Source organism: Niallia sp. HCP3S3_B10, from assembly GCF_052064465.1.
Lineage (GTDB): Bacteria > Bacillota > Bacilli > Bacillales > Cytobacillaceae > Niallia > Niallia hominis.
This window is the reverse complement of record NZ_JBQHVO010000001.1, coordinates 173,015-230,685: the sequence shown is the minus strand read 5'-3', so window position 1 is coordinate 230,685 and position 57,671 is coordinate 173,015. Positions and strand designations below refer to the sequence as shown.

At 35.1% G+C, this 57,671-nt stretch carries 55 protein-coding genes and 1 other annotated feature (2 of these 56 running past the window's edge); of the genes, 9 read left to right on the top strand and 46 right to left on the bottom strand.

What is annotated here, in order from left to right; genetic code table 11:
* On the bottom strand, positions 1-710 hold the start of the coding sequence (locus ACTNDN_RS01120; RefSeq protein ID WP_251627514.1) for a methyl-accepting chemotaxis protein. It extends 979 nt beyond the left edge of the window; 710 of the gene's 1,689 nt are visible here — the first part of the coding sequence; its start codon is at positions 708-710; its stop codon lies beyond the left edge, outside the window.
* Between the two features lie 180 nt (positions 711-890).
* On the opposite strand from ACTNDN_RS01120, the gene ACTNDN_RS01115 reads away from it, so the two are divergent.
* Entirely contained in the window at positions 891-1,211 is a 321-nt protein-coding gene (locus tag ACTNDN_RS01115; RefSeq protein ID WP_235248036.1) for a LysM peptidoglycan-binding domain-containing protein, read from the top strand.
* A 239-nt stretch (positions 1,212-1,450) separates the two neighbouring features.
* The gene (gene ispG / locus ACTNDN_RS01110; protein WP_192840925.1) at positions 1,451-2,569 is read left to right on the top strand and encodes a flavodoxin-dependent (E)-4-hydroxy-3-methylbut-2-enyl-diphosphate synthase; all 1,119 of its coding nucleotides are present in this window, start codon (positions 1,451-1,453) and stop codon (positions 2,567-2,569) included.
* Between the two features lie 62 nt (positions 2,570-2,631).
* Here the strand turns inward: ispG and ACTNDN_RS01105 are convergent, their stop codons facing one another.
* Positions 2,632-3,000: a DUF4190 domain-containing protein gene (locus ACTNDN_RS01105; protein WP_251627512.1), complete on the bottom strand. Its 369-nt coding sequence runs from the start codon at positions 2,998-3,000 to the stop codon at positions 2,632-2,634.
* 161 nt (positions 3,001-3,161) lie between these two features.
* Between ACTNDN_RS01105 and ACTNDN_RS01100 the strand changes: the two genes are divergently transcribed.
* On the top strand, positions 3,162-3,743 hold the full coding sequence (locus ACTNDN_RS01100) for a 5' nucleotidase, NT5C type (RefSeq protein WP_031535401.1): 582 nt from the start codon (positions 3,162-3,164) through the stop codon (positions 3,741-3,743).
* Positions 3,744-3,887: 144 nt separating this feature from the next.
* Here ACTNDN_RS01100 and ACTNDN_RS01095 read toward each other — a convergent pair whose 3' ends face one another.
* Positions 3,888-4,301 carry a Fur family transcriptional regulator gene (locus ACTNDN_RS01095; protein ID WP_441130516.1) on the bottom strand — a complete coding sequence of 138 codons (414 nt, stop codon included), beginning with the start codon at positions 4,299-4,301 and terminating at the stop codon, positions 3,888-3,890.
* A 219-nt stretch (positions 4,302-4,520) separates the two neighbouring features.
* On the opposite strand from ACTNDN_RS01095, the gene ACTNDN_RS01090 reads away from it, so the two are divergent.
* Positions 4,521-4,778, top strand: a complete 258-nt coding sequence (locus tag ACTNDN_RS01090) for a DUF2624 family protein (RefSeq protein ID WP_031535405.1) — start codon at positions 4,521-4,523, stop codon at positions 4,776-4,778.
* 56 nt (positions 4,779-4,834) lie between these two features.
* Here ACTNDN_RS01090 and ACTNDN_RS01085 read toward each other — a convergent pair whose 3' ends face one another.
* Positions 4,835-5,728: a deoxyribonuclease IV gene (locus ACTNDN_RS01085; protein WP_031535407.1), complete on the bottom strand. Its 894-nt coding sequence runs from the start codon at positions 5,726-5,728 to the stop codon at positions 4,835-4,837.
* Between the two features lie 21 nt (positions 5,729-5,749).
* Positions 5,750-7,060: a DEAD/DEAH box helicase gene (locus tag ACTNDN_RS01080; RefSeq protein ID WP_031535409.1), complete on the bottom strand. Its 1,311-nt coding sequence runs from the start codon at positions 7,058-7,060 to the stop codon at positions 5,750-5,752.
* Positions 7,061-7,342: 282 nt separating this feature from the next.
* Here ACTNDN_RS01080 and ACTNDN_RS01075 point away from each other — a divergent pair, with 282 nt between their 5' ends.
* Complete coding sequence (locus ACTNDN_RS01075) at positions 7,343-7,918, top strand: YqfQ family protein (RefSeq protein WP_251627508.1); 576 nt, start codon at positions 7,343-7,345, stop codon at positions 7,916-7,918.
* 230 nt (positions 7,919-8,148) lie between these two features.
* Positions 8,149-9,090: a 4-hydroxy-3-methylbut-2-enyl diphosphate reductase gene (locus tag ACTNDN_RS01070; protein WP_235248021.1), complete on the top strand. Its 942-nt coding sequence runs from the start codon at positions 8,149-8,151 to the stop codon at positions 9,088-9,090.
* Between the two features lie 332 nt (positions 9,091-9,422).
* On the opposite strand, the gene ACTNDN_RS01065 is transcribed toward ACTNDN_RS01070, so the two are convergent.
* The 25 genes from ACTNDN_RS01065 to rpsU all read right to left on the bottom strand — a co-directional run bounded on the left by ACTNDN_RS01065 (position 9,423) and on the right by rpsU (position 33,724).
* Positions 9,423-10,538 carry a Nif3-like dinuclear metal center hexameric protein gene (locus ACTNDN_RS01065; protein ID WP_235248019.1) on the bottom strand — a complete coding sequence of 372 codons (1,116 nt, stop codon included), beginning with the start codon at positions 10,536-10,538 and terminating at the stop codon, positions 9,423-9,425.
* On the bottom strand, positions 10,525-11,247 hold the full coding sequence (locus ACTNDN_RS01060; RefSeq protein ID WP_235248017.1) for a tRNA (adenine(22)-N(1))-methyltransferase: 723 nt from the start codon (positions 11,245-11,247) through the stop codon (positions 10,525-10,527). Before ACTNDN_RS01060 ends, ACTNDN_RS01065 begins: the two co-directional genes overlap by 14 nt.
* Positions 11,248-11,273: 26 nt before the next feature.
* The gene (locus ACTNDN_RS01055; protein WP_235248015.1) at positions 11,274-11,798 is read right to left on the bottom strand and encodes a hypothetical protein; all 525 of its coding nucleotides are present in this window, start codon (positions 11,796-11,798) and stop codon (positions 11,274-11,276) included.
* Positions 11,799-11,968: 170 nt separating this feature from the next.
* The gene (rpoD, locus tag ACTNDN_RS01050; RefSeq protein WP_016202990.1) at positions 11,969-13,093 is read right to left on the bottom strand and encodes an RNA polymerase sigma factor RpoD; all 1,125 of its coding nucleotides are present in this window, start codon (positions 13,091-13,093) and stop codon (positions 11,969-11,971) included.
* Positions 13,094-13,131: 38 nt separating this feature from the next.
* Complete coding sequence (gene dnaG, locus ACTNDN_RS01045; RefSeq protein ID WP_251627506.1) at positions 13,132-14,946, bottom strand: DNA primase; 1,815 nt, start codon at positions 14,944-14,946, stop codon at positions 13,132-13,134.
* A 39-nt stretch (positions 14,947-14,985) separates the two neighbouring features.
* A complete protein-coding gene (locus tag ACTNDN_RS01040; RefSeq protein ID WP_031536615.1) occupies positions 14,986-15,447 on the bottom strand; it encodes a YaiI/YqxD family protein in 462 nt (153 codons plus the stop codon).
* Between the two features lie 493 nt (positions 15,448-15,940).
* On the bottom strand, positions 15,941-16,771 hold the full coding sequence (locus ACTNDN_RS01035; RefSeq protein ID WP_031536614.1) for a pyruvate, water dikinase regulatory protein: 831 nt from the start codon (positions 16,769-16,771) through the stop codon (positions 15,941-15,943).
* Positions 16,764-17,414 (bottom strand): helix-turn-helix transcriptional regulator, encoded by a 651-nt coding sequence (locus ACTNDN_RS01030; RefSeq protein ID WP_035416268.1) that lies wholly within the window; start codon positions 17,412-17,414, stop codon positions 16,764-16,766. The genes ACTNDN_RS01035 and ACTNDN_RS01030 overlap by 8 nt, the downstream gene beginning before the upstream one ends.
* Before the next feature lie 213 nt (positions 17,415-17,627).
* The gene (glyS, locus tag ACTNDN_RS01025; protein ID WP_251627504.1) at positions 17,628-19,694 is read right to left on the bottom strand and encodes a glycine--tRNA ligase subunit beta; all 2,067 of its coding nucleotides are present in this window, start codon (positions 19,692-19,694) and stop codon (positions 17,628-17,630) included.
* Positions 19,687-20,577 (bottom strand): glycine--tRNA ligase subunit alpha, encoded by an 891-nt coding sequence (glyQ, locus tag ACTNDN_RS01020; RefSeq protein ID WP_031536611.1) that lies wholly within the window; start codon positions 20,575-20,577, stop codon positions 19,687-19,689. Before glyQ ends, glyS begins: the two co-directional genes overlap by 8 nt.
* A 113-nt stretch (positions 20,578-20,690) precedes the next feature.
* Positions 20,691-20,865, bottom strand: a binding site (T-box leader).
* Positions 20,866-20,939: 74 nt separating this feature from the next.
* Positions 20,940-21,695 (bottom strand): DNA repair protein RecO, encoded by a 756-nt coding sequence (gene recO / locus ACTNDN_RS01015; protein ID WP_251627503.1) that lies wholly within the window; start codon positions 21,693-21,695, stop codon positions 20,940-20,942.
* A gap of 33 nt (positions 21,696-21,728) precedes the next feature.
* Positions 21,729-21,872: a YqzL family protein gene (locus ACTNDN_RS01010; protein WP_065429142.1), complete on the bottom strand. Its 144-nt coding sequence runs from the start codon at positions 21,870-21,872 to the stop codon at positions 21,729-21,731.
* Positions 21,873-22,063: 191 nt separating this feature from the next.
* Complete coding sequence (gene era, locus ACTNDN_RS01005; protein WP_031536609.1) at positions 22,064-22,978, bottom strand: GTPase Era; 915 nt, start codon at positions 22,976-22,978, stop codon at positions 22,064-22,066.
* The gene (cdd, locus tag ACTNDN_RS01000; protein ID WP_031536608.1) at positions 22,968-23,369 is read right to left on the bottom strand and encodes a cytidine deaminase; all 402 of its coding nucleotides are present in this window, start codon (positions 23,367-23,369) and stop codon (positions 22,968-22,970) included. Before cdd ends, era begins: the two co-directional genes overlap by 11 nt.
* 507 nt (positions 23,370-23,876) lie before the next feature.
* Positions 23,877-24,275 (bottom strand): diacylglycerol kinase family protein, encoded by a 399-nt coding sequence (locus ACTNDN_RS00995; protein WP_031536607.1) that lies wholly within the window; start codon positions 24,273-24,275, stop codon positions 23,877-23,879.
* Positions 24,253-24,723, bottom strand: a complete 471-nt coding sequence (gene ybeY, locus ACTNDN_RS00990; RefSeq protein ID WP_031536606.1) for an rRNA maturation RNase YbeY — start codon at positions 24,721-24,723, stop codon at positions 24,253-24,255. The genes ACTNDN_RS00995 and ybeY overlap by 23 nt, the downstream gene beginning before the upstream one ends.
* A 12-nt stretch (positions 24,724-24,735) precedes the next feature.
* Positions 24,736-26,907, bottom strand: a complete 2,172-nt coding sequence (locus ACTNDN_RS00985; protein WP_235247998.1) for an HD family phosphohydrolase — start codon at positions 26,905-26,907, stop codon at positions 24,736-24,738.
* A gap of 302 nt (positions 26,908-27,209) precedes the next feature.
* Positions 27,210-28,175, bottom strand: a complete 966-nt coding sequence (locus ACTNDN_RS00980; RefSeq protein WP_031536604.1) for a PhoH family protein — start codon at positions 28,173-28,175, stop codon at positions 27,210-27,212.
* The gene (gene yqfD, locus ACTNDN_RS00975; RefSeq protein ID WP_235247996.1) at positions 28,172-29,365 is read right to left on the bottom strand and encodes a sporulation protein YqfD; all 1,194 of its coding nucleotides are present in this window, start codon (positions 29,363-29,365) and stop codon (positions 28,172-28,174) included. The genes ACTNDN_RS00980 and yqfD overlap by 4 nt, the downstream gene beginning before the upstream one ends.
* Positions 29,366-29,379: 14 nt before the next feature.
* Positions 29,380-29,664 carry a sporulation protein YqfC gene (gene yqfC, locus ACTNDN_RS00970; protein ID WP_016202973.1) on the bottom strand — a complete coding sequence of 95 codons (285 nt, stop codon included), beginning with the start codon at positions 29,662-29,664 and terminating at the stop codon, positions 29,380-29,382.
* 225 nt (positions 29,665-29,889) lie between these two features.
* Positions 29,890-30,342 (bottom strand): hypothetical protein, encoded by a 453-nt coding sequence (locus ACTNDN_RS00965; protein WP_441130509.1) that lies wholly within the window; start codon positions 30,340-30,342, stop codon positions 29,890-29,892.
* A gap of 24 nt (positions 30,343-30,366) precedes the next feature.
* Positions 30,367-31,368, bottom strand: a complete 1,002-nt coding sequence (gene floA / locus ACTNDN_RS00960) for a flotillin-like protein FloA (protein ID WP_031536601.1) — start codon at positions 31,366-31,368, stop codon at positions 30,367-30,369.
* Positions 31,368-32,708 (bottom strand): NfeD family protein, encoded by a 1,341-nt coding sequence (locus ACTNDN_RS00955; protein WP_441130567.1) that lies wholly within the window; start codon positions 32,706-32,708, stop codon positions 31,368-31,370. Before ACTNDN_RS00955 ends, floA begins: the two co-directional genes overlap by 1 nt.
* Before the next feature lie 381 nt (positions 32,709-33,089).
* Complete coding sequence (locus ACTNDN_RS00950) at positions 33,090-33,533, bottom strand: GatB/YqeY domain-containing protein (protein ID WP_235247986.1); 444 nt, start codon at positions 33,531-33,533, stop codon at positions 33,090-33,092.
* 17 nt (positions 33,534-33,550) lie between these two features.
* Positions 33,551-33,724, bottom strand: coding sequence for a 30S ribosomal protein S21 (gene rpsU, locus ACTNDN_RS00945; RefSeq protein WP_003152957.1), 174 nt, complete (start codon positions 33,722-33,724; stop codon positions 33,551-33,553).
* 343 nt (positions 33,725-34,067) lie between these two features.
* On the opposite strand from rpsU, the gene ACTNDN_RS00940 reads away from it, so the two are divergent.
* Complete coding sequence (locus tag ACTNDN_RS00940) at positions 34,068-34,985, top strand: Na/Pi symporter (protein WP_441130466.1); 918 nt, start codon at positions 34,068-34,070, stop codon at positions 34,983-34,985.
* 395 nt (positions 34,986-35,380) lie between these two features.
* Here the strand turns inward: ACTNDN_RS00940 and ACTNDN_RS00935 are convergent, their stop codons facing one another.
* Positions 35,381-37,162 (bottom strand): ABC transporter ATP-binding protein, encoded by a 1,782-nt coding sequence (locus ACTNDN_RS00935; RefSeq protein ID WP_441130464.1) that lies wholly within the window; start codon positions 37,160-37,162, stop codon positions 35,381-35,383.
* Entirely contained in the window at positions 37,152-38,912 is a 1,761-nt protein-coding gene (locus ACTNDN_RS00930; protein WP_441130462.1) for an ABC transporter ATP-binding protein, read from the bottom strand. Before ACTNDN_RS00930 ends, ACTNDN_RS00935 begins: the two co-directional genes overlap by 11 nt.
* A 447-nt stretch (positions 38,913-39,359) precedes the next feature.
* On the opposite strand from ACTNDN_RS00930, the gene ACTNDN_RS00925 reads away from it, so the two are divergent.
* Positions 39,360-40,145, top strand: coding sequence for an AraC family transcriptional regulator (locus ACTNDN_RS00925; RefSeq protein ID WP_441130460.1), 786 nt, complete (start codon positions 39,360-39,362; stop codon positions 40,143-40,145).
* 80 nt (positions 40,146-40,225) lie between these two features.
* Here ACTNDN_RS00925 and deoC read toward each other — a convergent pair whose 3' ends face one another.
* The 12 genes from deoC to gpr form a co-directional block, all read right to left on the bottom strand.
* On the bottom strand, positions 40,226-40,891 hold the full coding sequence (gene deoC, locus ACTNDN_RS00920) for a deoxyribose-phosphate aldolase (protein ID WP_441130458.1): 666 nt from the start codon (positions 40,889-40,891) through the stop codon (positions 40,226-40,228).
* 128 nt (positions 40,892-41,019) lie between these two features.
* Positions 41,020-42,372 carry a tRNA (N(6)-L-threonylcarbamoyladenosine(37)-C(2))-methylthiotransferase MtaB gene (gene mtaB, locus ACTNDN_RS00915; RefSeq protein WP_441130457.1) on the bottom strand — a complete coding sequence of 451 codons (1,353 nt, stop codon included), beginning with the start codon at positions 42,370-42,372 and terminating at the stop codon, positions 41,020-41,022.
* Positions 42,373-42,377: 5 nt separating this feature from the next.
* Positions 42,378-43,121 carry a 16S rRNA (uracil(1498)-N(3))-methyltransferase gene (locus tag ACTNDN_RS00910; protein WP_031536591.1) on the bottom strand — a complete coding sequence of 248 codons (744 nt, stop codon included), beginning with the start codon at positions 43,119-43,121 and terminating at the stop codon, positions 42,378-42,380.
* A 124-nt stretch (positions 43,122-43,245) separates the two neighbouring features.
* Positions 43,246-44,193, bottom strand: a complete 948-nt coding sequence (gene prmA / locus ACTNDN_RS00905) for a 50S ribosomal protein L11 methyltransferase (RefSeq protein WP_031536590.1) — start codon at positions 44,191-44,193, stop codon at positions 43,246-43,248.
* Between the two features lie 20 nt (positions 44,194-44,213).
* Positions 44,214-45,341, bottom strand: coding sequence for a molecular chaperone DnaJ (gene dnaJ, locus ACTNDN_RS00900; protein ID WP_031536589.1), 1,128 nt, complete (start codon positions 45,339-45,341; stop codon positions 44,214-44,216).
* A gap of 180 nt (positions 45,342-45,521) precedes the next feature.
* Positions 45,522-47,351, bottom strand: coding sequence for a molecular chaperone DnaK (gene dnaK / locus ACTNDN_RS00895; RefSeq protein ID WP_031536588.1), 1,830 nt, complete (start codon positions 47,349-47,351; stop codon positions 45,522-45,524).
* A gap of 35 nt (positions 47,352-47,386) precedes the next feature.
* Positions 47,387-47,983: a nucleotide exchange factor GrpE gene (gene grpE / locus ACTNDN_RS00890; RefSeq protein ID WP_031536587.1), complete on the bottom strand. Its 597-nt coding sequence runs from the start codon at positions 47,981-47,983 to the stop codon at positions 47,387-47,389.
* Positions 47,984-48,103: 120 nt separating this feature from the next.
* Complete coding sequence (gene hrcA, locus ACTNDN_RS00885) at positions 48,104-49,132, bottom strand: heat-inducible transcriptional repressor HrcA (protein ID WP_031536586.1); 1,029 nt, start codon at positions 49,130-49,132, stop codon at positions 48,104-48,106.
* Between the two features lie 203 nt (positions 49,133-49,335).
* Entirely contained in the window at positions 49,336-50,475 is a 1,140-nt protein-coding gene (gene hemW, locus ACTNDN_RS00880) for a radical SAM family heme chaperone HemW (protein WP_031536585.1), read from the bottom strand.
* Positions 50,476-50,671: 196 nt separating this feature from the next.
* Entirely contained in the window at positions 50,672-52,507 is a 1,836-nt protein-coding gene (lepA, locus tag ACTNDN_RS00875; protein WP_031536584.1) for a translation elongation factor 4, read from the bottom strand.
* A gap of 102 nt (positions 52,508-52,609) precedes the next feature.
* On the bottom strand, positions 52,610-52,957 hold the full coding sequence (locus ACTNDN_RS00870) for a YqxA family protein (RefSeq protein WP_031536583.1): 348 nt from the start codon (positions 52,955-52,957) through the stop codon (positions 52,610-52,612).
* Positions 52,958-53,131: 174 nt separating this feature from the next.
* The gene (gene gpr, locus ACTNDN_RS00865) at positions 53,132-54,253 is read right to left on the bottom strand and encodes a GPR endopeptidase (RefSeq protein WP_031536582.1); all 1,122 of its coding nucleotides are present in this window, start codon (positions 54,251-54,253) and stop codon (positions 53,132-53,134) included.
* A 207-nt stretch (positions 54,254-54,460) separates the two neighbouring features.
* On the opposite strand from gpr, the gene rpsT reads away from it, so the two are divergent.
* A complete protein-coding gene (gene rpsT / locus ACTNDN_RS00860; RefSeq protein ID WP_031536581.1) occupies positions 54,461-54,727 on the top strand; it encodes a 30S ribosomal protein S20 in 267 nt (88 codons plus the stop codon).
* Between the two features lie 149 nt (positions 54,728-54,876).
* Here rpsT and holA read toward each other — a convergent pair whose 3' ends face one another.
* Both holA and ACTNDN_RS00850 read right to left on the bottom strand, forming a co-directional pair.
* A complete protein-coding gene (gene holA, locus ACTNDN_RS00855) occupies positions 54,877-55,899 on the bottom strand; it encodes a DNA polymerase III subunit delta (RefSeq protein ID WP_031536580.1) in 1,023 nt (340 codons plus the stop codon).
* A 632-nt stretch (positions 55,900-56,531) separates the two neighbouring features.
* Positions 56,532-57,671, bottom strand: the 3' portion of a protein-coding gene (locus tag ACTNDN_RS00850; RefSeq protein WP_349204328.1) for a DNA internalization-related competence protein ComEC/Rec2. 1,191 nt of this gene lie beyond the right edge of the window; the window shows 1,140 of its 2,331 coding nt (coding positions 1,192-2,331); its start codon lies beyond the right edge, outside the window — the gene reads right to left on this strand; it ends in the stop codon at positions 56,532-56,534.

The following is a 57,671-nucleotide window of genomic DNA, read 5'->3' as shown; positions in this document are numbered from 1 at the left end:
TCAGGAATCCCAGTTTTAATGGTAGAAACCTCTTCTAAATGACCATTCCTTGCTATTCGCATAATTTCTCGTAACGTTAGTAATGGGCTTACCATTGTTTTGACAAAATATCGAATAACGACAGCAATAATCAGTATACTTAATACCGAAAAAAGCAACAAACTATTTTTTAATTGATTGACATTATGTAAATATTCAGATTGGGGAATTACTAACAAATAAATCCCTCTTAGTTCTTGAATTTGTTGAAAGGCAACGGTATACGTTTCTCCATTCCATTTTGTATCCAATACGCCTGATTCTAATTCCTCTAGTTTCTGAATAAAAGAATCATCCAACTTAAATCGGGAGTTTTGACTCACTTTAAATGGTTTTACTTCCTTTTCCGATAGCAAAAAGAAAGAAGCGTTTAACCCTTCTTTGGCAAAGCTAGCATCTTGATCTCTTATTATTTGTTCCATTTTCGTTTGAAACTTCTCTTCCTGACCTACGTACATTAGCATTGTATTTTGAGCCATAACGTAAATAGTGCTTGTTTCTTTCTCTAGTCTCTCCTTCATCATTTTAACTGTCATTTTTGTAGAGCTATTAATGGAGATAAACGTTAACATCAAAATCGTAATAATAAATAATGGCAAAACAAACAGAAATAACCGATTTTGTATAGAAAGCCTTTCCTTTATCCTTTGCTTCTTTATGACTTTTGTCATTTGCTCGCCCCCTATGACTATTTTCACAGAAATTTATTAAGGGCATGTAAAGATAAAGTAATTTAATTTTTAAATTCAGGACTTTTTTCCCTATCCCCCTTTGCCTGAATACTTTTTTCGTTCTAATTCATAGTGGACAAGCATATAGTTTGTCTATAAATTAGTTTAGGGGGATGTAGGATGAAAAGGTTTTTTATTACCTTTGTAATTTTAGTGACAATATATGTTATTTATATCGATTTAAATGAAGGTACGCTTTCCTCTACTCAAAAACAAGAACCCTCAATAGAAGTCCAGGCATCCCCAGAAGAAGCGCCATTATTTTTTGAACAACAAGTCCAATCTGGTGATACCGTTCTTTCTATTGTAGAAGAATATTCTACTGGCGCCTTATCGGTTAGCTTGGAGACTGTTGTAAATGACTTTCAAAAACTAAATGGTGGTTTAAAACCTGAAGATATTCAAATCGGAAAATCATATTCTTTTCCGATATATAAATAATAAACTTTAGCTTCCGCAGAAATGATAATGGTGGAAGTTTTTATTGTTTTTCTCACCTAATGAAACTTTTTCCCCGTCAAATTAGGGATTCCCATTAAAAATGCAAAGTGATTTTTAGCAAGATTCTTGTCAATATGAATGTTTCATTGATACAATAGGTAAGGTTACAAAGAAATAAATAAAAAGCTAAATTATTTTGGCTTGTCCAATATAAAAGGAGCGAATCACCATTGAGTGAAATTATTCATCGTACAAAAACCCGACCAATTAAAGTCGGTAACTTAACCATTGGGGGAAGTAATGAATTATTTATTCAAAGCATGACCACTACCAAAACCCATGATGTTGAAGCAACAGTTGCCCAAATTAAACGCTTAGAAGAAGCTGGCTGTCAGGTTGTTCGTGTTGCATGTCCAGATGAACGTGCTGCAAATGCCATTAGCGAGATTAAAAAACAAATAAACATACCATTAGTAGTAGATATCCATTTCGATTACCGTTTAGCATTAAAAGCAATTGAAGGTGGAGCAGATAAAATCCGAATCAACCCAGGGAATATTGGGAAAAGAGAAAAAGTTGAAGCGGTTGTAAAAGCTGCAAAAGCAAAAGGGATTCCGATACGTATTGGTGTTAACGCTGGTTCTTTAGAGAAAAAGATTCTAGAGAAATACGGTTATCCAACTGCAGATGGAATGGTCGAGAGTGCCTTGCACCATATCAAAATATTAGAAGACCTTGATTTTCATGATATCATTGTATCCATGAAAGCTTCTGATGTTAACTTAGCAATTGAAGCATATGAAAAAGCAGCAAAAGCATTTGACTATCCTTTACATCTAGGCATCACTGAATCCGGTACGTTATTTGCGGGAACAGTAAAAAGCGCTGCTGGTCTAGGTGCTATTTTAAGTAAAGGCATCGGAAATACTTTACGTATATCCTTAAGTGCAGATCCCGTTGAGGAGATAAAAGTTGCTCGAGAATTGTTGAAGTCATTTGGTCTTTCTTCCAATGCTGCAACATTAATTTCCTGTCCCACTTGTGGCAGAATTGAAATCGACTTGATTAGTATTGCCAACGAAGTGGAAGACTACATCTCTACGATTAAAGCACCAATTAAGGTTGCAGTTCTAGGCTGTGCAGTTAATGGACCAGGAGAAGCAAGAGAAGCGGACATTGGTATTGCTGGTGCCCGTGGCGAAGGCCTACTATTCCGTAAAGGAAAAATTGTCCGCAAGGTACCAGAGGACATAATGGTAGAGGAACTTAAGAAAGAAATCGATGCAATAGCTGAAGAGTATTTTGCGAAAAAAGCAGCTGAAGAAGCTGAAAATAAAGATACAATTAATATTCAATAAAAAAGGAAGGAAAATCTAACCTCGTGATAGAGGTTAGATTTTTTTAATTCCCCATTTTTAAGTTAAAAGAACGGGGCAATAAAAATTCCAATGATAATGGAGATGGCACCAAGAGAGATAGCCCAAGTTCCAAGTGCTGATGCTCCCTTTTTTCTTGCGATGAATCCTAATACTATCCCAACAATCCCTAATATAATAGGCATTACAAATAAGGACAGGATTGATATGACTAAAGCTGTAATACCAATTCCTTTTCCACCTACTATATTCCTGTCTCGCTCAACATCGGAGGTCACTGGACGTGTATCATTAAAAGTCATTGGAGGTGTTATCTCTGCTGATGTTTCTTCCAAATAATCAACAGGTGATCCAGTTCGCTCTCTATCTTGAAAATCGTGACTGTATCCTTCATTGCTGTTTTGATCTGCCATGATGATCCCTCGCTTTCTTTAATAGGAGCATTTATTATCATCACCAAATTCTGTGTCCCTATGTCTGTAAATGATTTACATAACTTTTTAGTTCTTCCCTTTTCCTTGTCGAGTTTATTTGTTAAGCTAGATAAGAACAACTTTGAATAAAGGAGCATAAAATGAAAAAAATGCGTTTTGGAATCGATATTGATGGGACAGTAACTAGCCCTGCTACGTTTGTTCCCTTTTTAAATGAAAGCTTTCAATTGAATATTACATTAGAGGATGTTGTTCAATATGAATTTTATCCTTTAGTCAATGTTACTAACGAAGAATTTGACAAGTGGTTTTTGGAAAATGAGGCAAGAATTTACTCGTCCTCTCCCCTAGCTGAAGGCGCAAGTGTAGTATTACAAAAATGGGCAAAGCAACATGAACTCATATTTATTAGCGCAAGAGGAGAAGGCATGCTTGAACTAACAAAACAATGGTTTGAAAATAATGGGATTAGCTTTGATCATATTGAATTAATTGGTTCTCATCATAAAATTGCGGCTGCCAAAAGAAATATGGTGGATATTTTCTTTGAAGATAAGCATGATAATGCCGTAATGCTTCATGAAGAATTAGGAATCCCAGTTATACTCTTTGATACACCATATAATAGGAAACCAATTCCTAAAGGGGTTAAACGGGTAACTACGTGGAATGAAGCGTATCAGTGGGTGGAAGAATGGGTTAAAACTCAAGTGAATCAATAAACTCCTTTACCCCTACATAACATTTATAAAGACTTATTATGAATTATTGTTAAAAAAATTAAAGTTAATATATCCTGCTTCCTTTTACAAAAACAACCTATTAAGAAAAAACGAAGCGATATCAGAATAGATATGCTTCGTTTTTTAATTTTGACATTCAGGACATTTTCCATAAATTTCAAACTTATGACCAGAAACATCGTAGCCTTTTAAACTTTCAGTAAGTTCTTCCATTGGACATGTAATAATTTCTTTCGTTTTCCCACAATCCAAGCAAATGAAATGATGGTGGTGGTGATGGTGAGAACAAGTAAAGCGAAAATGTTTTTCTCCATTTAATTCTGTCATTTCAAAAATGTCCAATTCTTCGAATAATGATAAGTTTCGGTATATCGTGTCAAAACTCAAACCTGGATAATCATCCTTTAATGACTCTAATACATCTTTAGCGGTTAAATATTTATTTTCATTAGAAAATAATGCTAAGATATCTTCTCTCTTGTCTGTATGTTTATATCCTTTTTCCTTTAGGATATCAAGTGCAGTTTGCACATTCATTTTCTCCACCTCATTTCTCCCTATCCATTTTTATCAAATAAAACGAACATTCTATAGTAATCATTACGATTTATATAACATTTAATAGTATCAAAATCAGTATACAAGAACGAATGATTGTTGTAAAGATATCACTTTCTGTATACTAAATGAGAGAAATCAAAAAAAATTAGCACATTTTTGTCTTTCCCTTCATATGTTAGAATGGGGAGTGATGACATGAAAATTTTTGAAAACATAATCAATCATAAAATTAACAACATAACCTCTACTGAACTAATGAAATACAGTAAACAGTTCAAAATTAAAATCACAAACGAAGAAGCCGTAAAGCTTGCTAATCATCTTAATGGCCGAAAAATCAATATTTTCAAGCCTAATGAACGTGCACAATTAATCAGAGAGGTCGCTAAATTAACAAGTCCTGCTACAGCAAAGGAACTAAACGAGTTATTTAACTTATTTGCAGAGCAGTAATCTACCATACTTAAGCTTCACAAAGAAATAAAAAACGCTCCGGAAGAGCGTTTTTTTTAACTTTGTAAAATTTCTTCCAATAGATTTGCATTAAATGCCTTATTTTTAATCATTTCGATTTCATGCTTATAAGGTGCTTTCTTATTCGTTTTATCTATCCCAACATATGGTGTTTCCAATATTTTCGGAACATTTTCTAGCTCGGGATGATGAACTATTTTCACCAATGCATCAAAACCGATTTGCCCATAACCGATATTTTCATGTCTATCTTTTCGAGCTCCAAGAATATTTTTACTATCATTTATATGCAATACCTTTAATTTATCAATTCCCACGATACGATCGAATTCTTCTAATACTCCATCAAAATCTTCTACAATATTGTATCCAGCATCATGTGTATGACATGTATCAAAGCATACCGATAATTTATCATTATGGGTAACACCTTCCATAATCATTGCTAATTCTTCAAAGGTACGACCACATTCAGATCCTTTTCCAGCCATTGTTTCTAGCGCTATTTGCAAGTTTTCGTTCCCAGTAAGCACTTCATTTAAGCCCTCGATAATCTTTTTTATACCAACTTCAGCACCTGCTCCTACATGTGCGCCTGGATGTAAAACAATTTGTTTGGCTCCTAGTGCTTCTGTTCTTTCTATTTCACTACGTAAGAAGTTAACGCCCAATTCAAAAGTAGCTGGGTTCGTAGTATTGGCAATATTAATAATATATGGTGCATGCACGATAATATCTTCTATGCCATTTTGCTCCATATGAAGCTGGCCAGCTGCAATATTTAAGTCTTCTATTTTCTTTCTTCTTGTATTTTGGGGTGCACCAGTATAAATCATAAAAGTATTAGCACCATAGGAGACTGCTTCTTCACTAGCTCCAAGTAACATCTTTTTCCCGCTCATTGATACATGTGAACCAATTTTCAACAATTCAAACACTCCTCTATTCCCCTATTTTTTTCTACTCTTAATTCTCTTTTCTCTCTTTTTAATTGTTTCTACTTGTTGTTGCATTTTTTTCTTATAGCCAGGTTTCACCTTTTTCGGCTTTTTAACAAGAGACTTAGCCTTTACATCAATTTCATCCACTTGCTTCTTGCGGTTTTTGCGGCGATTACGATCATCTAATTCTACCCATTCGCCCTTTTTAAGATCCATATGCTTAAATTCTACACCTAGTTTTTCCAATTGATTTAACTTATCTTCGTCTGATGTCTCATATATTGTTAAGGCAATACCCGAATAACCTGCTCTTGCAGTTCTTCCAACACGATGCACATAAAAATCTAAATCTGTTGGTAACTCATAATTAATAACATGACTGATCCCTTTAATATCAATTCCTCTTGCTGCTAAATCAGTAGCTATAATGTATTGGAATTCTAGATCTAGGATTTGTTTCATTACTTTTTTACGCTCACGAGGTGTCAAACCACCATGTATTCTTGCAACTTTAAGACCTTTGTTTGATAAGCCATTTGCAACTTCATCACACATTTGCTTTGTATTTGTAAATACAATCGCAAGATAAGGATTAAAGCTTACTAACGCTTCATATACTGTTGTAATTTTATCACGATGTCTGGAAGGAATTAGCACATGTTCTATTTTTGCGGCTGTTAATTGCTTTGGTTCGATATGAACATATGTTGGATTTTCTAAATACTTCTTTAAAAATGGCTTTAATTTCTCAGGGATTGTCGCAGAGAATACAAACATGGTTAATTCCTTTGGCATTTTTGACGCAATTTGATCAACATCTTCAATAAAGCCCATATCTAGCATAAGATCTGCTTCATCAACGATTAGAATTTTTGCAGTATGCACAAATAATGCTTGTTCTTTAACAAGATCATTAATTCTTCCAGGCGTACCTACAACAATTTGTGGCTGTGTTTTAAGCTTTTCAATCGAACGCTGTTTATCCGTACCTCCAATAAATAGGCGAGTTGTTATTGGTTGTTCGGAATGCTTAATTATTTTCAAAATTTCTTGATTAATTTGATTCGCTAATTCTCTAGTAGGTGCTGTAATAACAGCTTGTACTGCTTGTTTTTCAGCAACTATTCTCTGAACAATCGGTAAAACGTATGAATGCGTTTTACCTGTTCCAGTTTGCGATTGCCCAATTGCACTTTCCCCTTTTAAAACAAGAGGAATTACTTTCTGTTGAATTTCTGTCGGTTCGTAAAAACCTAATTCGTCAATTGCATCTATAATAAATGGTTTAAACTCGTATTGTTTAAATTGATTATTACTCATATAAAAAACTCCTTAATAGCCAGATAAATGAGTGTGCGCAGATTTGGCATTTATCTATAGCTCTTTTGTCCATCATTTTATTATAATAAAAATTTACCTAAAAGGCTATAATGTGTGCCCTTTTTATTTTTTCCAATACCATAAATCAAATATATTTTTTATCCCTAATCCTAGCATTTTACATTACATATGACACTATCCATTATTTCTTCGTAAAACCTAAACATCTTGTAAGTCTTTGCATATTCTATAAAGTAGTATAAGTGAAAGGAGGCGTTTTATATGATGCCACCAAGACCACGTGGCCCATTCCAAGGACCACCAATGGGCGGAAGAATGCCAGGAATGAGAGGACCAACTAGCTTCCCTGGAGGAGCAATGGGCCGAGCTGGAGTACCTAGCAGAGGAAGTGGCGGCGGTTTACTATCCAAACTTTTTGGAGGCGGTAATAATGCTGCAGGAGCTGCTACGAATGCAGGAGCTAGAAGTGCTGCATCTGGAGGAGGCGGGTTGCTAAAAACATTGACTAATCCTTCTTCTATTAATGGATTTTTAGCAAATTCTCAAAAATTCCTTAATACAGCAAGCCAAATTGGGCCTATGGTGAACCAATATGGACCAATGGTTAAAAATATCCCAGCTATTTGGAAAATGTACAGAGGATTAACGAGCTCCAGCAAAGAACCAGAGGAAGTAAACGTTGCAGATCCAGCAACAGAGAAAAGAAAAAGCGAAGATACAAAGAAAACAGTTAAAAAGCGACAAACTAAAAAAGTCGATGATGTTATCGATGATTTTGAAACGGAATCAGTATCCGAAAAACCTACAGGTGCTCCAAAACCAAAATTATATATATAAATCCCCAGACCTAACAGGCAATACCCACAAAACGGTTCATTCCAAATTGGCTATTGCTTTATTTGGTCTTTTTTTATCGTCTTTTATGAATCTTCCTTTTTCCAGACAGTTATACTTTGTAAACAGCTCTTATGTTTTATATAATAAACATGTTATATTATTGGTGGAAATAATCGTACCTATTACTTAATATATTGTTAGTAGAAGTATCTTGCAGGAGGAATCGGAGAATGAAAGTCATAAAAATCGCACCTCGAGGTTATTGCTACGGTGTTGTTGATGCAATGGTAATTGCCAGAAATGCTGCTTTAGATAAAACACTGCCTCGTCCCATCTATATTCTTGGAATGATTGTTCACAATAAACATGTTACAGATGCATTTGAAGAAGAAGGCATTATCACATTAGATGGAAAAAATCGAAAAGAAATATTGGAAAAAGTAAACTCGGGTACAGTAATTTTTACTGCACATGGTGTATCACCAGAGGTACGTAAAATAGCGGAAGATAAGGGATTAGTTACATTGGATGCAACTTGTCCAGATGTAACTAAAACCCATGATTTAATTAGAGAAAAGGAAAAAGAAGGTTACTATATTATTTATATAGGAAAAAAAGGTCATCCTGAGCCAGAGGGAGCCGTTGGTGTGGCTCCACATGCTGTCTCATTAGTAGAAACGCAGGATGATATTAGCAGATTAGAGATTAATAGGGAGAAAATTCTTGTTACAAACCAGACAACGATGAGTCAATGGGATGTAGCTGATTTAATGGAAAGCATTAAAGATAAATTTCCACATGCTGAATTTCATAAAGAAATCTGCCTAGCTACACAAGTAAGACAAGAAGCAGTTGCTAAACAAGCTGGAGAAGCAGACGTATTAATTGTTGTAGGAGATCCCAAAAGCAATAACTCCAATCGTTTAGCCCAAGTTTCTGAAGAAATTGCCGATACAAAGTCATATCGTATATCAGACATTTCGGAACTAAAGCTTGAGTGGCTAAAAGATGCAAACAGTGTTGCCGTTACAGCAGGAGCATCGACACCAACCCCGATTACGAAAGAGGTTATTAATTTTCTAGATCAATATGATCCTGCAGATGAAAGCACATGGCAATTGGAAAAGAAAGTTCCTTTAAATAAAATCTTGCCAAAAGTAAAGGTGAAATAATATTGAAACAAGCGTTCACTATAAAGTGGGACGCTTGTTTTTCTAATTTTTGCTATTATTCCTTTGGTTGATGAACGCCATTTTTCTCTTCTTAATTACTGCTTTTGGTTTTCATTCCCTTGATGATGTCCACTTTTCTCATCCAAGCTTCTGCTTTTGGTTTTCATTTACTAGATAAACACAACTCTTCCCACAACATATTTCTTTGACTAAGTGTGTGAGCTTTTTCGGTTATTAAATTTTAAATTCATAATCATTCATTTTCCAATTGAACAAAGAAAGCAGACAAACTCCATTAAAGTTTGCCTGCTTTTATATCTCTAAAATCTTCCTTATATAAAAGTAAACGGATCTGTATGAATAACGGAAGGAAAAATCTCCACCTCATAGCCTTTGTCTTTACACATTTCCGTTAAAACCTTTGCCACTCCTGCCTTCATCACTTTTTCTACATTGTGTCCTGGATCAATAATATTTAATCCTAAAGCGTCAGCATCATGAGCAATATGATAATACATATCTCCTGTAATATAAACATCGGCGCCTTTCCTTAAAGCATGGGAATAATATTTATTACCGTCTCCGCCTAGGACTGCCACTTTTTTGACCTTCGCATCTAAATTTCCGACTACGCGTACCCGGTCAACTTCAAGAACTTCTTTGACATGATTAGCAAATTCTAATAATGTCATCTCATTCACTTTACCTATTCTACCTAAGCCTAATTGCTCCCCTTCTATTTGTAAATCATAGATATCATAAGCAACCTCTTCATAGGGATGGGCTTTAATCATCGCTTTTACTATATTCTTTTCTTTGGAAGCTAAGTAAACTGATTCTATTTTTGCTTCTTCTACATGCTCTAATTTATTTACCTTGCCAATGTATGGGTCTGCTCCTTCTAACGGTTGAAATTCACCAATACCGTCCGTCGAAAAAATACAATGACTATAATTTCCGAGTGTACCAGCACCTGCATCACCTATAGCTTTTTTCACCTGTTCAGCATAATTTTTAGGTACATAAACAGCTAATTTCTTTAATTTATCCTCATAGGTTGGAACTAATACTTCAGCATCTTGTAATCCTAAAGCCTCACTTAAAAGGTCATTTACCCCACCTTTTGCGACATCAAGATTTGTATGAGCAGCATAGACTGTAATATCATGTCTAATTAATTTATGCATTAATCTTCCAGATGGATTATCCATCGTTATTTTAGATAAAGAACGAAAAATGGGTGGATGATGAGCAATTATTAAATCCACTCCTTTTGAAATTGCTTCCTCCACTACCTCATCAAGAACATCCAATGCTACCATAACACGCTTAACAGGTCTGCTTAGATCTCCTACTTGTAACCCTATTTTATCGCCTTCCATTGCATATGCTTTAGGGGAGAATTGTTCAAACAATGAAATTATTTCATAACCATTAATTGTCTTCATTCGTTATCACCTCATCCACTAATTTAATCTTCCTCTCTAGCTCTTTACTTTTTTGCGTATTTTCTTCTGATTCAGGTGCAGACTTCAAATTTGTAAGTATTCTCTGCCAATTTTTTTTCTCATGTGTCCATTTTTTAACGAAGGCAGCATTTTTTTCTTTCATTAAAAATGGTCCAAATAATAATGCTTTCTCTTTATTTAATTCATACAATGGGCGGGAATCCCCTTTTTCAGCTACCAAAACCTCGTATATTTTTCCATCTTCCTCCAAAATTTCTTCATCTATTAAAATCCAATCATTTTTCAATAGCCACTCTCGAATGGAAGATGCACTAACATTAGGCTGTAAGATCAGTCTTTGAACAGAATCTTTTAGTTTATTCTTGCCGTTCTCTAAAATTGTTGCGATTAATGTTCCACCCATGCCAGCAATCGTTACACAATCCACTTCATTTGGTTCGATTACTTCTAAGCCATTTCCTTTTCTTACAGAAATATTTGAAGACAATCCTTCCTGTTTTACTTGTTTAACAGCAGATTGGTAAGGACCATCAACCACTTCTCCTGCAATGACAAAACGAACATTATTTCTTTTCACCATATAGCATGGCAAATACGCATGATCAGATCCAATATCTGCAAATTTTGCATTTTTAGGTATGTATTTTGCAACGGTTTCTAATCGTTTGGATAATTTATCTGTATTCATTACTAACACCACATTTCAAATTCTAGTTAAAGCAAATACTTTGATACAAGAAGTATCACCAGGAGAAAGGTCCCAATAAATGCGGAAATCGTAAAATATAATAATTTATATTTCTTTCCACATAAATACCAAAATAAGCAATTAAGGAATAAAATGATATATAAAAATATTATTTCATTAGAAAAAAATTTCAAACCAAAAACTACACTACACAAAAGAATGATAATTGCTGCAACAGTGGCTGGTATATCTACATTCCACTCATTTTTATTATACAAAAAAATACCGACAAAACAAAAAATCAGAAAAATTAGTGAAATAGCCATTTGCAAAATGAAAGACAATTCAGTAAAATATAATAAAAATATAGTTATTGGAATGAAAGAAAAGTATAAAAGGGAAAAAATGAATAAGATGCTTTTGCCTTCTTTCTTTACCTGACTTTCTTCCACACCATTTCCTTCTGTATACAATGTGAGTAAATAATCACAATAATGTTCTGGAAGCATTTTATTTTCTTTCCAATAAGCTATTTCCTTTACAATAATCATTTTTCTCTGGTCTTGCATCTTTAGCATCACTTCCTTTTATTTAAGTAATAACTAAGTGAAAAAAGCGCATTAACATTTCTAAAACTGAAAAAAAAGAAATAGCCACTTCATACAGGAAGTAAACTATTTCTTTATGGAATCATATTGAAGATTACTAAGCCGTAAGCTACTTACTCTAAGAAATCTTTCAATCGTTTGCTTCTGCTTGGATGTCTTAACTTTCTTAAAGCTTTTGCTTCAATTTGACGAATTCTTTCACGTGTTACACCAAATACTTTTCCTACTTCTTCAAGTGTACGTGTACGGCCATCGTCAAGCCCAAAGCGCAATCTTAAAACATTTTCTTCTCTATCTGTTAATGTATCTAATACGTCTTCTAATTGCTCTTTAAGTAATTCATAGGCAGCATGCTCTGAAGGAGAAGTAGCATCTTGGTCCTCAATAAAATCGCCTAAATGAGAATCATCTTCTTCACCAATCGGTGTTTCTAAAGAAACAGGCTCTTGCGCTATTTTTAAAATTTCTCTTACTTTGTCTGGTGATAAATCCATGTCTTCTCCAATTTCTTCAGGAGTTGGTTCGCGGCCAAGATCCTGTAGTAATTGACGTTGCACACGAATTAATTTATTTATGGTTTCAACCATATGAACAGGTATACGAATTGTTCTCGCTTGGTCCGCAATTGCACGAGTTATTGCTTGACGAATCCACCATGTTGCGTACGTACTAAATTTAAATCCCTTTTCATAATCAAACTTTTCAACAGCTTTAATTAAACCCATATTTCCTTCTTGGATTAAATCAAGGAACTGCATTCCACGTCCAACATAACGTTTAGCAATACTTACAACTAAGCGCAAGTTAGCTTCTGCAAGACGGCGTTTCGCTTCTTCATCGCCTTGTAATATACGTTTTGCTAAATTAATTTCTTCTTCTGCTGAAAGTAAATCTACTCTTCCAATTTCTTTTAAATACATACGAACTGGATCATTAATTTTTACACCTGGGGGAACACTTAGGTCATTTAAATCGAATTCTTCCTCCCCTTTTGCAAGCTCTTGGACATTCGGTGCTTCTTCTTCACCATCACCGATTAATTCGACTCCCTGATCACCTAAAAATTCATAAAACTCATCCATTTGGTGAGAATCTAATTCAAAACTGGATAACTTCTCAGCAATATCATCATATGCGAGCACACCCGTTTTTTTACCTACTTCTGTTAATTGTTCCTTTACCTGATCAAGGGTTAATTCCGTTTCAATCTCTTTTGAACGGGCAGACTTCTCAGCCATATGTCCCCCTCCTTCCAAAAAATCAAGACAATAATATACTATTTTAACGTTTTTTCTAATAAAAGGACTTCCATGCCAATTTGAGCAGCTTTTATATAGTCATTTTGACGTTCTGCATCTTTCAGCATTTGCTTCTTTTCCTTTATTTCAAGCAATTTCTCATAATTAATGATTTGTTTCATATAATCACTAATTTCTACTTCACTTACCTCTTCATTCACTTCCATCATTTCGATTTCAGCTACGATCCGTTGTAAGTCTGGATCGTCAATAAAATTCATAAATGAACTTGTATCGTTACCAAAACCCTTTTCATAATAAGCAAGAAGATAAGTAAAGATCGCTTGGTGTTCATCAATATTAAATGCTTTTCCCTGTAAAGAGTCTTGCACTTTGTAGGCAATATCCTCACTTTTAAACATATGTGCAAGCAGTCTTTTTTCCGCAGTATGATATGCTGGTAATAATCCAGTTGCCCGTTTTTTAACCGTGTATTGTTTGACAGGAACTACACTTTTTTCAACAGCATTTTCATTTGGAACTGATTGTTCCATCTGCATCTCTTGCTGCTTTAATGCCTCTAAAGAGAGAGAAAACTCATCTGCTATCTGTCGTAAATAAAGGTCTTTTTCTACCGCCTTCTCCAGTTTAGCAATTTCTCCTATTACTTCTTCTATATAAGCGAGTTTATCTCCTTCATTTTGAAGATTTTTCCCTCTTCGATAGTAAAGCATTTTAAATCCCATGAAAGGTATGCTTCCATGAAGTATTTCCTGTTGCAATTTATCTTCCCCAAATTTGTTCACATAATCATCTGGGTCCATTCCATCTGGTAACATCACTACTTTTACAACACAATTAGCCTTTGTAAGAAGCTGTCCTGCACGAAAGGCTGCTTCTATCCCAGCTGAATCAGAATCATAACAAATCGTTACATTTCGTGCGTTTCTTTTTAGAATTGTGATATGCTCCTCCGTTAAGGAGGTCCCCATTGTCGCAACACTGTTTTCAACTCCCGCTCTTGTTGCAGCTATAACATCTGCAAATCCTTCGAAAAGAACGGTATGTTGAAGCTTTCGTATTATAGGCCTTGCTTTATGAAAATTGTAAAGTGTATTGCTTTTATTAAAAATTGGAGTTTCTGGACTGTTAAGGTATTTGGGATTATTATCCCCTAAAGCACGTCCAGAAAACGCAATTGTGTTACCATTTCGATCATAGATAGGGAATATTATTCGATCGCGAAAACGATCAAAATATTTCTCATCCCTTTCACTTTTTACAATCAAACCAGCTTTTTCTAATAGCGAAACATCAAATTTACGTTTCCCTAAAAACTTCACAGCTAAATCCCAGGAATTAAGTGTATAGCCTATTTGGAACTTTTCAATGATAGGTAAAGTAAAGCCCCTATTAGACAAATATTCTAATGCATGCTGACCATCCTTTGTGTTTACGAGCAAATGATGGTAGAATTTAGATAATAAATCATGTGCATCAATCATTTGCTGTAAATTTTCTGGAATGGCTGGTTTTCTTTCCAGCTCAGACACTTCGATACCTAATTCAATATTCGCACGGTCAGCTAAACTTGATGCAACTTCTACAAAAGAAGAGCCTTCTAAGTCCATAAGGAAAGTAAATACATTTCCACCTGCATGACAGCCGAAGCAATGGAATATCTGTTTATCTGGCGATACAGTAAAAGAAGGTGTTTTTTCGCCGTGAAAAGGACAAAGACCGATAAAATTGCGCCCTTGTCTTGTAAGGGATACATGTTCTCCAATGATTTCAACAATGTCAGTAGCCTGTTTGATTTCATTGAGTTTATCTTCAGGAATGCGCGCCACCATTATCTACACATCTCCCTACTTATTGCCTACTTTAAAGAATTATTCGACGTAACCAATCGATTCTCCTTCAACTTTCGACAAAATCCTTATAAAATTTCTTCTGAATTTTTGGCGATCCTCTTCTGTATAAGGTTTTGGCCCTTTCCCATATACCCCTTTTCGTCTTGCCTTAGCAGATAAATATCGCATATCAAGTGCAGTATTTATAGTTTTCTCCTCAAATATTACGCCCCTAGGGGAGAGGACAGTAACTTGCTTTAACAATAACGTAGAGGCAAGGCCAATATCTTGAGTGACGACAATATCCTGTTTTTTGGTAGCATTCATAATAAATAAATCTACAGCTTCTTTATCGCTATCCACATACTTCCACTTTTGTTCGTCATTTTCTTTCATCATATGTGCATAGGATGCAACGAATAGCAATTCATAATGATAATAAGAAGCTATTTCGACAATATCTTCTTTTACAGGACAGGAATCAGCATCAACATATACCATATGTTTCCCTAATGTACTATTAATTCTACATCACTCCACATATTCCTTCTTCCTAAATAATTTTTTCACGAAAGAAGTAATGTCGAAAATTTTTTTATCCCTTTCCTTGACTTCTCACAATAAATAGTTTATTCGTAAAAAGCCAAGTCTAAACCTAAAACATGATACTTTTTTATCACAATTTTTTATTATAGTATAAATTCACTTGAAATTCCATCTTTTTTTATCTATAATTATTCCTTTTATGCCATACTAGAACCAAAATACATACAAAAAATAAATTAAGATAGGTCATTAAATTAATTTTATTAAATAGAAATTATCTTTGCTAATTTATTTTATGAACACAACCATTTTTAGAAACGGCCATTTAAATAGGACGAGAAATAGTTCACTTGAAAATTATTGAAACACAAGTTTTTCATAATTAAAAACTTGATTCTCCACTATGAGAATCAAGCTTTTACCAATTAATCTCACTAATATCAAGCAGTTATCTGTCTGTGCTATACTTAGATCTATAATACAAACTGTGAATAATATTTGCTGTTTCTTCCACTGCTTTATTTGTAACATCAATAACTGGACAGCCAAGTCGATTCACAATGTCCTCAAAATAAGTTAGCTCTTCTTTTATTCTTTCAATTTGCGCATAACTCGCTTTGTCACTTAATCCAAGAGAAATAAGGCGCTCTTTTCTAATATTGTTTAATTTTGTCGGACTTATTTTTAAACCAAAACATTTACTCGCCGGTACTTCAAATAACTCTTTTGGCGGGTCTACCTCTGGCACAATCGGTACATTTGCTACTTTGACTCTTTTATGGGCTAAAAATTGGGAAAGTGGTGTTTTAGAAGTCCTCGAAACACCAATTAATATGATATCAGCCTTCTCTAAACCTCTCGGATCCCTGCCATCATCATATTTCACAGCAAATTCTATTGCCTCCACTTTTTTAAAATAGTCTTCATCTAATTTCCGAACAAGTCCTGGTTCATAAAGTGGAGTCTTTCCCCATAACACTTGAAACTGATCAATAATTGGTCCAATTATATCGCATGCATATACTCCTTCTTGCCGAGCTAGCTCACTCATATAATTACGGATTTCTGGTTTAACAAGTGTATAGGCAATCATTCCATGCTCTTCTTTTGCTTGCATTACTACTTCATGAATGTTTGATTTATCCTCTACAAAAGGAAATCTTTTTATAAGCACATTAACATTGTGGCCGGAAAATTGGCTGATTGCTGCTTTTGTTACAAGTTCAGCTGTTTCACCAACCGAATCAGATACAACATATATAATTTGTCTTTCAGTCATTTTGTTCCTCCACAATTCCATCACGATTATTAGACAAGTCTACAAACGCTCTAGTAATATTAGTTTTCGAAACTCTTCCTATTACAAGAAGACCATTCTCCGTTTTTTCTACAACTGGGAGTGCATCAATTTCTCGATTCATTAATTTACAGCCAACATCTACTAATATTTCCTCTTCAAAACAATACGTGACATTCGGCATCCTTGTCATAATAATCGCAACTGGCAACGAATTTAACTCTTGTTTACCAATACTTGCTCGCAATAGATCTTTACGAGAAACAACTCCTGTTAATGTGGAGTTCTCATCAACGACAAAAATGGTTCCAACATCTTCTGTAAACATAATTACGATTGCATCATATACAGAGGAATTTTCATGAACCACAACTGGATGTGAATAATAATCCTTCACTAATATATTGCGTATATTATCGATTACTTGTCTTTCCGAGTTTTTTCCCGTATAGAAGTATCCTACTCGAGGTCTGGCATCTAAAAAGCCCGCCATTGTCAATATCGCTAAATCAGGTCGAAGGGTTGCCCTTGTCAAGTTTAATTTATCTGCAATATGCTCACCTGTAATTGGGCCACTCTCTTTTACTATTTCAATTATTCTTTCTTGCCGTTTGTTCAGTTCGATCTCCTATTCACCACCTTCATTTAGGTAACGATATCTACTAACTATTATATACGAAATAGGCGGAATCAAAAGAAAAAGAATCCAAAGTTATCTATTTTATCTATAATATTTAAAACATTTGCTCGTTCTTTTCCTTATCACGCCATTAAATTCTTACAAAACGAAACTAGGTAGGGGTGGCCCTGCCTAGCTCTTTTTAAAACAATTTAATTCTTACTTTACAATTATTTCGTTTACACTTGCAAATCCTTTAATATAGGAAGCTATTTCCACCATCAGATTTAATCGATTTTCTTTCACTTTTTCTTCATCAGCCATAACCATAGTATGATCAAAGTATGCTGAAATAGCATCTTTTAAGGAGAATAATAAATCAAAATATTCTTCTTCATTTACCTCTGAATTTATTTTTTCCATTACATCTTGAAAACGATTATAAAGTTCATGTTCATATTCGTTTTCAAATAAACTTGGATCAACCGGGGAAATTGTTGTTACCTTATTAGAAATATTGATGATTCTGCTTAGGGCTTCAATTCCTTCTTTAAAATCGGCAGCTCCCTTGCGAAGCTCAAGAACGCTTGCTTTTCTTAACACACTTGCTGCTCCACCAATTTTTTCTGCTAATATGGCATCAATCATATCATAACGAATGCCTTTTTCTTGTAAAATATGCTTCACACGCAATTTAAAGAATGAAAGAACGGAATCAACTAGTTCTTCACCAGCTACTTTTAAAGAATGTGACATTGCATTTATGGTGAGATCGACTAAGCTCTCAATGGATATACTCCAGTTTTTATCAATGAGCGTCTGCACAATTCCTGTTGCCTGTCTTCTTAAAGCGTAAGGGTCTTGTGATCCTGTCGGAACCATGCCAATACTAAAGAATGAGACAATCGTATCTAGTTTTTCAGCAAGTGCCAGGACTGCCCCTACATTACTCTTAGCTGTTTCATCCTCCGCATGGCGCGGCATATAATGTTCGTTTATCGCAGCAGCTACTACTTTTTTCTCTCCCTTTTGCAAAGCATACCGTTCTCCCATTAATCCTTGCAGTTCTGGGAATTCATAAACCATATTGGTAACAAGGTCAAACTTTGCAATTTGTGCTGCTCTATCAACATCCTGTTGTTCTTCTTTTGTTAAATTTAGCTTTTCAGATAAGGAAGCGGCAATTGCTCGCACTCGAGCAACTTTTTCTGCTAAAGTGCCGATTTCCTCGTGATAAACAATCGTTTCCAACTTTTTAAGAAGATCATCAATTACTAGTTTTTGATCTTCTTTATAGAAGAATGCTGCATCAGCAAGTCTTGCTCTAAGAACTTTCTCATTTCCTTTTGCAACTTTTTCTAAATGTTGATGATCACCGTTACGAACAGTGACAAAGTATGGCAACAGCTTTCCTTCCTTTGATTTCACTGGGAAATAGCGTTGGTGTTCCTTCATACTAGTGATTAATACCTCTGTAGGCAATTCTAAAAACGACTCTTCAAAAGTACCAAATAATGTAGTTGGATATTCAACTAAATTGGTTACTTCATCTAATAAATCTGCATCGATTGGAATCACCCAATTATTTTCTTCCTCTAATTTTTTAATTTGAGAAACAATAGCCTCTTTACGTTCGTCAGCATTAACCATTACATACTGAGCTAACATTTTTTTCTCATAATCAGATGGATTGTTGAAAACAATTTCTCCACCAAGGAAGCGATGACCGAGAGATTTATTGGAAGTTTCTACATTGGCGATAGAAAAAGGTATTACTTCCTCGCCGAATAATGCGATTAGCCATTTTATTGGGCGTATGTAACGTAAGTCATTATTTGCCCAACGCATATTTTTTGGAAAAGTTAAGCTTAAAATCAATTCTTTTAATTCAGGCAATAACATACTCGTTTGTTGTCCTTTTATGAACTTTTTAACGTGAGCATACTCTACACCATTTATTTCTTTAAAATATATATCTTCTTCTGTTAAACCTTGTCCTCTAGTAAAACCAGCAGCTGCCTTAGACCATTCTCCGTTATCACTTTGCGCAATTCGTTTGGCAGGACCTTTTGCTTCTTCTTCCCTATCTTGCTGTGATTCATCTAAACCAGCAACAACTAGTGCCAATCTACGAGGAGAAGAAAATGCATAAACAGAAGTATAGCCTAATTGCTTTTCACTAAGCCATGACTCCATTTTTCCCTTCAATGCCTCTATGCTAGCAGGGATGAAGCGAGCGGGCATTTCTTCTAAACCAATTTCCAATAACAAGTCTCTTTTATTCATGACTTTCTCCCTCCTTGCTTTTTAAAATTGGGAATCCTAATTTTTCTCTTTCTTCGTAGAATGTTTTGGCAATCTTACGTGCTAAATTTCTACATCTTCCAATATATCCCGTTCTTTCCGTAACAGAAATAGCCCCTTTAGCATCCAATAGATTGAAAACATGAGAGCATTTTAATACATAATCATAAGCAGGATGTACTAGACCCTCGTCCATTTGTCTATGTGCTTCTTTTTCATAAATGGAAAATAAATTAAATAGCATTTCTGTATCAGATGTTTCAAATGTGTATTTACTATGTTCAAATTCTGGTTGATAAAAAATATCTTTGATTGTAAACCCATCTGTCCACTCTAAATCAAAAACATTCTCTTTATCCTGAATGTATGATGCCAATCGTTCAATCCCGTATGTTATCTCAACAGATACTGGCTTACATTCAATACCGCCAACTTGTTGAAAATAAGTAAATTGTGTGATTTCCATGCCATCAAGCCATACTTCCCATCCGAGACCAGCACAGCCTAGAGAAGGATTCTCCCAGTTATCCTCTACAAAACGGATATCATGCTCAAGTGGATTAATGCCTAGTGCCTTTAAAGAATCTAAGTATAGTTCTTGAATATTATCTGGCGATGGCTTCATGATAACTTGAAATTGATGATGCTGATATAGGCGATTGGGATTTTCACCATATCTTCCATCAGCAGGTCTTCTCGATGGCTCTACATAAGCCACATTCCAAGGCTCAGGACCTATCGCTCTTAAAAAAGTGTAAGGACTCATTGTTCCTGCACCTTTTTCCACATCATATGCCTGCATCAAAATACAACCATAATCTGACCAATGTTTCTGCAATGTTAAAATCATGTTTTGAATATTCATTGCTTAAATACACCTCCGAAATTGATAAATCATTATTTAGCATAGAAACTTTAGCCGAGACCTTTTAAATTTAGAAACACAAAAAAACTCTCGTCTCTATGCCAAATTTTTGACATAGGGACGAGAGTTAACCCGCGGTTCCACCCTATTTGCTGTATACATACAGCCACTTTCATACGCAGTTGCTCCAAGAACGCCTTCCTTAATACTCATGCACTTGGCTTTCACTATCCCAAGCTCGCTTTTCATGAGGAGAAATAAGTACTACTTTCTTTTCAACGCAACACTCTTATTTACATGAATAATAGCGAAATTTTTTTTGATTGTCAACCTTGCAACCAATTGGAATCAAAATTTAGTTATTATGTAAAAGCATCTCCCAAATTTTTCATGGATTGGATAAACTTTTTAGATTTCAAATATAACCCTGAATATTCTTCATAATAAGCATCAATAATCATACTAAGTTCTTTCTTTGTTGTATCTTTTACTGAAATACTTCCTAGTCGAGATATATCCATATAATAAAAAATCCGGAGAAGCTTCACAGTAGCCTGAGAAATTTTATAATGATATAGATCTTTTTCCAAGCATTGATGGCAGACCAATCCTCCTTCTCGTATGGAAAAAGAAAAATGGCCTTCTGTTGCTCCACAAAAAACACAACGATCTAATGTTGGATATAACCCCAAACCGTTTAACATTTTTAATTCATAAATGTTCACTAGAATTTCCGGGTCAAATTCTTCATTCATATAATTCAAAGTTTGAAATAATAATTCGAAATGAAAAGGATTTGGCTTTTTTTCATCTGTACATTTGTCAGTAAGCTCTACTATGTAGCTTGCATATGCGGTAAGAAAAATATCCTCTTTTAATCCACGCATGCTAGAAATAATATCGCCCTGCTGCAAAAGACCTAATCCACTACTACGCTGAACGAGAAAATAGCCATAGACAAAAGGTTGGGTTACAGCAGAAAGTCTGCTGTTTGGCTTTTTTGCACCTCTTGCCATAACCCCAACCTTTCCCCATTCTCTTGTAAAGAGAGTAACAATTTTATTTGATTCACCGTAGTCAATTGATCTAATAACAATTCCTTCACACTTTTCCAGCATCACCATTCACCATCCCTTACTATAAGGACAGCGCTATGAGATGGGATAATCAAGTTCTGCTAGTTCCTCTTCTTGCATTCCTGGTATTTCATGATTAGTCTTTTCTAATTCTTTAAAGAGTAGATAAGTATCAATGTTACCTGTTTTGGAAAAAACTTTCCAGGTAAAGTCTAACATGTAAAACCCCACCTTTCGATTTTAACTAGCTGTTTATAACTTTAATCTTATCATAGCCTGTCTTTATAAAATCATGAGACGAAAATATTGTTAATTGATCGCATGTATAATTTTTTAATACCTATGAATTCAAACCATGACGGTTTTTGCAGGTCGAGTAAAATATATCTATTCGCTAAAAAAACAACTAATTAATATTCGTCTTCTCTAAAGCCGAAGTCACGGAGCTGTGTCATTTTATTACGCCAATCTTTTTGCACCTTTACCCATAACTCTAAGTAAACCTTATTTCCGAGAAGATTTTCGATATCTGTTCTCGCTCTTTTTCCAATCTCTTTCAGCATGCTTCCTTGTTTACCAATAATAATCCCTTTTTGAGAATCACGCTCAACGATGATTGTTGCCATTACATTAATAACATCGTTTGGTTTTCTCTCCATTTTCTCAATGACGACTGCAAGGGAGTGAGGAATTTCCTCTCTTGTTAAATGAAGTGCTTTTTCTCTTATTAATTCTGAAACAATAAAGCGTTCTGGATGATCGGTTACTTGATCAGCCGGATAAAACTGTGGTCCTTCTGGCAAATATTTTTTTATTTGCGTTAATAATGTTTCCACATTATTTCCCTCTAAAGCAGAGATAGGAATAATCTCTTTAAATGGATATTTTTCTTTATATGATTCAATAATCGAAAATAATTGATCTGGATGAATTGTATCAATTTTATTAATCACTAAAAATATCGGCGTCTTAACTGTCTGGAATTTTTCAAGAATAAATTCTTCGCCTTTTCCAAATCCTTCTTCCGCATTAACCATGAAGAGGATTAGATCCACTTCTTTCAACGTATTTTGGGCTACCTTCATCATAAAATCACCAAGTCGATGCTTTGGCTTATGAATTCCAGGTGTATCAATAAATATGAGCTGGGAATCATCTGTTGTTAATACACCTTGAACTTTATTTCTCGTCGTTTGTGGCTTGTCGCTCATTATGGCAATCTTTTGGCCAATTACGCGATTTAAAAACGTAGATTTTCCTACATTTGGTCTTCCGATAATGGATATAAATCCTGATTTATGCTCTGATTGGTTATTAATGTTCATGTAAATCCTCCGGTGAAAATGCTCCTGGCAATAATTCTGCCACAGTTAATGTTTGTATGTCGCCTTTTAAATTTGTCAATACTACTTCCATGTCTTTAGGACACAGCTCAGAAATTACTTGTCTGCAAGCCCCACAAGGAGAAACAGGTCCCTCTGTATCAGCAATAACGACAAGCTTCTTAAAGCTAGTATCACCTTCTGATACCGCTTTAAACAAGGCTGTTCTTTCCGCACAGTTTGTCATACTATAGGCTGCATTTTCAATATTACAACCATGATAAACGGTTCCATTTTCGGAAAGAAGCGCCGCACCTACCTTGAATTTCGAGTAGGGAACGTATGCTTTCTCACGAGCAAGCTTAGCTTCTTCTATTAGAAGTTCTTTTTTCATGTAAACCCCTCTTTTCCTTTGCAGTTTTTTATTTCCATTTTGCAGTTAACATTTGGGTGTATAAATAGACGCTTAAATGGCGGCGAGTTGTCAATTGTCTCGACTCACTTACCATTTTTTTTAGTAAAGCTTTATCTTAAAATAATATCTTACATTTAGTTATCCCTTTGTAAGAAGGAATATATTAGCCTTCAAATTATTTTAAAGAAAAGTATCAACGTTTACAAACTTTCGTATCAATTGACCCTATTTACTATGTACTGTCTTAAAATTATATACTAATTTGTATTTACAATAAAGGGGCAGAAGTAAGGAGTTTGTCGCTTATTGTTTGTTTTGGCTAGATGGCCAAGTATTAGAATTTTACTGCCTGTATTTGTCTATAGCAATATCTTTATTAAAAGCCTAAAACAAAAAGGCTATCAAAAAAACTAGACCAAAAGCCAAATGCATTCTTTAGCTATTTTTCGTCTAGTTTTACTAGATAACCACTCTGTTTTTATTTTTTTAGCCGCCCGTAATAGCTTCCACTATTTTTGGAATAAAAATGATTCCACCGACTATAACAGAAAGAATCGCTGCTACAAATACAGCACCTGCAGCTATATCCTTAGCCTCTTTTGCCAATGGATGGTATTTATCGGTAACAAGATCTACCACGCGTTCAATGGCTGTATTTATTAGTTCTAAACTTATTACTAAGCCAATACAAAAAGCAATAAACAGCCACTCTTGTTTTGAGAGATCATTTATAATCCCTAATACAATGACAAAAATCGAAATAACCAAATGAATCTTTACATTTCTTTCTTGTTTAATAGCGGTTAATATTCCTGATATAGCTAAGCGAAAGGAGGATAATTGACTGTTTTTGCGAATTCTTTTATCTTTGTAATCCGAATTCATCTAAAATATCCTTTTGAAGAGTAAACATTACTTCTTCTTCTTCCTTTGTCATATGGTCATATCCCAATAAATGCAAAAATCCATGAACAGATAAAAATCCAAGTTCTCGCATATAAGAATGACCATATTCTTTTGCCTGCTCCTCCGCTTTATCAATGGAAATGACAATATCTCCTAACATTCTAGGAAGTCCTTCGCCAACTAATGGTGTCTCCCCTTCTCCTAATTCCTCAAGTGCAAAAGAAATAACATCTGTTGGTTGGTCTTTTTCTCTATATTCCTTATTTATTTCTTGAATTTGATCATTATGGACAAAAGTGATTGACAACTCAATCTCTCCCTGCAGATTTTGTTTTTTCGCTGCAAATTGAAGAAGTTCATGAATTTTGGTTATTTCACTTTCCTTTATTTTTTCCGTTTCATCAATAAAATCAATCTCTAAATTCATATTCTACTTCCTTTACTTTTTCATTTCAGGATATTCGATTCGTGAATGAAAAATCCCTTTTAGTGTTTCGCTCAATGTATTTCGAACAATATCTAATTCCTTCAATGTTAAATCACATTCGTCTAATTGTCCATCTTGCAAACGGTCAGAGATAATGTTTTTAATTAAAGAATCAATTTGGTCTGTTGTAGGAGCATTCATGCTTCTAACTGCGGCTTCCACACTATCTGCAATCCCAATAATGGCTACTTCTCTTGTCTGTGCCTTTGGGCCAGGGTAACGGTAATCACTTTCATTTACCTCTCCACCCTTTTCTTTTGCTTTAAAATAAAAATATTTTAATAACGAAGTTCCATGATGCTGTTCCGCAATATCGACTATTTCCTTCGGAAGCTTGTATTTTCTTAACAATTCAGCGCCATCTGTGGCATGGGCAATGATAATATTTTTACTTGCCTGTGGTGGAATACGATCATGGGGATTTCCCATATTCATTTGATTTTCAATAAAGAAGTGTGGTCTTTTTGTTTTACCTATATCATGATAATAACAGCCCACCCTCGCTAGTAAACCATTAGCTCCAATTGCTTCACAGGCAGATTCCGCTAAATTAGCAACCATAACACTGTGATGATAGGTGCCAGGCGCTTCTGTTAAAATTTTACGTAAAAGCGGATGATTTGGATTTGATAGCTCAATTAACTTGATTGTAGAAAGAACACCGAATCCTGTTTCAAGGAAAGGAAGAAATCCAATCGTTAAAACAGCGGAACTTATCCCTGAAATTATTGCCAGCAATATAAAAACACCATATTCCTTTGCACCATAATGACCATTTTGCAAATACAATATCGCTAATATGGTAACAATATTGATGAAAGAAATAAAGAATCCTGCATAAAGAATATTGGTACGTTGATTTCTTTTGTTTAGAAAGAGTATTCCTGCTAAACCACTTGCGATAATGTAAATACCCATGCCTACATTAAAAGTTCCAGCGACCCCTTCATTAAACATAATCATTCCACATATCGCAAGGATAATCGTTACCAAAATGGCTGATTTTTCTTCCATTAATATTTTTATTAGCATAACCGCCATCGCCGCCGGAAAAATATACCCGATTTCCGTATATTCAAACTGCTGAAATACACTTATTGTTTTCATCAGTACGATGGTTACACTTAATATGATAAAGAACATTAAATAGAATAGAATATTTTTCTCCGTTTCCTTTGTTGTTCTTTTAAATATATAAAAATATAACAACGAAAGTATTGCTAAAATAATGATACATAGACCGATAAATGGTTGAATCGAATTATCACTATCTAACAAACCAACAAGTTCAAGCTGTCTTTGAATTTCTCTGCTGATCAATTGTCCCTCTTCCACCAAAACCTGCCCTTGAAGGACCCTTATCGACTCTACATTATCCACTGCTTGTTGACGCATTTCCTCTGTTGCTGTCGGATCATAGAACTCATTTTGAATGATTGCAAACCTACCTAGATCAATACTTGCGCTCTTCAAATCAGATGTCAAACCATCATTGACTTTTAAAATATCCTCTACTCTTTTTTTAGCATTTTCTACTTCATCTGACGGAATCTTTCCGTTCATCACTGTATGTATTGCTGTAACTGTAATATCTTTTGCTATTTCTAATTGATCTTCTGAATAAGGAATAAGGGATTTTAAAGATCGATCCATAATTTCGTTCGTTACTTCATTTGTTAGCTTTCCTTTTAGCAACTCGAGCTTTTCATCAACAGTTGGTTCTTTTATTGACTCCTTATCTTTATCGTCTTCTTCCGCTTTTTTTCGTTTTTCTTCTAATTCTTTCTCTACTTCATTATTTACTTCTGTAACAGAATCAAATATGGAAGATATTAAATCGACACGATTTTGTGCAATTTCCTTATTTACAACATATACATCCTGTACCTGGTTTTTCGCTTCTTCTTTCTTTTTCTCCGTACTTTCCTTATCTTCTACCGTTATTGGTGAACGAATCGTTTGATCTGCTACAGAAAAAAGCTGCACATTTAATTTTTCTGGCTTTACGTTTCCATAGAGGGTAAAGAATAAAATGACACCAATAAGAACAAAAAGAGTTATTTTAAAAAAAGTGATATTCATTAGTTTGATTAAATTATTACTTATTCTCTGCCAAATGTTCATATTTACCTCCTATCGTTAAAAAATAGGTTGATTTGCTTTCATATTCTCATCTTGAACCTATTTCTTCATCCTTAACCTATCTAGTTGTAACTTCTTACTATGCAGTTGGTTTGAGGCTTAACCTGCACTTTCTATATAGATAAGTAAAGCCGCTATCGCATTAGAAAAAAACTTATGATATGTAAAATGATAACAGTTTTTTCGATTGTTTTCACCCTTTTTCGAAATAATTCATGTTTCTTAAAACTTAAACAAATAAAAAAAGAACAATCCCCTAAGTAATGAGATTGCCCCTTTGAATGTTAATTTTCCTGCTTTCCATATGCATTGATAATTTTTCCAACTAGCGGATGTCTTACAACATCGCTCTCTTCTAATTGTACTAAACCTATTCCGTTCACTTTTTGCAAAATTTGTTCTGCAACCACTAAACCTGATTTGACACCTTTTGGCAAATCTATTTGTGTTTTATCACCAGTAATCACCATCTTGGAACCAAATCCAAGTCTTGTTAGAAACATTTTCATTTGTGCATTGGTTGTATTCTGGGCTTCATCCAATATAACAAATGCATCATCCAATGTTCTACCACGCATATATGCGAGTGGGGCTACTTCAATCGTGTTTCGTTCAATTAAACGTGTTGTATGCTCCATACCAAGGACATCGTGCAGTGCATCATATAACGGACGTAAATACGGATCCACTTTTTCTTTAAGATCTCCCGGCAAGAACCCTAAGCTTTCGCCAGCCTCAACAGCAGGTCTGGTTAATATGATTCTATTCACTTTACCGCTCTTTAAAGCATTTACTGCCATTACAACGGCTAAATACGTCTTCCCAGTACCTGCAGGACCAATACCAAACACTAAATCATTTCGTCTAATAGATCGGATATACTCACTTTGACCAATCGTTTTTACTCTAATGGATTTTCCTTTAACCGTTTTGGCTATTTCTTCATCGTATAATGACCCGAAGTATTCGAGTGTCCCTTTCTTTGCCAAAGAAATCGCATATATCACGTCTCGTTGACTAATTGACACACCCTTTCGGATGACTTGTAAAAGTTTCTCAACAATTTCTCCAACAAGCTCTATCGAATCAGGACTTTCAGAAGAAACAAGCAGCGTTTCTCCTCTTGTTACGATGTTACAATCTAATTCTTTTTCAAGTACTTGCAGATTGCTATCTCCATTACCAAGTAAAGCAATAGCTTCGTTTGGATCTTTCAATTTAACATTCATCGTTTTTAAATCTTCTGTCATTCTGTATCTCCTTGAGTTAGAGGTTGTGCTTTCGCAATGTTTTCTATTGTTGTAAAAGCTATATTTAGTTTTACTTTACCATTCTTTATATCGCGTTGTAAAATTTTTTCTTCCTTAATTTTCCCATCTTCACCAATTCGTTTCAATATATCCTTCCTCGCATCTTCCTTTCCTTTCTTTACAGCTTCTTTCTCACTATATCCTCTTTTTACGATTTCCTTTTCTCGATACGTTTTATCGACAACCTTAATTGGTAACTCCCATTTAAAAAACTTAACGTTCGTTTCATTCTCCTCTTTTTCATACTCCTTATACTCCATTTTCCCAAAACCCCATATTGGGATATTCCACTTACCAAGCTTTATATAAAATTTTTGCTTTTCTTCTCCATTAAATACTTGGAACGTTGTTTCTAAAGGAACTGTTACTTCTGTCGTATACCATACTTCGCCCCATACTTTCCCTTTAGCAGAAACATTTTTGGTATGATCTTCCTTTCCTATTGTGCCAGCAACTAATAATTGTCCTTTTCTTACCACTTCATTAAGTGTATATTGTTTCGTACCAGATTCCACAAAATCTGTTACGATTGTCGCTTTTTTCGTTGCCACTAAGTTTTGTGGTCCCACTTCTTCTTTTTTCTCGGGTTCATTTTTTTCCACAACTTGAAAATGATAAGTTGTCCCTTTTAGCTCCACACCAATCCATGTAATTGCATCAATATTATTCGTTAATTCCGCTTGGATTTCATCTAATTCTTTTGCAAAAAATTGAGACTTCCCAATTTTAATATCCATCTTATCAAGCTGCTTACGTATCTGATATTCTGTTGCTGGATTCGCTCCTTTAATTTCGATTCCCCAAACCATATTTGATAAGGCAATAACTAATCCAAGAAAGAGGAAAATCCCAATAACAAACCCACTGTTCTTCCACAATCTTTTATATAGAAATGGAGCTCCAGCTCTGCGCTGAAACTCTATTTTTATTCCGCTGCCTCTCACTAAATGACGAAGTCGGTGAACTTTTTTCAAACTAATTTGAAAAGTTACAGCATGCGGTCCATGTTTCTTTACGTTCCAGACAGAAATATCATTTTTTAATAGCCTATTTAAAAAGCGTTCCAATCCTTTGCCTGTAGCTTTTACTGTAATTATCCCTGTTATATATTCTAGCCAATGATTTTTCATATTTTCCTCCCAAATCATTCATTTATGTATAAAACTTGATCTATTTTTCCTTCTAATAATATTTCTTCTGGTAATATTGTTTTAATAACAAATCCTTTTCCTTTAATAAGGAGTTGACCTTGTTTTAGAAGCAGACGCAATTCTTTATCTGAAAAGGTTATTAATCCACGGTGGTTCTCTACATAAATATGTATTTGTCCAATCATTGTGATTCTAGGTAAGTCCATCATGACATCTTGAGGAAGTTCTAAATTTTTAATCATCCAGTTCCGCAAGTTGTGTCCCCACTTTTTAGCCATAAAAAAAGAACCCCCCTTTCCTCTCTTTTATGAGATTCTCTAGGTAGACGGTACACTTTCTTACACTTACTATCATCATATTCAGGGAGATTTACATTATGCTAAGAAAAGCAGAGATACCTCTACGCTTTTTTAGAGGATAATTTCATCTCATCTATTTATTAAACTAAAAAAGAGTTATTACCACGCAGAAAAAAGACTGCATGGTAATAACTCTTCATTTTTTTAGACCCTATTCTTCCCTTTACGGTGCATGGATGCTCTATGCGGGTTTCTTGCTCTAGGAGCACTTAGAACTTCAGAAAACACTACCGCTTGAATAACATTATCCTTCGTAAACAGCCCTTCAGCATCAGCACTGTCTTCCTTTTTTGGGAGAGGTGATTGAACCCCTCTACTCCTTTGCTTTTCCATCATCTTAATCTTCTTCTGTAAGCTTGCATTTTCTCGATGTAGCCTTTCTAACTCAGAAAGGGGATTCTCTTTCTCCACTGCTTTCTCCACTGCTTTTTTCGCCTTTTCAGGGACCCTCAGAACGGTTGATTCTCTGTTCCTTTCCGTCTTTACAGGCTTAGGTATCTGTGGTCTTTTTGGCTTAGGAGCCTGTTTTTTACTATTATCAAATAAAGAAGAGAAGAGAAAAGCTGCAACCGCTATGATTATTCCGATAAATTCCAAATTTTCTCCCTCCCTTTTTTAAAGTTACTCATTATCATCTTTATTTTTTTGATCATCTGACAATTTGCCAATGGAGCCTCTCATTTCCGTATCAGCAGTAATATTTTGTAAATTCATATAATCCATTACGCCGATATTTCCTGAACGCAATGCATCAGACATAGCCATTGGTACTTCTGCTTCTGCCTCCACAACCTTCGCACGCATTTCTTGTACTTTTGCTTTCATCTCTTGTTCTTGGGCAACAGCCATCGCTCTGCGCTCTTCCGCTTTTGCTTGCGCGATTTTCTTATCTGCTTCTGCTTGCTCTGTTTGTAATTCAGCTCCGATGTTTTTGCCGATATCCACATCCGCAATATCAATCGACAGAATTTCAAAGGCAGTTCCGGCATCTAGGCCTTTTGATAAAACAGTTTGAGAAATCATATCTGGATTTTCCAGAACTTTTTTATGATTACTTGAAGAACCGATCGTAGAAACAATACCTTCGCCAACTCTGGCTACAATTGTTTCTTCACCAGCTCCCCCTACTAGTCTTTCAATATTAGCACGAACTGTAATTCTTGCTTTTGCTTTTACCTCAATACCATCCATCGCTACACCAGCAATAAATGGTGTTTCAATTACTTTTGGATTAACACTCATTTGAACAGCTTCTAATACATCACGTCCTGCCAAATCAATAGCAGCACATCGTTCAAATGATAGTTCAATGTTCGCTCGATGTGCAGCGATTAATGCATTTACAACTCTATCTACATTCCCGCCAGCAAGATAGTGGCTTTCTAATTGATTAATCGTTACATTTAAGCCAGCTTTATGTGCTTTAATCAACGGATTAACAACTCGACTAGGAATAACCCTTCTTAAACGCATCCCTATTAACGTGAAAATGCTAATTCTCACTCCTGCTGCTAAAGCAGAAATCCATAGCATTACAGGCACAAATGTTAATAGCACCCCTAACAAAATAATTGCTAATACTACTACAATAATCCAAAAAATTTCAAATCCGCCTACTAACATTACTCATCCTCCTTAAGTATATCTATCGGTAGTATTTCTCTAACTACAATTCTTGAACCTTCTGCTTTTACAATTTTTACTTTCTTCTCTTTATCAATAAAACTTCCCTCACTTACTACATCGATTCTTTCATCGTCAACAAGGACCACTCCAGCAGGACGTAATGCAGTTAGGGTCGTACCTATTTTTCCAATCAATTCCTTGCGATTTTGATTGGAAACATACCCACTTTCCGTGTTGGTTGAGTCGGTTAATATAATTTTTCTAAAGAATTTCATTTTTCTACCAAACACCTTTACTAATAAGATAGACGCAATAATGGAAACTCCTATTGCGATTAAAAGACTTATCCCGATTACCGCAATATCTCCACTCGCAAGAAACATACTTGCAATTACAGCAATAATCCCTATCGCTCCTGCTATTCCTCCAACAACAAAGAATTCCAGTATTATCAAGAGTATACCTATAACAAAGAGAATAAGACTTTCATATCCAGCAAGGCCTGCAACTAGATGCCCATAGAAAAATAATAACAATGCAGAAAGCCCCGCAATTCCGGGTAAGCCAAAACCAGGTGAATATAACTCAATTATTAACCCTAGACTCCCAATTGACAATAAAATAGGAATAATAATTGGATTTGTTACAAATCTTGCAATTTTATCCGCAAAGCTTTCATCTACTCTTTCCACCTTCGCATTCTGTAAACCAAGTTCTTCAAGTAGGTTATCTAAATTATCGACTGTACCATCCGAATAGTTTACCTCTTCTGCTTCTGTTGAAGTTAAGGTTAAAAAGGTCCCTTCTTCTTTCATTCCGGGAATGGCTATAGATTTATCAGCCATCGCCATTGCATAAATTGGATCTCTTCCTTTCTTCTCTGCTGCTCCCTTCATTGCTGATATCCAGTAAGATTGCGCTTTTTCATCTGCTGCATTTCCTTGTCCGTCAATAACGCCAGACGATCCTATCCTGCTTCCCTCCACCATATAGATTTCATCGGTATTTAATGCAATATAGGAACCTGCTGAAATAGCATCTTGATTAATATAGGTTACGGTTTTAATATCCGTTTCAGAAATTCTTTTTCCTATTTCAATAGCAGCCGAAACATCTCCGCCAGGTGTATTCATATCAAAAATAATCGCACTAGCTTGATTTTCTTCAGCTTCCGTTATGGCTCGATCTATAAACTCACTTAAACCTTTTTCAACAGTGTTTTTAATCGGCACAACATACACGACTTCTTCGTTATTCGCACTGATTACACTAGGTATTATAGATAGAAAAAAGATAAAAAGAAGAGAAAGCAATAATCGTTTCTTATGTCTTCTCAGAATTCTCCCTCCTTCCCCAAACGTTTTAGTATTTAAAACACTATGGCTATGTATACGTTTCATTTAAAAAAAAGTTTCATTTTTATTTATATTTTTTTAAAGACTATCTTCATTATATGTTTTTTAGTTTAAGATAAAACAGTAATCTTCTAAAATTACTTCAACATTAAAAGAAAGCACTTCGTTCAAATAAATAAAAGGGGGGTTTTTTCTTTGTCCTCCACTGGGTTAGATGAACTACTTTGCCTTAAGGGCTTTTGACACACCCATCTTCCGAGAATGTTCATCAGATTACAATTGATTCTTATTCTACTGAGAGCAGGGAAAGTAGATGTAAAAAGGCTGCAGACATAGTCTGCAGCCTTTAAAACATAAACTTATTTATGAAAGGTGTTGTTGTACAAGTTTATTTACTAGTGAACCGTCTGCTTTTCCTTTTACCTTAGGCATTAAAGCAGCCATCACTTTTCCCATTTCTTTCTTTGAAGAAGCACCTGTTTCATCAATTGCTTGTTTCACAATTTCAGATAGTTCCTCTTCTGAAAGTTGTTCAGGCATATATATTTCAACATGTTTTAACTCCGCACGTATTTTGTCAACAAGATCTTCACGACCTGCTTTCTCAAACTCATGGAGGGAGTCTTTGCGTTGTTTTACTTCGCGAGAAAGGACAGATAACTCGTCTTCTTCAGAAAGATCTCTACCAAGCTTAATGCTTTCATTCTGAATGGCAGCCTTAATCATTCGAATCACAACTAGTTTATCTTTTTCTTTGTTTTTCATCGCTTGCTTCATATCATTGTTTAAACGTTCGAGAAGACTCAATTTTGCTACACCCTCTCTTAGAACTTACGTTTTCTTGCTGCTTCTGATTTTTTCTTACGTTTCACACTTGGTTTCTCGTAGAATTCGCGCTTTCTAGCTTCCTGCAAAGTACCAGTTTTTGATACTGAACGTTTGAAGCGACGAAGAGCATCTTCAAGCGATTCGTTTTTACGAACGACGGTTTTAGACATTCTCTTTCCCTCCCTCCGAACACAACACACTAACATCAACATGGTTTCCATGTACCTTGACATTATAATATATCAAAGTGACAAGGTCAACCGTATTTGACCTAGTTAGACAAATTGTTTTAAAAAAAACGTAAAAAAAGGGTGTTTTATACAATAATCAGCCCTTTTCTCCCTCCATTCCTTTCTCGTCCTTTATTTTTCCCTCTATAGATCATTATAAACATATGTCATGACAAGAACTTATATAAGTAACTTATGCTACCTTCTCCATCATTTATTTAGCCGCAGATGACATGTCCACAGCCTTTTCTTCATATAGTTTTCATAGAGGAGGAAATATATAATGATTTATCTTATACTGTTTATCGTTCTTATCCTATTATTTATTTTTGGGATGACCCTTTTACGGACAGGTTTATTTAATTTATCTTCCAAATCTCTTAAAGGCTTGCTCGAAAAATTAACAGATAAACCTTGGAAAGGGTTAATTATCTCGATTTTAATTACAGCATTACTCCAAAGCAGTGCTGCCGTAATGGTGCTTACGATTGGGCTGATTTCCGCCAGAGTTTTATCCTTTCCTCAATCCATTGGCATTATTTTAGGAACCAATATTGGGACCACATTAACAACTGAATTCATCACTTTCGACATCAATGATTATTTACTTCCGCTTGCTATCATCGGTGTCCTATTTATGATAATTAACAAATCCCAATTAAGAAGTATTGGATTCATATTATTCGGAATTGCTACTGTATTTACAACGATGCGTGGATTTAAATATTTTGCAGGGATGATTGAAGACCATCCCCTTTTAAACACTTTTTTTCTACAATTAGCTGATCAACCTATTATTGCTCTTTTAGTTGGCATTGGCGTTACTGCCTTGATTCAATCGAGCACGGCAACAATTGGGATTATGATGGGTTTTTTAGAGGCCGGCATGCTTCCAATAGAAATTGCTATAGCCATTATGCTTGGCTCTAATATCGGCACATGTATTACTTCTTATTTAGCATCAATAGGAACAGAAAAAAGCTCAAAGCTATGTGCATATGCTCATATTTGGCTAAATATAGGAGGAGTTATTCTATTCTATCCTTTCATTGACATATTAGCAGCTACCGTTAAAAATATGACTGCTGACATCGATGTTCAACTTGCCCATGCAAGCCTTTTATTTAATGTCCTATCTTCCCTACTTGTTCTACCCTTTGCCGAGCGTTTTGGCAAATTAATAATGCGTATACATAGCTGAAATTTTGCTTATTTTCTTGATAATAGAGGAGGCTTAGACAAAACTAAATTGTCTATCTGTAAATAATCAATCGGCGAAACCAATTCATTCCATTGCGATACGTCGCGCGATGAACGAGGCATTTTGACTTAACTAATGGAGAATACTGAAACAGCAATTTAACCATAATTATTGGTAGCCCACTTTTAAATTGGGTATTTTCATATGTTTTCCGAGGAGATAGCACTCCTTTGGAAAGCGAAGTGTATTTTAGGCTGTTGATATTACTATCCCAACTTTACTGAAACAGCCTTTTATAAACTGATTAAAAACCCGACCCCCAACCATACGAAACGCTTGTGTGGTTGGGGGTCGGGTTTATCTATGACCGAAATACTTATGTCCCAGTCTCTTTATCACATAACTTTAAGTAAATCATATTGTGATTGATATAAATGATAATATAATCCTTTTAAAGCCATTAGCTCGTCATGGGTACCTTTTTCCGCAATTCTTCCTCCATCTATATAGAATATTTGACTGCTATTTTTAATGGTCGATAATCGATGAGCGATAATAAAAGAAGTCCTTCCCTTTAGTAATTCCGTTATCCCTTCTTGTAGAAGCTCCTCTGTTTTGGTATCAATACTACTAGTCGCTTCATCTAAGATCAATATTTTGGGATTTGCTAAAAGTGCCCTTGCAAAGGATATTAATTGTCTTTGTCCTGCTGATAAAGTACTGCCTCGTTCTTCAACAACCGTATGATATCCATCCTTTAGATCTTTAATGAAGTCATCTGCCCTGACAATTTTAGACGCTGTGATTATTTCATCTTCTGTTGCATCCAATTTTCCATAACGAATATTATCAAGGATTGTTCCTGAAAATACAAAAGTGTCTTGAAGCATTACCCCCATTTGAGAACGCAGTGATTTCAATGTGACATCTCGTACATCGATATCATCAATTTTTACGCTTCCTTCATTAACATCATAGAACCTGCTAAGTAAATTTATAATGGTTGACTTTCCTGCACCAGTTGGTCCTACTAAAGCAATGCTTTCTCCCGCATTAATATGGAAACTGACATCGTTTAGAATGTTTTTCCCTTCTTCATAACGGAAAGATACATGATCAAATGTTACGTTTCCTTTAATAGTCGGCATTTGAATGGCTTTAGGATTATCTTTAATATCTGGCTCTACATCTAACGTTTCAAAAATTCGTTCTAAATAAGCAGATGCTGTAATAAGCGCATTATAAAAGTTCCCCATATTAATTACTGGATTCCAAAAGTTATTTACATAGCCAATAAAAGCAACAAGTGTACCTGTACTAACATCCACCCCAATCTGACGGATTCCTACGAAGTAAATTAAACTTGTTGTCAACACAGAGATGTTTTGTACACCTGGCCAGAGTAGAAACTGAATGGAAACAGCCTTCATCCAAGAGGTTCGGGTTTCATTGCTCACTTCATCAAATATTTCATAATTCTCATCTTCTCTTGCAAATGATTGTGTAATCTTAATCCCTGCAATACTTTCATGAATATATGCATTCATGTTGGATTGTTTGTTACTTAACACTTGATATGCTTTTCTTTGCATATTTTTAATAACCCATACCAATATTCCTAAAATAGGGAGCAGAGCTAAACTGTATAATGTTAATTTAGCATCAATCGCAAACATAAAAATCAAAGTAATAATAACACTGATAATATCTGAGATTAGATTAATTAATCCGTTGCTTAATAAATCACTAAGTGTATTAATATAGTTAACTACTCTTATTAATATTTTTCCATGTGGACGATTATCAAAATAAGAAAAAGGTAACTTTTGCAAATGCTGAAAAATATCCAAACGCATATCCTTTAAAATATTTTGACCGATACGTGTAATCCATTGAATTCTATAACGCATACATATTCCAATAACGATAAGGGATAACAAAAATAGTATACTAAGTCCAATTAATAGCGGAATATTTTTATCTGGGATAATTTCATCGATTGCTATTTTCGTAAAAAATGGACCGAGCATCCCTGCAACATTGGCAGTTAATATGATCAGCAATGTAATAAACAATGCCTTTTTATAAGGTTTAATATATGCACCGATACGTTTATAGTGACTCCAGTTAAATTCGGTTTCTAATTCTTCATCAACATTAAATTTATTACGGGCCAATGGTTGCTCCCCCTTCTTCCTGCTCAACTAGTCCTAGCTGCCTTTTATAAACATCGTAATACAGCCCTTTTTTCGCTACAAGCTCCATATGCGTACCCTGCTCTTTCACTTCCCCTTTGTCGAGAACTAAAATAAAATCCGCATCTCTTACAGAAGAAATTCGGTGTGCAATAATGAAGGTTGTTTTATCTTCGGTTAGCTGATTTAATTCCTTTTGGATTTTACTTTCTGTTTCCATATCTACCGCAGAGGTTGTATCGTCCAAGATTAAGATGGATGGATCTTTTGCTAATGCTCTTGCTAAGGAAATCCTTTGCTTTTGTCCGCCTGATAGACCAACTCCACGCTCTCCCACAATGGTATTGTAGCCCTCGGGCATTCTGACGATAAAATTATGAGCATCTGCTATAGCAGCAACTCGCTGTATCTGTTCTATATTCAAAAATGGCTTTCCAAAAGAAATGTTTTCTTCAATTGTATTTGAGAATAAGAAGATATCTTGCATAACCATGGAAATCTGATCACGGAGCTTTCGTACAGGCCATTCTTTTGCATTTACGTGATCAATTAATACTTCCCCTTCAGTCGGATCATAGAATCTGGCAATCAAGTTAACTAGTGTAGATTTACCTGACCCTGTTTCCCCTAATATTCCAACCGTTTGTCCTGGTCGGACTGCAAAGGACACATTTTTTAATATTTGCGTTTCTGGATCATCAGAAAACGCAAAGGAGACATTTTTAAACGTTACGTAGCCGGAAATTTTCTTCGTTTGCTTTCTTTCTTCCACTCTAATCTGTGGTTCTGTTTTTAATAAATTTCTTATTTTTACACAAGATGCATTAAAACGCTGTACATCATTTATTAACCATCCGCTCATTCGCATTGGCATATTTAATAACCACATGAATCCATTAAAAGCAACTAAATCCCCAATTGTCATGCTTCCTTGAATAACAAATAATCCGCCTAGCAATAATGTGATAACAGCGAGCATACCTGCAAAGCCATCTAACCATGGTAAGTATTTTTTTGACACATTGGCAGAATCCAGATTACGCTTTTGATAATCATTATTGAAATGATTGAACTTTTCAATTTCGTATTCTTCCCGCGAAAATGCTTTGACTACTCTGTTCCCACTAATATTTTCTTCTACCATTGAATTCAGCCTTGAAAAACTTTCTCTAATTTCTAAAAATACTGGGTGTGCTGCCCTGGACATTTTTTGTGTAAAAATAAAAATAATTGGCGTGACTGCAACTAATCCTAAAGTTAATTTCCAATCAATATTCATCATTACGATAATAGCTACAACAAACCAAACGACACATTCGGCTATGTTATAGCATACCCATGAAACGAAATGACGTATGGCGTCCATATCCCCCGTCATTCTCGCCATAATATCTCCCACTCTATTATGATTAAAGAAATCAAAATCAAGCTCTTGAAGCTTCTTATACATGTCTTGCCTGATATCAAACTGTGCATCCTGACCAACTTTTTCATATAATAATTGGTATATGTAACGGGTAACGGTTCTAATAAGTGTTGCTCCTACCATCGCTAACAGAATTGGAACTAAAAGTTGTACTTGATTATTCTCAATGACTTCATCAATTAGCCTTCCACTTAATATAGGAATAATCACTACAAAAAAGGAATTTGCCAATAAAATCAATGTTGCGGTAATTACTTTTTTCTTATTCTTCTTTACATAACTCCAAATCCATTGATAATTATTCAATAGGAATCTACACTCTTTCTTTTTTAATTTGTTTACTTCAAAAATGATATTTGCAAAACCATCTTAATATTCGTATAAAACGAAATTCACTACGTAAAATCAATAATATCTCTCAAAACAAATATAAGGGGGTATACAAAACTTGAATTCGTTTTCATGTCTTTCTCATCTCTCCCATCTTTTTATAGCATTGCTGAGTCCATTGTTATGCATAGGCTATTTATCTTTCATCTCCTTTTTGCCATTTTGTTAGCTAACAAATCCTCATACGCCATTTGAATAAAAAATGTGCAGTCTCATTATTAGTATAGTAAGACTACTTATAGGGCAATAAGAAATAAAGATTCCTTTCTTATTACAGATTAATTTTAGTCATCACTGATTGACGTAACTAGTACTTAAATTGTATAATTATGGACAAAATTTGACTTGAAAGGAGCATATTGAATGTTATATTATCAATCTAATTATTTTGGACAAAATGGAGATTTTGATCGTATTTCGGCAACCAATCCCAATATCCTTCCACATTTTCATCGAAGTATGGAGCTTGTAATGGTCGATGAAGGGACACTGAATCTTACAATCCAAAATAAAACCTATACCCTTCACAGAGGAGAAAGCGCTTTCGTTCTTTCGAATCAAATACATAGTATGCAAAGTAAAAATAAAAACCATGCCTGGATTTATGTCTTTTCTCCAGAGTTTGTTAATCAATTTTTTCAATTAAGCAAAAATAAAGATTTAATCGAACCTATATTCCGCTTACAGCCCGGTATTAGTGAGATGATTAAGGAGATATTAATGACTAATAAAAGCTCGATGATAGCCAAAAAAGGTGTCCTTTATTTGATTTGTGCTGAATTGTTAAATCAAACAACCTTTAAAGAGGAAGCAAGAAGAGATGAATATTTATTACATGATTTACTGAATTATATCCAAAATCATTTTACCGAGGAGCTTTCATTAAAAGATTTATCACAAAAATTTGGCTATGACTATTCCTACCTATCTAGATTTTTCACAAAGATACTGAAAGTTCCGTTCGTTGATTTTCTTAATGGACATCGTGTCACATTGGCATCTCAATTATTAAAAACTACGGATAGCAAAATTACAGAAATTGCCGATATAGTCGGATATCGAAATATTCGTAGCTTTAATCGTAATTTCGAAAAACTTATGAATACAACTCCGAGTAATTATCGAAAAATTTATTTGGAAAATTATTAGTATTACATGCCGTTTGAATGAAAAAAACCTTAGAGAAAACAATTCTACGTTTTCTCTAAGGTTTTTTAAAAAAAGGAATATTAATAATCACTGGTGCTCGTTAAACCATTAACGATTGCAACACCAGAGCTTGCTCCAATTCTAGTTGCTCCAGCTTCAATCATTTTCGCTGTATCTTCGCTACTGCGTACCCCTCCAGATGCCTTTACACCTACACTCGGTCCGACAGTTTTTCTCATTAATGCAATGTCCTCAACTGTTGCTCCACCTGTGGAGAAACCAGTAGATGTTTTAACAAAATCAGCGCCAGCTTCTACTGCTAGTTTACAAGCAATCTCTTTTTCCTCATTAGTTAATAAGCTTGTTTCAATAATAACTTTTGATAACGCCTTGCCTTTTGCAGCATCCACTACTGCTTTTATATCTTCTTTTACTAAATCATAATTTTTATCCTTTAATGCACCAATATTAATAACCATGTCTACTTCTGTAGCACCATTTTTAATGGCATCCTCTGTTTCAAATGCTTTTGTTGCAGAAGTGGTTGCACCTAAAGGGAAACCGATCACTGTACATACTTTTACTTCTGTTCCATCAAGTAATTCACTAGCAACTTTCACCCATGTTGGATTAACACAAACGGAAGCAAATGTATATTGCTTTGCTTCTTCACAAAGAGTAACAATTTGTTCTTTCGTTGCGTCAGCTTTCAATAAAGTGTGATCAATCATTTTAGCAATGTTCATTATGATTCTCCTTTGATATATGTACTCTTGAAAAATATATATTCAAGCTCCTTAGAATACTAATTCAAAAGAGCTTGAGTAACTTATTATATATTAAATGTAAATCAACAAAATAGGAAATGCTATGGTTAAGATACTATCGCAGCCTGATCTTCCATTTCCTCTAATATGCGGACAAATTGCCCTTCATTTACAGGATAACCAGCTTTTATTATTTTTACTTTAACAATTTTCCCTATCATTTCTTCTGTAGCAGGGAACACAACTTTTAAATAGTTATCTGTATAGCCAACAAAGAGTTTTCCATTGCTATCCTCTTTGTATACTTCTTCCGGAATGACTTCTACTACTTCCCCTTCATAGTTAGACGCATATTCTTTTGCAAGTTGATCAGAAAGAGAAATCAATCGATGAACACGTTCATTTTTTACTTCTTCGTCAATTTGGTTGTCCATACGTGCGGCAGGAGTTCCAGTTCTCTTAGAATATGGGAACACATGTAATTCAGAAAATTTATGGTCTTTTATAAAATTATATGTTTCCATAAACTCTTCTTCTGTTTCGCCTGGGAAGCCAACGATAACATCAGATGTGATAGCAAGTCCTGGTAGAGCTTCTTTTAATTTTGTAATTCTTTCTGCAAAAAATTCCATCGTATATTTTCTTCTCATTCTTTTTAAAACAGTGTCAGAACCTGATTGAATAGGAATATGAAGATGGTTTACGACAATTTTGGATTTATCCAATACTTCAATAACTTCATCTGTTATTTGACTAGCTTCAATGGAAGAAATACGTAGTCTTTTCAAGCCCTTTACTTCTGCTTCTAAGTCTCGAAGTAAGTTTGCAAGATTATAATCCTTCATATCTGATCCATATCCACCTGTATGAATCCCTGTTAAGACAATCTCTTTATAGCCTGCATCCACTAATTGTTGTGCTTGTTTAATGACATCTTGTGGATCCCGAGAACGCATTAAACCTCTTGCCCATGGAATAATACAAAATGTACAAAAATTATTACAGCCTTCTTGAATTTTTAATGAAGCTCTTGTTCTATCTGTAAATGCAGGTACATCCATTTCCTCATATACGCGGTTTTTCATAATATTTCCAACCGCATTAATTGGTTGTCTTTCTTCTTTGTACTGTGCAATATACTCTAGCATTTTTACGCGATCCTGTGTACCCACTACAATATCAACACCAGGAATAGCCATAATTTCTGCTGGTGACGTTTGTGCATAACAACCTGTAACACAAATAACTGCGTCAGGATTTTTCCGCACTGCACGACGAATAACTTGTCGGCTCTTCTTATCGCCTGTATTTGTAACTGTACATGTGTTAATAACATATACATCAGACATATTTTCATATTCTACACGTTCATAGCCCTGTTGTTTAAACAACTGCCAGATCGCTTCTGTTTCATAATGGTTTACTTTACATCCTAATGTGTGAAAAGCAACTGTTGGCATTTTTATCACTCCATCAATTCAAAATGATAAGATACAGCAGACAACAGATACAATGGAGCTGTCTCTGTTCTTAATATTCTTGGACCAAGTCCACATAATTCAAAACCATGATCTTTTAATAACGTAACTTCTGCTTCTGTTAGACCACCTTCTGGTCCAAATACAGCAAGGATTGATTGTCCCTTTGCCATTGACTTAAGTTTCTTCGTTAATATAGACGATTCGCCTTGTCTTGCCTTTTCTTCGTATGCTACTAACTTTACATGAAAGCCTTCTGAAAGTTTAATCAATTCTTTTATATCAATTGGGGTATTTACTTTAGGAATCATCGTCCGATGAGATTGTTCTGCTGCTTCTTTCGCAATCTTATTCCAGCGAACAAGCTTTTTCCCACCTTTTTTCTCATCCCACTTAACGACAGAGCGAGCTGCTATAAAAGGGATAAACTTAAAAGCACCTAATTCTGTCCCTTTTTGAATAATCCATTCTAGCTTATCCCCTTTTGGCATTCCGCTCACAATGGAAACAGAAACAGGAAGCTCTATTTCTCCTTCTAACCATTGTACCACCTTTGCCGTCACTTCGTTTTCGGAAATATTTGCTATCTTACAACGTGCTACCTGTTGATTATCATTTACACAGTATATTTCATCTTCCATATTCATTCGCATAACACGAACGATATGATGATAATCATCTTCTTGGATAATAAATGTATCTTCTTCATTTTTAGCAAAATAACGCTGCAATCGAAATACCTACTTTCCTTTACCCAATAGATAAGGAAGAATCGTAAAACGAAACTTCCTTTTTCCTTTAGTCTATACGCTTACCCTTTTTTAGCTTTAACCGTAAAAAGATATAAGTTTATAGTTACTCACTCATTCTTTTTTGAGCAGTAATACTAACCCAATCTTCCATTTGAACCGTTTCTATTATTTCTAGTCCAGATGCAATAATAGCATCCTTTACTTCTTCTTTTTTCTGAAGAATTATACCAGAAGCAATAAAGTAGCCGTCTTTATGAAGTAAACGGTACACATCATCTGTAAAACGCACAATAACCTCTGCCAATATATTTGCAACAATCACATCTGCCTGTTCATTTATTCCACTCAATAAATTATTTTGACAGACCGTTGTCGTTTCATGAACCTTGTTTAATTTAATATTTAGTTTTGCAGAACGCACCGCAACTTCATCCAAATCTAGGGCAAGCACAGATTTAGCTCCTAACATTGCCGCAGCAATGCTTAATACACCAGAACCAGTCCCAACATCAATAACTATATCCTCTTTTTTAACTATTCTTTCCAAAGCTTGGATACATAATACAGTTGTTGGGTGGGTACCTGTACCGAAAGCCATGCCTGGATCTAATTCAATTATTAATTCATCCGTATGAACAGGTGTATAATTCTCCCATGTTGGTACAATGGTAAATTTCTCTGATATTTTTACAGGATGATAATATTTTTTCCAAGCAGTAGCCCATTCTTCTTCATTAACTTCCATGATGGAAACTTTGTTTAAACCAATATCAATATTAAATAGTACTAAATTATTGATGTTTTCTTTAATTGCCTCTACTGTTTCTCCAAGAAAACTATTGATTGGTAAATATGCTTTAACTAGGACGCCTTCTTCAGGATAATCATCAGGATTTAGTTGGTAGATTTCGCCGAATTGGTCTTCTCTTTCTTTAATTAATTCAAAGGGATCTTCAATCACTACCCCACTAGCACCTGCTTCATGCAAAATATTTGAAATAGGTTCAATCGCTTCATTTGTCGTATGAATTGTGATTTCTGACCATTTCATCTCTACCAACTCCTTTTTGATTATTCACCTTTAAACGCTTTTTTTACTTTAGAGAAAAAGCTGTCCTCTTCTTCTCCTTGAGGGGAAACTCCAGATACATCAGCAAATTCTTGTAATAGTTGCTTTTGCTTATCTGATAACTTTGTAGGTGTGACTAAACGAATGATAACATGCTGGTCACCTTGGCCATATCCACGTACATTCGGAATACCTTTGCCTTTAAGTCGGAATTTCGTTCCAGTTTGTGTCCCTGCAGGCACTTTTAGCTTCACTTTTCCATGGATGGTTGGTACTTCCACTTCATCTCCAAGCGCAGCCTGAACAAACGTGATTGGCATTTCACAATATACATCTTCTCCATCACGTTCGAAGAACTCATGTCTTCTTATGTGGAATACGACATATAAATCTCCTGCTGGTCCCCCGTTTGTGCCAGGTTCTCCTTGGCCTGTGACTCTTAATTGCTGACCATCATCAATACCGGCTGGAATTTTAACACTGATTTTGCGGCGTTTTTTCACTTTACCTGTTCCGCCACAAGTAGAACATTTATGTTTAATCTCTTTACCAGTTCCATTACAGTAATTACATGTTCTTCTATTCACAATACGACCGAATGGTGTGTTTTGCTCCACATTCAGTTGACCTGTACCGCTACAATGCTTACATGTAACTGGCTTAGTGCCTGGCTTTGCTCCTGTTCCATTACATGTTTCACAATTTTCTTCTCTTGGTATTTCAATTTCAGTTTCTTTACCAAATGCCGCTTCTTCAAACGAAAGGGTCATCGTATACTGTAAATCAGCTCCTTGACGCGGTGCATTTGGATCTCTTCTTCTGGATCCTCCACCACCACCAAAGAAAGTGCTGAAAATATCTTCAAAACCGCCAAAGCCACCGAAATCTGAGCCGCCACCAAAGCCTTGGTTAGGATCTGTATGTCCAAATTGATCATAATGAGCTCGTTTTTGGTCATCACTTAGTACTTCATAGGCCTCTTTCACTTCTTTAAACTTTTCATCTGCATCTTGTTCTTTATTAATATCCGGATGATACTTTTTTGAAAGCTTTCGATAAGCCTTTTTTATTTCATCCTTAGAAGCTCCTTTGCTAACTCCAAGGACTTCATAGTAATCTCGTTTGTCCATAATTGATTACCACTCCCCGATTCTTTTCACATAGATGCTATTGTATCATTTTGCATTTCCAAAGTACAATAGTTTCTTCCTAACTTTCTTAAATATCGCCAAAAAACATCTAAAAGAAAAGCCAAAGTCAAGATAACCTGACTTTGACTTTTTTTCTAATTATATATTGTTTTCATTCGTTTATTTATCGTCTTTTACTTCTTCAAATTCTGCATCGACTACGTTGTCATCTTTATCAGATGCTCCGCCCTCTGCTCCTTGTGCAGCTTGTGCAGCTTGAGCAGCCTCTTCATATAATTTCATAGAAAGAGCTTGAACGATTTCTTGAAGAGCTTCTTTTTTCGCACGAATATCTTCTAATTCGTTTTTCTCAATAGCAGCTTTTAAAGCGTCTTTTGCCTCATTCGCTTTGGCAACTTCGCTTTCGTCCACTTTTCCTTCTAAATCTTTCAATGTTTTTTCAGTAGTGAATACTAATTGATCTGCTTCATTACGTAGTTCCACTTCTTCTTTACGCTTTTTATCTGCTTCAGCATTTTCTTCTGCTTCTCTTACCATTTTGTCGATTTCTTCATCTGACAAGCCTGTAGAAGATTTAATTGTAATAGTTTGTTCTTTGTTTGTGCCAAGATCTTTCGCACGAACATTTACAATACCGTTTTTATCGATATCAAATGATACTTCAATTTGCGGAATTCCACGTGGTGCTGGTGGAATATCAGCTAATTGGAAACGGCCTAATGTTTTATTATCTGCAGCCATTGGGCGCTCCCCTTGAAGCACGTGGATATCAACAGCTGTTTGGTTATCTGCAGCAGTTGAGAATACTTGGGACTTAGACGTTGGGATTGTTGTATTACGATCGATTAGCTTCGTAAATACTCCACCCATAGTTTCGATACCTAATGAAAGTGGTGTGACATCTAAAAGAACAACATCTTTAACATCACCAGTAATTACTCCACCTTGGATAGCTGCACCCATTGCAACTACTTCATCAGGGTTTACCCCTTTATGTGGCTCTTTGCCGATTTCTTTTTTGATTGCTTCTTGAACTGCAGGGATACGTGTTGAACCACCTACAAGGATAACTTTATCAATTTCAGAAGCGTTAAGATTAGCATCTTTAAGTGCTTGACGAGTTGGTCCCATTGTACGTTCTACTAATGAAGCAGAAATTTCTTCGAATTTAGCACGAGATAAAGTTACTTCTAAGTGAAGTGGCCCAGCTTCTCCAGCTGTGATAAATGGTAAAGAAATTTGTGTAGAAGCTACACCAGAAAGATCTTTTTTCGCTTTCTCTGCTGCGTCTTTCAAACGTTGTAAAGCCATTTTATCTTTGCTTAGATCAATGCCATTTTCTTTTTTGAATTGTTCTACTAAATAATCGATAATAACTTGGTCAAAGTCATCTCCACCAAGACGATTGTCACCAGCAGTTGACTTAACTTCAAATACGCCATCGCCAAGCTCAAGGATAGATACGTCAAAAGTACCTCCCCCAAGGTCATAAACTAAAATAGTTTGGTCTTCCTCTGTTTTATCAAGACCATAAGCTAAAGCAGCAGCAGTTGGTTCGTTGATAATACGCTCAACTTCTAATCCAGCAATTTTACCAGCATCTTTTGTTGCTTGACGTTCTGCATCATTGAAGTAAGCAGGTACTGTAATAACAGCCTTTGTTACTTTCTCTCCAAGATACTCTTCTGCATAACCTTTTAAGTATTGAAGAATAATAGCAGAAACTTCTTGAGGAGAGTAGTTCTTGCCTTCAACTTCCACTTTATAATCTGTACCCATATGACGTTTAATTGACATAATCGTGTTTGGGTTTGTGATAGATTGACGTTTTGCAACTTCCCCTACTTGACGTTCTCCATTTTTGAATGCTACTACAGAAGGAGATGTTCTATTACCTTCTGGATTTGGGATAACTTTTGGTTCTCCACCTTCAAGTACAGCAACACAAGAGTTTGTTGTACCTAAATCAATTCCAATAATTTTACTCATGGAAATTTCCCTCCTATTATTTTAATATGTAATGCTTATTGACTTACTTTAACCATTGCAGGACGAATCACTCTGTCTTTTAACTTATACCCTTTTTGAAACTCTTCTACCACGATATTAGATTCCGTTCCCTCTACTTCCTCTTGCATAACTGCTTGATGAAGGTGGGGATCAAATTCTGTTCCAACCGCTTCAATAGCTTCTACACCTTCTTTTTTAAGAGCCTCAATAATTCCACGATAAACCATCTCCACACCAGTATATAAACTCTGTGTTTGTTCATCAACGGCTTCAATTTTCAATGCTCTTTCCAAATTATCGATGCTTGGTAATAAGTCCATTACTAGACTTTGTGCTCTATATGTTTGAGCCGCTTCCATGTCAAGCCTTGATCTGCGACGTGAATTATCAAAATCAGCCTGCAGGCGAAGATAGCGATTAGTTTCTTCTTCTAACTTAGCTTCTAGCACAGCAATTTTTTCATTTGCTGCCTTTAGTTCTTCCTCAACTGCATTTTCCTCATTGGAAGGAGTTGCTTCAGCCTCTTCAAATACTTCTTCAACAGTTTCTTCTACTTGGACATTTTCTTGTTGTTCCATCTCTGCACTATTTGTTGTTTTTTCATCTGCCAACTTGTTCACCTCCCTTAAAGGAATAATTATTCAAATGAAACCCGTACAGATTGGCAGAGTTGCCAATAAGTTAATAGGTTAGTTAATCCTAATTTCTACACTTTAAATATTCCACAGTAGTTATTTTTGATACAAATTAGTAAGTACTTTTGTCAGGTCATTCGATAAAATATTTAATAAGCTAACAACTCTTGAATATTCCATTCTTGTAGGACCAAGAATGGCGATTGATCCAATTTGCTCATTCCCTATACTGTAAGAAGCAGAGATAATACTGCAGTTTTCCATAGCGATATTATTATTTTCTCTACCAATTTTAATGCTTATATCAGAGGAATTATTGCGAATAAGCTCTGGGATTCCATCCTCTTTTTCAATCATATTCAACAAATTTCTTATCTTAGCAATATCATGAAATTCTGGTTGACTTAAAATATTGGTTTTTCCGCCAAAAAACAATTTTTCATGTGTTTCAATTTTTACCGTTTCTGAAAGTGAGTTGATTAAATACTCATAATTGCTAATATGCTGTTTCAACAAGGAAGCAACTTCTTTATAAATCTTGTTATGAAGCTTATCAATAGATACGCCCGTTAAACGTTCATTCAAGATATTTACCAGCTTCTCAATTTCACCAGCATGGATAGATTCAGGTAAATGAAACATTCTGTTTTCTACATGTCCTGAGTCTGTCACAATAATGGCAATGGCCGTATTCGTATTTAAAGGAACAATTTGAATTTTCTTCAATTTGTTTTCCTTAACGGCAGGCCCAAGGACAATAGTAGTATAATTTGTTAAATCAGACAATATTTTTGCGGATTTTTGTACAATATTTTCTAATTCGTATATTTTTTCTGCAAAAAGTGAGTTAATTCTCAAAATTTCTGAACGCTTTAATTTCTGTGGCGATAAAAGATGATCAACATAAAAACGATATCCCTTTTCTGAAGGTACTCGACCAGAAGAAGAGTGCGTTTTTTCGATAAACCCGGATTCTTCTAAATCTGCCATTTCATTACGAATGGTAGCGGAGCTAAACGTAATATTTTCTTTCTTTGATAAACTCCGTGAACCCACAGGTTGTGCTGTTGAAATAAAATCATCAATAATCACCTGTAATATTAATAATTGACGATCAGTTAACACATTAATCACCTCTGTTAGCACTCTTTGTTAGCGAGTGCTAAATCTATATATAAAGTAGCAAAAACAAAGGGGCTGTGTCAATAATTTGCTTCTGATTTCTACAAGAAATTTTTCCCTTTTCCCTTCCAACTAATCACAACAGAAGAAAAGTTTTCTTTCTTAGCCTTTAAAATGTTTAAAAGAAGCGAATACTTCTCCTGTTATTAGAGAACTCCAATAAACGATTGAAACACTTCATTACCTAAGAATCTTCCTTTATCGGTCAATTTCAAATATTCGCCCTGAATTTTGATTAGTCCTCGATCCAATAGCCCCTTTATTTCTTTCTCAAAAAGTTGTAAGACAGTATTATTATATTTTTTTTCAAAGGATGTTAAACTTACCCCTTGGTTTTTTCTTAATCCGAGAAATAATTCTTCCTCCATTTGTTCAACAAGGGATACCTTCTGTTCATGCATAATAGGAAATTCCCCTTGTTCTAATGGCTGCATATATTTTTTCAAAGGACCATAATTAGAGTAGCGGTTTCCAGCAATATACCCATGTGAGCCAGCTCCAAACCCAAAGTATTGCTCATTATTCCAGTAGGTTAGATTATGTCTACTTTTAAACCCAGGCTTGGCAAAATTACTAATTTCATATTGCTGAAAACCATGACTTGTCATCTCTTCCATTAACACCCCATACATGCTTGCTTCCACATCTTCACCAGGTGTTGGTAGTTTACCCTTTCTCATCAGGTTATAAAAAACGGTTTTTGGCTCTATAATAAGAGAGTAGCCTGAATAATGCTGGATATCCAATGAAAATGCAGTCTTTAATGTATCTTTGAAATCTTCCAGTGTTTGCCCTGGCAAACTATAAATTAAATCCACACTAATATTGTTAAATCCAATCTTTTTGGCAGCCTCAATGGATGAAAAAACGTCTTCCGCCTTATGTGTTCTGCCAATCCTTTGTAGTAGCTCATTATTAAAAGACTGAACACCAAAGCTTAGACGATTGACACCCCCTTCATAAAGAGCTTTTAATTTATCTTCTGTTAAATCACCAGGATTCGCTTCAAAAGTATATTCGATCCCCTGATGCTGCTGTAGTTCTGTATTAATGATTCCACAAAGTCTTTCTAGCTGCGAGGCAGATAAGCTTGTCGGTGTACCTCCCCCAACAAAAATGGTAGAAAGCGTTTGTTCCCCATACTTATCAATGGTTAACTTTATTTCTTTCTCCAATGAATCTAAGTATTCATCTACCGGCTGTCCTTTTAAAAATACTTTATTAAAATCACAGTAGTGACAAATATGCTCACAAAATGGAATATGAATATATGCTGCTTGTATCAATTTTTCACAACCTTTAATTTAATCAACTCTATTACTAAACAGGGAGACCACAATCCCTGTTTCATTGGTAAAATAAGAAAAGAGGTTGATGCTATCTTTAGCACCTACCCCCTTTACTTATAGCAGTCAATGCACTTAATAGCAAGTTTCCTGCACTAGCTGTCATCCATGCTACTTTCGGCTCATCAACTGTATTTTATTTTTTTGTATTATTATCATCCATCCGTAATACGGCCATAAATGCTTCTTGCGGTACTTCAACGGAACCAACTTGCTTCATTCGTTTTTTCCCTTCCTTTTGCTTCTCTAGCAATTTACGTTTACGAGAAATATCGCCACCGTAACATTTAGCCAATACGTTTTTCCGCATCGCTTTAATGGTAGAACGGGCAACTATCTTTTGACCAATTGCCGCTTGGATCGGAACCTCAAACTGCTGGCGTGGAATAAGTTCCTTTAATTTCTCTACAATTACTTTCCCTCTTTCATAGGCAAAATCTTTATGAACAATAAAACTGAGGGCATCCACTTGTTCTGCATTTAATAAAATATCCATCTTCACAAGTGTAGAAGTTTTGTATCCAATCAACTCATAATCAAAGGATGCATAACCTCTTGTGTTTGATTTCAATTGGTCAAAGAAATCATACACAATTTCCGACAATGGGATTTCATACGTAATTTTGACACGAGTTTCATCCATATATTGCATATCAATGAATACACCACGTTTTAGTTGACATAATTCCATGATCGCACCGACATATTCATTAGGAGCCATCATTGTTGCTTTAACAAAAGGTTCTTCAATGCGTTCGATTTTTTGAGGATCTGGCATTGCCGACGGATTGTCTACCTTGATTTCAGTTCCATCTGTCAAAATAACATCGTAGATAACACTTGGTGCTGTTGTAATCAAGTCAATTTTAAATTCTCGCTCAATCCGTTCTTGGATAATCTCCATATGAAGAAGGCCAAGGAAACCACAACGGAAACCAAATCCTAATGCTTGAGATGTCTCTGGCTCAAATTGCAACGCAGAATCATTTAGTTCCAATTTTTCTAATGCTTCCCGTAAATCATTAAATTTCGCACTGTCTATTGGATACAACCCACAATAAACCATTGGATTTAACTTACGGTATCCTGGTAATGCTTCTGTTGCGCCATTCTTTGCATTAGTTATGGTATCCCCTACTCGAGTATCCCCAACATTTTTAATTGCCGCTGTTAAGAAACCTACATCCCCAACAGATAAGTGATCTGTAGGAGTAGCTTTCGGTGTAAATACTCCCACCTCAATAACTTCAAATTCTTTGCCTGTTGCCATCATTTTAATTTTGTCACCAGGTTTTACCGTACCATCAACAACACGGATATACGTCACAACCCCACGATATGCATCATATAGGCTGTCAAAAATAAGTGCTTTTAATGGCGCTTCTGGATCCCCTTCAGGAGCAGGAACTTTCTCAACAACTTGTTCTAGTATTTCCTCTATCCCTATTCCAGCTTTGGCAGAAGCTAGTACAGCCTCAGAAGCATCTAATCCAATTACCTCTTCAATTTCATTTCTAACCCTTTCAGGATCAGCACTTGGAAGGTCAATTTTATTAATAACCGGAACAATTTCCAAATCATTATCAATTGCTAAATAAACATTTGCTAATGTTTGTGCTTCAATTCCTTGTGCAGCATCAACTACTAGTACTGCTCCTTCACATGCAGCCAAACTACGTGATACTTCATATGTAAAATCCACGTGACCTGGTGTATCAATTAAATGAAGTGTATAGATTTCTCCATCATTTGCCTTATATTTAAGCTGGACTGAGTTTAATTTAATCGTGATTCCACGTTCTCTTTCTAAATCCATTGAATCTAATAGCTGATCTTTCATCTCACGTGCAGTGAGTGCGTTTGTTTTTTCTAATATTCTATCAGCTAGGGTGGATTTCCCATGATCTATATGTGCAATAATAGAAAAATTTCTAATTTTTGATTGTCTTTTTAGCATCTCTTCTCTGTTCATTTAGTTCACTCCTACAATAATCGCGCATGTACACTATTTTTGATTATAGCAGTGTGAAGAATAAGATTCAACGAAAAGTAAAATGAATTACTAAACAGTTTTCTAGTTTTCTTTTTCTTCAATTATATCTCCAACCAGACTTACGCCTTTTTCTGCCAATGAAGAAATGGTATCAGCTACTCCTTTACCGATACTTGACAATAAATTAAAAGCCCTCATTTCTTCTAATTGCTGTTTCTTTTGTTCTAAATCATGACTTGTAACGTTTTGTCCTAGGACGGAAGCCTCTACATTTCCATCCTCATTTTTTACGGAGACTGCACTTTGAAGCCCTTGATCATCATAGCCTCTCATTTTGTGAATCCCGCTATTTGCTTGCTGCATTCCGAATAAGACACATATAAACATTAACAAAACGATTCCGACAGCACCTAATGTATATAGTTTCAACTTGATCAATCTCCTTTAATCTAATTATCAAGTCTGCAATTCTCCATATATTAAAAAGAAAGGGAGCATCCCTAGAGATACATCCTTTCGTTCCATGGAAAAATAGCAATCATTTCCTAGCAACTCTATTAAAATGTATGAAAATACTAGGAAAGATAGAACTATTATTGTCAACTAGTGAGTATTATAACCAACATTTTCTTGATTAATGGCTGAATGAAGGGCAGCATTTAATCCATTTGCAAGTAAGTTAGCCATATCCTCAATAAAGACATCCACTTCTTTTGGCGTAACCATTAAATTATGACCTATTGGCGATAGCACTTCATAAATTAACTTTCTCTTTTCCTCTTCAGGCAATGTACCAATAATACCGAGAAAAGTCTTCCGATGCTGTTCTTCTGGCAAATCCTCCTCCGTTAATTTTCTTTTTTCTCCAAAGCTTAATCCTGCCGGTGCTAACGCTCTTGATGGCCTATTCCCTTCTTTTAGTTCTTTTCCAAAATGCTTCAAGATGTAATCTATCGTATCGCTCGTAATAGATACAGCATCCACCACCGTCGGTACTCCTATTGCAATCACTGGTCTTCCTAGTGTTTCTTCACTCAGTTCCTTCCGTTTATTTCCTACGCCAGACCCTGGATGGATCCCTGTATCTGAAACTTGGATAGTAGAATTTACACGGTCTATTGAACGTGATGCGAGTGCATCAATTACGATAACAAAATCAGGATTCGTTTTCTCTACTACTCCTTTAATGATATCGCTCGTTTCAATTCCAGTAAGACCCATTACTCCTGGGGCTAAACTTGATACTGGCCGATATCCCTCTTCCACGCTTTCTGGCTGCAATTCGTATAAATGCCTCGTTACAAGTATATTTTCACAAACCTGAGGTCCTAACGCATCTGGGGTAACATTCCAGTTCCCTAGCCCAACTACTAAGCAGGATGCATTTTCTTTAATATTGCTCTGCTTTAAAAATTGCGAAAACTCACTTGCAAAAACTTTCTCTACTTTCTCTTGCAATTTCGTATCCTGCTGTCTTATTCCTAATACTTCTATTGTTAAATATTTACCTTGTTTTTTCCCTATTATTTCTTCGCCCTTTTCTGTTACTTCCACATAGGACATTTTAATGCCATTTTCCTCTTTTTCCTTGATGATAACCCCTTCAAGCTGTGATTGATCCTGTTCATTTTGAACAAGCCCTTGTTTATGTAAAGCTAAATCCTTTGCCTCAATAGCTAAATCAGTCCGTATAGAATACATGCTTAAATCTAGTTTTTCCTCCATCGTTATCCCCTTCCAATTAAATTAATATAAGAATATTATTAGCATTGCCTTTCTCCCCAAAAAAATTCATATTGTCCAAATTAGAAGGAAGTCTTGCATTATTAGTCCTCGTTTGATAAAATATCACTTGTTCTTTAAGTTTTTTAGGAATGTATATATCGAGTTTAAATAATGAACTTGATGCTTCTTTTTAGGAGGTGAACGTAAATGCCAAATATTAAATCTGCTATTAAACGTGTAAAAACTAGTGAAGCTCGTAATGCTCAAAACACTACAGTTAAATCTGCAATGCGTACTGCTGTTAAAAAGACTGAAGCTGCTATTGCTCTTAATGATACAACTGCTGCAAATGAAAGTTTTGTAGAAGCTGCTAGTAAATTAGACAAAGCTGCTGCTAAAGGTCTTATTCATAAAAATGCTGCTGCTCGTAAAAAATCTCGTTTAGCGAAAAGAAAAAATGCTTCAAACGCATAATGAGTAAAAAAAGACTATCAATTAGATAGTCTTTTTTATGTCTTTTTATTTATTCAGCTATAATATTAACCCCGTAAATCAAAATATAAACAAAAACAGTAAGAGGGGTTTTTCATCCTACTGTTTTTGTCACTATAAATTCCGCTCTCCTACATTCCATGTCCTAATTGAAATAAAATCATTTCTATCACCATATTTTTTGGCATGGATCCTGTTTTTAACTGATAATCGCCTTCTGCAAATAGTTGGATGCATTTTGTTAATTCCTCTTCTGTAAAACGCTGAGCTTGTCCTGCGGCTAGTTTCACTCGGAATGGATGGACTTTTAAAACAGAGGCAATTTGCTGTTGCCCATATCCTTTTTGAGCTAGTGCTTTTACTTGATAGATTAAGCGAAATTGATTTGCTATAATCGAAAGTATTTTTAATGGCTCTTCATTTTGCTTTAATAAATCATAATAAATCCGTAAGGCTTCATCCATTTTTTTAGAGATTACTTTATCGACAAGGCTAAAGATATTTTGCTCCAATGATTTCGCCACTAATTCCTCGACAATTTCCTTCGTTATTAATTTTGAATCTTGTACATATAAAGCCATTTTATCAATCTCAGATGTTAAAAGGGATAAATTTGTTCCCGCAAGACTTAGGATCATATCCAATCCATCTTCATTTATTTCAACCTGATTATATGCTGCACGCTGCTTGAGCCATTTCTTCAATTCTTGCTCATTTAATTTTTTGGCTTCCAAAATAGACGCTGCTGTTTTTAACTGTTTTGTTATTTTTTTCCGTTCATCTAACTTTTCGTAACTAGCGATAAATATCATTGTAGTAAACGGTGAAGGCTGTTTCAAATATTCCTCCAATTTCTTTACATTATGCTCTACCTTTGACTTTGTTTTTTCAGCCGTAAGGAAGAATGGATTATTTAAAACAATCACTTTTCTATCGCCAAAAAAAGGAATTGTTTCTGCATCCTCTATCGCTAATTCTACCGGAGTTTCCTCCAAATCATATGTAGATAAATTAAAATCCTCATCTTCCTCATTTAATAAAGATTGCAACAATAAATATTTCGTTTCGTTTATTAGAAAAGACTCTAGTCCGTATAATAAATAGACAAAAGAAAAATCTTTGCGTTTAATTTTTTTCCATAATTCTTCGATCATTTCTTCTCCCCATTCCCTAAATAACTCTTTAGCATAAACCATTACTAAACCATTATTATATACGAAACTCCTATTTGTTGTCCTCTTTTTCAAAAATTAGCTCATTTATTAACAGAAAGAAGGTCCTCGAGAAAACTCCTCTCTTGCTTAAGAAATTTCTTCAAAAAAGCTTGCTTGCTTTTCCAAAGAGTACTAGTAGCAAAAAAAGGGAATCAGAGAAACCTTCCTTCAATCTATAATGAACGTTACATATCAAGGCCTAGGATACTTCATATGTAACGGTGCACTTGTATTATTACTAGTGTGCTCGAATGGCTTTAATCTATTTGTGTCAAGTCTTGACAGCTTAGGAAATGCAAAACAAGTCATTTTTTATAAGTATTTTTTGTTCACAGGTAAGAAAGTAGAAACGTTCTAAAGTCCATTTGCTATCTAGCATATGCTGGCTAACAAATTTCAGGTCTCCTTTTGCGTAAGCAGACACAAAAAAGCTATCGCACTTTGTGTTTCCTTAATCTAGTCGCAGCGCTTAGGTGTTTTGGCGATGTGCAAAGAGCTTAAGCATATCTTACAGTGGGATAGGTATTAGAGTGACATTGTTTATTGATTTAGCCATTCTCATTTGCTATATTCTATGGAATTTGCAATTGAAACGTTCCACCTTTTTCGGAAAAATAAAAAGAAATTCCCCCATTTTCATCTGTTCTAAATACTTTGACTTTACTTTCTTTTAAAGTAGAAAGCACTTCTTGACTTGGATGGTTATAACTATTATTTTCCCCAACTGATATAATAGCAATTTTCGGTTTAAGCTGCTCAATAAATTCACTAGTAGAAGAAGTTTTGCTTCCATGATGGCCCACCTTTAAAATATCTATATCCTTTAAAAGCGGATAGTTAAGCATTAACGCTTCTTCTCCTTCCTTTTCTAGATCACCTGTAAATAACCATGTTCTATTGGCAATCTTTGCATAAATTACAATCGAACCATTATTCTTCGTTAAATCCTCTGTCTCAAAAGGAGCTAAAACTAAAAAAGCATCCTTCCCAGTAGTCCATTTTTTCCCTGCTTGAATAAAGTGAATCGGAATTTTTTTCTGCTTTGCTAACGATAATAGTCTTTCTTTTTCTATCGAAGATTCTTCCGTTACATTTGGATACATTATTTCTTTTACATTTAATTGCTCTATTACAGCTGTACTTCCTCCAATATGGTCTAAATCACCGTGTGTCAATATTAGTTTATCAATCGTAGATATCCCTTTACTTTTCAAAAAAGGAACTACTGTTTTTGCACCTACTTCAAAAGGATCTTTTCGTTTTTGCCATTCCTCCATAGGAAAAGTTACCGTCCCACCAGTATCAATTAAATAAGTCCCCTTATTATATGGCAATTGAATGAGAATACTGTCACCTTGGCCTACATCAATAAAAGTAATTTCGCCTTTTGCTGAATAAACATTGTCAATGTATTGAAAACTAATAATCAATATAGGGATAATATAGAGCCAATTCCTCGATTTCTTTGGCATAATTTCATACAAAAAAAAGAAAATCGGTAAACTGACAATATAAGCGCCAAGCAAAACAGAAGATGGTCTTCCGAGAACAAGCGTACTAAAAGGATAGCTAGCAAGCTTTAATACCAGTTTATCTGAAAACATTAACATAAGATCCAAAGGAAAAGAAAAAAAGGATAATATTTGTGGAAATAGAAAAGAGAGAATATAAAGGCTAATTAAATACGGCAAAACAATAATTGTATAAAAGGG

Bases quoted from the DNA above. Each gene is read 5' to 3' on its own strand.
- ACTNDN_RS01115 (WP_235248036.1), top strand. From the start codon at position 891: ATGAAAAGGTTTTTTATTACCTTTGTAATTTTAGTGACAATATATGTT.
- ACTNDN_RS01105 (WP_251627512.1), bottom strand. From the start codon at position 3,000: ATGGCAGATCAAAACAGCAATGAAGGATACAGTCACGATTTTCAAGAT.
- ACTNDN_RS01100 (WP_031535401.1), top strand. From the start codon at position 3,162: ATGAAAAAAATGCGTTTTGGAATCGATATTGATGGGACAGTAACTAGC.
- ACTNDN_RS01095 (WP_441130516.1), bottom strand. From the start codon at position 4,301: ATGAATGTGCAAACTGCACTTGATATCCTAAAGGAAAAAGGATATAAA.
- ACTNDN_RS01090 (WP_031535405.1), top strand. From the start codon at position 4,521: ATGAAAATTTTTGAAAACATAATCAATCATAAAATTAACAACATAACC.
- ACTNDN_RS01080 (WP_031535409.1), bottom strand. From the start codon at position 7,060: ATGAGTAATAATCAATTTAAACAATACGAGTTTAAACCATTTATTATA.
- ACTNDN_RS01075 (WP_251627508.1), top strand. From the start codon at position 7,343: ATGATGCCACCAAGACCACGTGGCCCATTCCAAGGACCACCAATGGGC.
- ACTNDN_RS01070 (WP_235248021.1), top strand. From the start codon at position 8,149: ATGAAAGTCATAAAAATCGCACCTCGAGGTTATTGCTACGGTGTTGTT.
- ACTNDN_RS01065 (WP_235248019.1), bottom strand. From the start codon at position 10,538: ATGAAGACAATTAATGGTTATGAAATAATTTCATTGTTTGAACAATTC.
- ACTNDN_RS01060 (WP_235248017.1), bottom strand. From the start codon at position 11,247: ATGAATACAGATAAATTATCCAAACGATTAGAAACCGTTGCAAAATAC.
- ACTNDN_RS01055 (WP_235248015.1), bottom strand. From the start codon at position 11,798: ATGATTATTGTAAAGGAAATAGCTTATTGGAAAGAAAATAAAATGCTT.
- rpoD (WP_016202990.1), bottom strand. From the start codon at position 13,093: ATGGCTGAGAAGTCTGCCCGTTCAAAAGAGATTGAAACGGAATTAACC.
- dnaG (WP_251627506.1), bottom strand. From the start codon at position 14,946: ATGGTGGCGCGCATTCCTGAAGATAAACTCAATGAAATCAAACAGGCT.
- ACTNDN_RS01040 (WP_031536615.1), bottom strand. From the start codon at position 15,447: ATGGTATATGTTGATGCTGATTCCTGTCCTGTAAAAGAAGATATTGTC.
- ACTNDN_RS01035 (WP_031536614.1), bottom strand. From the start codon at position 16,771: ATGACTGAAAGACAAATTATATATGTTGTATCTGATTCGGTTGGTGAA.
- glyS (WP_251627504.1), bottom strand. From the start codon at position 19,694: ATGAATAAAAGAGACTTGTTATTGGAAATTGGTTTAGAAGAAATGCCC.
- glyQ (WP_031536611.1), bottom strand. From the start codon at position 20,577: ATGAATATTCAAAACATGATTTTAACATTGCAGAAACATTGGTCAGAT.
- recO (WP_251627503.1), bottom strand. From the start codon at position 21,695: ATGCTGGAAAAGTGTGAAGGAATTGTTATTAGATCAATTGACTACGGT.
- ACTNDN_RS01010 (WP_065429142.1), bottom strand. From the start codon at position 21,872: ATGTTAGACTTTACCTGGAAAGTTTTTTCCAAAACAGGTAACATTGAT.
- era (WP_031536609.1), bottom strand. From the start codon at position 22,978: ATGAACATTAATAACCAATCAGAGCATAAATCAGGATTTATATCCATT.
- cdd (WP_031536608.1), bottom strand. From the start codon at position 23,369: ATGAAAAAAGAACTTCTAATAGAAGAAGCTAAGCTTGCTCGTGAGAAA.
- ACTNDN_RS00995 (WP_031536607.1), bottom strand. From the start codon at position 24,275: ATGAATTCGGATTACAAAGATAAAAGAATTCGCAAAAACAGTCAATTA.
- ybeY (WP_031536606.1), bottom strand. From the start codon at position 24,723: ATGAATTTAGAGATTGATTTTATTGATGAAACGGAAAAAATAAAGGAA.
- ACTNDN_RS00985 (WP_235247998.1), bottom strand. From the start codon at position 26,907: ATGAACATTTGGCAGAGAATAAGTAATAATTTAATCAAACTAATGAAT.
- ACTNDN_RS00980 (WP_031536604.1), bottom strand. From the start codon at position 28,175: ATGACAGAAGATTTAAAAACGATGAATGTTAAATTGAAAGATCCAAAC.
- yqfD (WP_235247996.1), bottom strand. From the start codon at position 29,365: ATGAAAAATCATTGGCTAGAATATATAACAGGGATAATTACAGTAAAA.
- yqfC (WP_016202973.1), bottom strand. From the start codon at position 29,664: ATGGCTAAAAAGTGGGGACACAACTTGCGGAACTGGATGATTAAAAAT.
- floA (WP_031536601.1), bottom strand. From the start codon at position 31,368: ATGTTAGTAGGCGGATTTGAAATTTTTTGGATTATTGTAGTAGTATTA.
- rpsU (WP_003152957.1), bottom strand. From the start codon at position 33,724: ATGTCTAAAACCGTCGTTCGTAAAAACGAATCGCTTGAAGATGCTCTT.
- ACTNDN_RS00940 (WP_441130466.1), top strand. From the start codon at position 34,068: ATGATTTATCTTATACTGTTTATCGTTCTTATCCTATTATTTATTTTT.
- ACTNDN_RS00925 (WP_441130460.1), top strand. From the start codon at position 39,360: ATGTTATATTATCAATCTAATTATTTTGGACAAAATGGAGATTTTGAT.
- deoC (WP_441130458.1), bottom strand. From the start codon at position 40,891: ATGAACATTGCTAAAATGATTGATCACACTTTATTGAAAGCTGACGCA.
- mtaB (WP_441130457.1), bottom strand. From the start codon at position 42,372: ATGCCAACAGTTGCTTTTCACACATTAGGATGTAAAGTAAACCATTAT.
- prmA (WP_031536590.1), bottom strand. From the start codon at position 44,193: ATGAAATGGTCAGAAATCACAATTCATACGACAAATGAAGCGATTGAA.
- dnaJ (WP_031536589.1), bottom strand. From the start codon at position 45,341: ATGGACAAACGAGATTACTATGAAGTCCTTGGAGTTAGCAAAGGAGCT.
- dnaK (WP_031536588.1), bottom strand. From the start codon at position 47,351: ATGAGTAAAATTATTGGAATTGATTTAGGTACAACAAACTCTTGTGTT.
- lepA (WP_031536584.1), bottom strand. From the start codon at position 52,507: ATGAACAGAGAAGAGATGCTAAAAAGACAATCAAAAATTAGAAATTTT.
- gpr (WP_031536582.1), bottom strand. From the start codon at position 54,253: ATGGAGGAAAAACTAGATTTAAGCATGTATTCTATACGGACTGATTTA.
- rpsT (WP_031536581.1), top strand. From the start codon at position 54,461: ATGCCAAATATTAAATCTGCTATTAAACGTGTAAAAACTAGTGAAGCT.
- holA (WP_031536580.1), bottom strand. From the start codon at position 55,899: ATGATCGAAGAATTATGGAAAAAAATTAAACGCAAAGATTTTTCTTTT.